Source organism: Actinocrispum sp. NPDC049592, from assembly GCF_040675465.1.
In the GTDB taxonomy this organism is placed as follows: Bacteria; Actinomycetota; Actinomycetes; order Mycobacteriales; family Pseudonocardiaceae; genus Kibdelosporangium.
On sequence record NZ_JBFAPA010000004.1, the window covers coordinates 449,139 to 499,677 of the forward strand.

The 50,539-nt window shown below is 68.6% G+C and carries 55 protein-coding genes (1 of these 55 running past the window's edge); 16 read left to right on the forward strand and 39 right to left on the reverse strand.

What is annotated here, in order from left to right:
• A protein-coding gene (locus tag AB0J95_RS14390) for a hypothetical protein (protein ID WP_364757095.1) crosses the window boundary here: on the reverse strand, positions 1-142 show its 5' end (the start). 260 nt of this gene lie to the left of the window's left edge; only the first 142 of its 402 coding nucleotides appear in the window; it begins with the start codon at positions 140-142; the stop codon falls past the left edge of the window.
• Between the two features lie 81 nt (positions 143-223).
• Entirely contained in the window at positions 224-1,255 is a 1,032-nt protein-coding gene (locus AB0J95_RS14395) for a hypothetical protein (protein ID WP_364757097.1), read from the reverse strand.
• A 192-nt stretch (positions 1,256-1,447) separates the two neighbouring features.
• Between AB0J95_RS14395 and AB0J95_RS14400 the strand changes: the two genes are divergently transcribed.
• The gene (locus tag AB0J95_RS14400) at positions 1,448-2,596 is read left to right on the forward strand and encodes a polysaccharide deacetylase (protein WP_364757099.1); all 1,149 of its coding nucleotides are present in this window, start codon (positions 1,448-1,450) and stop codon (positions 2,594-2,596) included.
• On the opposite strand, the gene AB0J95_RS14405 is transcribed toward AB0J95_RS14400, so the two are convergent.
• Positions 2,593-3,375: a 2OG-Fe(II) oxygenase family protein gene (locus AB0J95_RS14405; protein ID WP_364757101.1), complete on the reverse strand. Its 783-nt coding sequence runs from the start codon at positions 3,373-3,375 to the stop codon at positions 2,593-2,595. The two genes, AB0J95_RS14400 and AB0J95_RS14405, sit on opposite strands and share 4 nt — an antisense overlap.
• Before the next feature lie 90 nt (positions 3,376-3,465).
• On the opposite strand from AB0J95_RS14405, the gene AB0J95_RS14410 reads away from it, so the two are divergent.
• From AB0J95_RS14410 to AB0J95_RS14420, 3 genes are read left to right on the forward strand one after another with little or no spacing between them, the layout of a single operon-like run.
• Positions 3,466-4,911, forward strand: a complete 1,446-nt coding sequence (locus AB0J95_RS14410; protein WP_364757200.1) for a hypothetical protein — start codon at positions 3,466-3,468, stop codon at positions 4,909-4,911.
• The gene (locus tag AB0J95_RS14415) at positions 4,908-5,942 is read left to right on the forward strand and encodes a hypothetical protein (protein WP_364757103.1); all 1,035 of its coding nucleotides are present in this window, start codon (positions 4,908-4,910) and stop codon (positions 5,940-5,942) included. Before AB0J95_RS14410 ends, AB0J95_RS14415 begins: the two co-directional genes overlap by 4 nt.
• A 28-nt stretch (positions 5,943-5,970) precedes the next feature.
• Positions 5,971-6,567, forward strand: a complete 597-nt coding sequence (locus AB0J95_RS14420; RefSeq protein ID WP_364757105.1) for a TetR/AcrR family transcriptional regulator — start codon at positions 5,971-5,973, stop codon at positions 6,565-6,567.
• 53 nt (positions 6,568-6,620) lie between these two features.
• On the opposite strand, the gene AB0J95_RS14425 is transcribed toward AB0J95_RS14420, so the two are convergent.
• Both AB0J95_RS14425 and AB0J95_RS14430 read right to left on the reverse strand, forming a co-directional pair.
• Positions 6,621-7,268: a hypothetical protein gene (locus tag AB0J95_RS14425; RefSeq protein ID WP_364757106.1), complete on the reverse strand. Its 648-nt coding sequence runs from the start codon at positions 7,266-7,268 to the stop codon at positions 6,621-6,623.
• A complete protein-coding gene (locus AB0J95_RS14430) occupies positions 7,214-8,242 on the reverse strand; it encodes a helix-turn-helix transcriptional regulator (protein ID WP_364757108.1) in 1,029 nt (342 codons plus the stop codon). The genes AB0J95_RS14425 and AB0J95_RS14430 overlap by 55 nt, the downstream gene beginning before the upstream one ends.
• Positions 8,243-8,471: 229 nt before the next feature.
• Here AB0J95_RS14430 and AB0J95_RS14435 point away from each other — a divergent pair, with 229 nt between their 5' ends.
• On the forward strand, positions 8,472-10,493 hold the full coding sequence (locus AB0J95_RS14435) for a phosphocholine-specific phospholipase C (RefSeq protein WP_364757110.1): 2,022 nt from the start codon (positions 8,472-8,474) through the stop codon (positions 10,491-10,493).
• A 44-nt stretch (positions 10,494-10,537) separates the two neighbouring features.
• Here the strand turns inward: AB0J95_RS14435 and AB0J95_RS14440 are convergent, their stop codons facing one another.
• From AB0J95_RS14440 to AB0J95_RS14450, 3 genes are read right to left on the reverse strand one after another with little or no spacing between them, the layout of a single operon-like run.
• Positions 10,538-10,681: a hypothetical protein gene (locus AB0J95_RS14440; protein ID WP_364757112.1), complete on the reverse strand. Its 144-nt coding sequence runs from the start codon at positions 10,679-10,681 to the stop codon at positions 10,538-10,540.
• A 2-nt stretch (positions 10,682-10,683) separates the two neighbouring features.
• Positions 10,684-12,015, reverse strand: a complete 1,332-nt coding sequence (locus tag AB0J95_RS14445) for a serine hydrolase domain-containing protein (protein WP_364757113.1) — start codon at positions 12,013-12,015, stop codon at positions 10,684-10,686.
• Complete coding sequence (locus AB0J95_RS14450) at positions 12,012-12,272, reverse strand: hypothetical protein (protein WP_364757115.1); 261 nt, start codon at positions 12,270-12,272, stop codon at positions 12,012-12,014. Before AB0J95_RS14450 ends, AB0J95_RS14445 begins: the two co-directional genes overlap by 4 nt.
• A 175-nt stretch (positions 12,273-12,447) precedes the next feature.
• Between AB0J95_RS14450 and AB0J95_RS14455 the strand changes: the two genes are divergently transcribed.
• The gene (locus AB0J95_RS14455; RefSeq protein WP_364757117.1) at positions 12,448-13,359 is read left to right on the forward strand and encodes a helix-turn-helix domain-containing protein; all 912 of its coding nucleotides are present in this window, start codon (positions 12,448-12,450) and stop codon (positions 13,357-13,359) included.
• Here the strand turns inward: AB0J95_RS14455 and AB0J95_RS14460 are convergent.
• Positions 13,343-14,005, reverse strand: a complete 663-nt coding sequence (locus AB0J95_RS14460) for a hypothetical protein (protein ID WP_364757118.1) — start codon at positions 14,003-14,005, stop codon at positions 13,343-13,345. The two genes, AB0J95_RS14455 and AB0J95_RS14460, sit on opposite strands and share 17 nt — an antisense overlap.
• Before the next feature lie 17 nt (positions 14,006-14,022).
• Between AB0J95_RS14460 and AB0J95_RS14465 the strand changes: the two genes are divergently transcribed.
• The gene (locus AB0J95_RS14465) at positions 14,023-14,196 is read left to right on the forward strand and encodes a hypothetical protein (RefSeq protein ID WP_364757120.1); all 174 of its coding nucleotides are present in this window, start codon (positions 14,023-14,025) and stop codon (positions 14,194-14,196) included.
• 2 nt (positions 14,197-14,198) lie between these two features.
• Here the strand turns inward: AB0J95_RS14465 and AB0J95_RS14470 are convergent, their stop codons facing one another.
• Positions 14,199-15,044: a hypothetical protein gene (locus tag AB0J95_RS14470; protein WP_364757122.1), complete on the reverse strand. Its 846-nt coding sequence runs from the start codon at positions 15,042-15,044 to the stop codon at positions 14,199-14,201.
• A 194-nt stretch (positions 15,045-15,238) separates the two neighbouring features.
• Between AB0J95_RS14470 and AB0J95_RS14475 the strand changes: the two genes are divergently transcribed.
• On the forward strand, positions 15,239-16,585 hold the full coding sequence (locus tag AB0J95_RS14475) for a gluconolaconase (protein ID WP_364757124.1): 1,347 nt from the start codon (positions 15,239-15,241) through the stop codon (positions 16,583-16,585).
• Here the strand turns inward: AB0J95_RS14475 and AB0J95_RS14480 are convergent.
• Both AB0J95_RS14480 and AB0J95_RS14485 read right to left on the reverse strand, forming a co-directional pair.
• Positions 16,575-16,706, reverse strand: coding sequence for a hypothetical protein (locus AB0J95_RS14480; RefSeq protein WP_364757126.1), 132 nt, complete (start codon positions 16,704-16,706; stop codon positions 16,575-16,577). The genes AB0J95_RS14475 and AB0J95_RS14480 overlap by 11 nt on opposite strands.
• A 44-nt stretch (positions 16,707-16,750) precedes the next feature.
• Complete coding sequence (locus AB0J95_RS14485) at positions 16,751-17,020, reverse strand: helix-turn-helix transcriptional regulator (protein ID WP_364757127.1); 270 nt, start codon at positions 17,018-17,020, stop codon at positions 16,751-16,753.
• A gap of 87 nt (positions 17,021-17,107) precedes the next feature.
• Between AB0J95_RS14485 and map the strand changes: the two genes are divergently transcribed.
• Complete coding sequence (map, locus tag AB0J95_RS14490) at positions 17,108-17,887, forward strand: type I methionyl aminopeptidase (protein ID WP_364757129.1); 780 nt, start codon at positions 17,108-17,110, stop codon at positions 17,885-17,887.
• Between the two features lie 30 nt (positions 17,888-17,917).
• Here map and AB0J95_RS14495 read toward each other — a convergent pair whose 3' ends face one another.
• Both AB0J95_RS14495 and AB0J95_RS14500 read right to left on the reverse strand, forming a co-directional pair.
• Positions 17,918-18,883 (reverse strand): SHOCT domain-containing protein, encoded by a 966-nt coding sequence (locus tag AB0J95_RS14495; protein WP_364757131.1) that lies wholly within the window; start codon positions 18,881-18,883, stop codon positions 17,918-17,920.
• 8 nt (positions 18,884-18,891) lie between these two features.
• Positions 18,892-19,758, reverse strand: coding sequence for an alpha/beta fold hydrolase (locus AB0J95_RS14500; protein ID WP_364757133.1), 867 nt, complete (start codon positions 19,756-19,758; stop codon positions 18,892-18,894).
• Positions 19,759-19,894: 136 nt separating this feature from the next.
• Here AB0J95_RS14500 and AB0J95_RS14505 point away from each other — a divergent pair, with 136 nt between their 5' ends.
• Entirely contained in the window at positions 19,895-21,190 is a 1,296-nt protein-coding gene (locus AB0J95_RS14505) for an MATE family efflux transporter (protein WP_364757134.1), read from the forward strand.
• On the opposite strand, the gene AB0J95_RS14510 is transcribed toward AB0J95_RS14505, so the two are convergent.
• Positions 21,180-21,335: a hypothetical protein gene (locus AB0J95_RS14510; protein WP_364757135.1), complete on the reverse strand. Its 156-nt coding sequence runs from the start codon at positions 21,333-21,335 to the stop codon at positions 21,180-21,182. The genes AB0J95_RS14505 and AB0J95_RS14510 overlap by 11 nt on opposite strands.
• A gap of 25 nt (positions 21,336-21,360) precedes the next feature.
• On the opposite strand from AB0J95_RS14510, the gene AB0J95_RS14515 reads away from it, so the two are divergent.
• Positions 21,361-21,891, forward strand: coding sequence for a CGNR zinc finger domain-containing protein (locus AB0J95_RS14515; RefSeq protein WP_364757136.1), 531 nt, complete (start codon positions 21,361-21,363; stop codon positions 21,889-21,891).
• A 7-nt stretch (positions 21,892-21,898) separates the two neighbouring features.
• On the opposite strand, the gene AB0J95_RS14520 is transcribed toward AB0J95_RS14515, so the two are convergent.
• The 7 genes from AB0J95_RS14520 to AB0J95_RS14550 all read right to left on the reverse strand — a co-directional run bounded on the left by AB0J95_RS14520 (position 21,899) and on the right by AB0J95_RS14550 (position 28,213).
• Positions 21,899-22,963: a pentapeptide repeat-containing protein gene (locus AB0J95_RS14520; protein WP_364757138.1), complete on the reverse strand. Its 1,065-nt coding sequence runs from the start codon at positions 22,961-22,963 to the stop codon at positions 21,899-21,901.
• Positions 22,964-22,995: 32 nt separating this feature from the next.
• Positions 22,996-24,225 (reverse strand): SPFH domain-containing protein, encoded by a 1,230-nt coding sequence (locus AB0J95_RS14525; RefSeq protein ID WP_364757201.1) that lies wholly within the window; start codon positions 24,223-24,225, stop codon positions 22,996-22,998.
• Positions 24,226-24,301: 76 nt separating this feature from the next.
• On the reverse strand, positions 24,302-24,733 hold the full coding sequence (locus AB0J95_RS14530; RefSeq protein ID WP_364757140.1) for an NfeD family protein: 432 nt from the start codon (positions 24,731-24,733) through the stop codon (positions 24,302-24,304).
• A 65-nt stretch (positions 24,734-24,798) separates the two neighbouring features.
• Entirely contained in the window at positions 24,799-26,196 is a 1,398-nt protein-coding gene (locus tag AB0J95_RS14535) for an MFS transporter (RefSeq protein ID WP_364757142.1), read from the reverse strand.
• Positions 26,197-26,314: 118 nt separating this feature from the next.
• Positions 26,315-26,707 carry a PPOX class F420-dependent oxidoreductase gene (locus AB0J95_RS14540; RefSeq protein WP_364757144.1) on the reverse strand — a complete coding sequence of 131 codons (393 nt, stop codon included), beginning with the start codon at positions 26,705-26,707 and terminating at the stop codon, positions 26,315-26,317.
• Between the two features lie 26 nt (positions 26,708-26,733).
• Positions 26,734-27,540, reverse strand: coding sequence for a DUF3097 domain-containing protein (locus tag AB0J95_RS14545; RefSeq protein WP_364757146.1), 807 nt, complete (start codon positions 27,538-27,540; stop codon positions 26,734-26,736).
• Positions 27,541-27,559: 19 nt separating this feature from the next.
• Complete coding sequence (locus AB0J95_RS14550) at positions 27,560-28,213, reverse strand: hypothetical protein (RefSeq protein WP_364757148.1); 654 nt, start codon at positions 28,211-28,213, stop codon at positions 27,560-27,562.
• Between the two features lie 130 nt (positions 28,214-28,343).
• Between AB0J95_RS14550 and AB0J95_RS14555 the strand changes: the two genes are divergently transcribed.
• Positions 28,344-29,264, forward strand: a complete 921-nt coding sequence (locus tag AB0J95_RS14555; RefSeq protein WP_364757149.1) for a hypothetical protein — start codon at positions 28,344-28,346, stop codon at positions 29,262-29,264.
• Here AB0J95_RS14555 and AB0J95_RS14560 read toward each other — a convergent pair.
• The 7 genes from AB0J95_RS14560 to AB0J95_RS14590 all read right to left on the reverse strand — a co-directional run bounded on the left by AB0J95_RS14560 (position 29,261) and on the right by AB0J95_RS14590 (position 36,919).
• Positions 29,261-30,145, reverse strand: coding sequence for a carbohydrate ABC transporter permease (locus AB0J95_RS14560; protein ID WP_364757150.1), 885 nt, complete (start codon positions 30,143-30,145; stop codon positions 29,261-29,263). The genes AB0J95_RS14555 and AB0J95_RS14560 overlap by 4 nt on opposite strands.
• A gap of 2 nt (positions 30,146-30,147) precedes the next feature.
• The gene (locus tag AB0J95_RS14565) at positions 30,148-31,083 is read right to left on the reverse strand and encodes a sugar ABC transporter permease (RefSeq protein WP_364757152.1); all 936 of its coding nucleotides are present in this window, start codon (positions 31,081-31,083) and stop codon (positions 30,148-30,150) included.
• The gene (locus AB0J95_RS14570) at positions 31,080-32,441 is read right to left on the reverse strand and encodes an ABC transporter substrate-binding protein (RefSeq protein WP_364757154.1); all 1,362 of its coding nucleotides are present in this window, start codon (positions 32,439-32,441) and stop codon (positions 31,080-31,082) included. Before AB0J95_RS14570 ends, AB0J95_RS14565 begins: the two co-directional genes overlap by 4 nt.
• Before the next feature lie 50 nt (positions 32,442-32,491).
• Complete coding sequence (locus AB0J95_RS14575) at positions 32,492-33,415, reverse strand: aldo/keto reductase (RefSeq protein WP_364757156.1); 924 nt, start codon at positions 33,413-33,415, stop codon at positions 32,492-32,494.
• Positions 33,412-34,185, reverse strand: coding sequence for a ribonuclease activity regulator RraA (locus tag AB0J95_RS14580; protein WP_364757158.1), 774 nt, complete (start codon positions 34,183-34,185; stop codon positions 33,412-33,414). Before AB0J95_RS14580 ends, AB0J95_RS14575 begins: the two co-directional genes overlap by 4 nt.
• 7 nt (positions 34,186-34,192) lie before the next feature.
• On the reverse strand, positions 34,193-36,052 hold the full coding sequence (locus AB0J95_RS14585; RefSeq protein WP_364757160.1) for a hypothetical protein: 1,860 nt from the start codon (positions 36,050-36,052) through the stop codon (positions 34,193-34,195).
• 213 nt (positions 36,053-36,265) lie between these two features.
• Complete coding sequence (locus tag AB0J95_RS14590) at positions 36,266-36,919, reverse strand: GntR family transcriptional regulator (RefSeq protein ID WP_364757162.1); 654 nt, start codon at positions 36,917-36,919, stop codon at positions 36,266-36,268.
• A 149-nt stretch (positions 36,920-37,068) separates the two neighbouring features.
• Between AB0J95_RS14590 and AB0J95_RS14595 the strand changes: the two genes are divergently transcribed.
• Positions 37,069-39,405 (forward strand): carbohydrate-binding protein, encoded by a 2,337-nt coding sequence (locus tag AB0J95_RS14595; RefSeq protein ID WP_364757164.1) that lies wholly within the window; start codon positions 37,069-37,071, stop codon positions 39,403-39,405.
• A gap of 33 nt (positions 39,406-39,438) precedes the next feature.
• Here the strand turns inward: AB0J95_RS14595 and AB0J95_RS14600 are convergent, their stop codons facing one another.
• The 7 genes from AB0J95_RS14600 to AB0J95_RS14630 all read right to left on the reverse strand — a co-directional run bounded on the left by AB0J95_RS14600 (position 39,439) and on the right by AB0J95_RS14630 (position 44,939).
• Positions 39,439-39,882 (reverse strand): NUDIX domain-containing protein, encoded by a 444-nt coding sequence (locus AB0J95_RS14600; RefSeq protein WP_364757166.1) that lies wholly within the window; start codon positions 39,880-39,882, stop codon positions 39,439-39,441.
• A gap of 46 nt (positions 39,883-39,928) precedes the next feature.
• Positions 39,929-40,867 (reverse strand): PDR/VanB family oxidoreductase, encoded by a 939-nt coding sequence (locus AB0J95_RS14605; protein WP_364757168.1) that lies wholly within the window; start codon positions 40,865-40,867, stop codon positions 39,929-39,931.
• Entirely contained in the window at positions 40,864-41,034 is a 171-nt protein-coding gene (locus AB0J95_RS14610; RefSeq protein ID WP_364757169.1) for a hypothetical protein, read from the reverse strand. The genes AB0J95_RS14605 and AB0J95_RS14610 overlap by 4 nt, the downstream gene beginning before the upstream one ends.
• Positions 41,031-42,062, reverse strand: a complete 1,032-nt coding sequence (locus AB0J95_RS14615) for an aromatic ring-hydroxylating dioxygenase subunit alpha (RefSeq protein WP_364757171.1) — start codon at positions 42,060-42,062, stop codon at positions 41,031-41,033. The genes AB0J95_RS14610 and AB0J95_RS14615 overlap by 4 nt, the downstream gene beginning before the upstream one ends.
• Positions 42,063-42,160: 98 nt before the next feature.
• On the reverse strand, positions 42,161-42,880 hold the full coding sequence (locus AB0J95_RS14620; RefSeq protein WP_364757202.1) for an IclR family transcriptional regulator: 720 nt from the start codon (positions 42,878-42,880) through the stop codon (positions 42,161-42,163).
• A gap of 28 nt (positions 42,881-42,908) precedes the next feature.
• Entirely contained in the window at positions 42,909-44,153 is a 1,245-nt protein-coding gene (locus AB0J95_RS14625) for an FAD-dependent monooxygenase (RefSeq protein ID WP_364757172.1), read from the reverse strand.
• A 3-nt stretch (positions 44,154-44,156) separates the two neighbouring features.
• Positions 44,157-44,939, reverse strand: coding sequence for an alpha/beta hydrolase (locus tag AB0J95_RS14630; RefSeq protein ID WP_364757174.1), 783 nt, complete (start codon positions 44,937-44,939; stop codon positions 44,157-44,159).
• Between the two features lie 77 nt (positions 44,940-45,016).
• On the opposite strand from AB0J95_RS14630, the gene AB0J95_RS14635 reads away from it, so the two are divergent.
• On the forward strand, positions 45,017-45,850 hold the full coding sequence (locus AB0J95_RS14635) for a helix-turn-helix domain-containing protein (RefSeq protein ID WP_364757176.1): 834 nt from the start codon (positions 45,017-45,019) through the stop codon (positions 45,848-45,850).
• Positions 45,851-45,863: 13 nt separating this feature from the next.
• Here AB0J95_RS14635 and AB0J95_RS14640 read toward each other — a convergent pair whose 3' ends face one another.
• Both AB0J95_RS14640 and AB0J95_RS14645 read right to left on the reverse strand, forming a co-directional pair.
• Entirely contained in the window at positions 45,864-46,658 is a 795-nt protein-coding gene (locus tag AB0J95_RS14640; protein WP_364757178.1) for an SCO1664 family protein, read from the reverse strand.
• Between the two features lie 2 nt (positions 46,659-46,660).
• On the reverse strand, positions 46,661-47,227 hold the full coding sequence (locus tag AB0J95_RS14645; protein WP_364757179.1) for a DUF3090 domain-containing protein: 567 nt from the start codon (positions 47,225-47,227) through the stop codon (positions 46,661-46,663).
• 110 nt (positions 47,228-47,337) lie between these two features.
• On the opposite strand from AB0J95_RS14645, the gene AB0J95_RS14650 reads away from it, so the two are divergent.
• A complete protein-coding gene (locus AB0J95_RS14650) occupies positions 47,338-49,254 on the forward strand; it encodes a prolyl oligopeptidase family serine peptidase (protein ID WP_364757181.1) in 1,917 nt (638 codons plus the stop codon).
• Entirely contained in the window at positions 49,251-50,168 is a 918-nt protein-coding gene (locus AB0J95_RS14655; protein ID WP_364757183.1) for an LD-carboxypeptidase, read from the forward strand. The genes AB0J95_RS14650 and AB0J95_RS14655 overlap by 4 nt, the downstream gene beginning before the upstream one ends.
• Here the strand turns inward: AB0J95_RS14655 and AB0J95_RS14660 are convergent.
• Positions 50,140-50,370, reverse strand: a complete 231-nt coding sequence (locus tag AB0J95_RS14660) for a hypothetical protein (RefSeq protein ID WP_364757185.1) — start codon at positions 50,368-50,370, stop codon at positions 50,140-50,142. The two genes, AB0J95_RS14655 and AB0J95_RS14660, sit on opposite strands and share 29 nt — an antisense overlap.
• Positions 50,371-50,539: the final 169 nt, after the last annotated feature.

Here is a 50,539-nt window from a genome sequence, read left to right on the forward strand (position 1 = left end):
CGCCTTGGCTGGCCGCATTGACCCATTCCCCTGCGACATCGGTAGGCGTACTGGAGCCAACCAGCAACAGCACTGTCACCACCACGGCTGCGACAACGGCGACCGCCCCGCCAGCGATCCATAACGCATTTTTGCGACTCATCCAAGCGTCCCCTCCTCCAGGTGCGGGCAGCATGCCAGGTTCGCCCGCACCAGCACCGGGAGTTGGTTCAGTTCGCTGTTGTCAGCTGATCTGGGTGAGTTGGGTGGCGGTGCCGCATTCGCAGGCGAAGGCGTGGGAGGTACCGCCGACACCGCCGAAGTGGCCGATGTCGATCTGGCCGACGAAGAACATCGGCTGGCCGCAGCAGCCGGGCCAGTCGGGGTACTGCCGCCAGGACGGCCTGCCGCCCAGGCGGCCGGCGTCGCGGGAGCGGGAGCGCAACCGGGTCTGTGGGTCGTAGCGGTGGCTGGGCCGCAGCCCTACGTCCGTGAGGGGATCGGGGGTGCCTTCGTCGTAGCCGGGGCAGCGTTCGTCGCGCTCCTCGTCGAAGACGATCTTGTCGGTGTCGCGTTTCCAGCCGCGGTAGCCGAGGATCTCCTCGTCGGCCTCGCAGTCCGAGCAGAAGCTCATGAAGAACGGGAAGGTGCCCTTCAGCGGACTGTCCAGCAGCGACAGGTCGACCTCGAGGACCACCGACAACGGCAATGCGCAGCCGACACCTCTCGGGTCGGCGAGGATGTCCGCTGCTTCGATGTCGGTCCGCAGGCCTGGGGTCGGCTCGTAGCGGTCGGCAATGATCTGGGGTGTGCGGGTGAAGCGCCGTACTGCGGACCCGGTGGGTGGCACTGCGAGGCCGTTGTTCTCGCAGATCCACCGGACCACTTGGCGCTCGCGGCCCAGGTCGCCGAGATGGGTTAGGGCGCGGTCGGTGTCGGCGCCGATCAGCAGGTAGACCCGCGCGAACGGCGGGGTGCAGGTGGTCGGCATGTAGGGCTCGGTTGGCGGGGCGGCCGCGATCCGGGCAGCGAGGTCGTCAACGGACGCATCGGACGCGCCGAGCGTGGCCCACCAGTAGTCCGGCCAGCCCCGGCTGGTCAGCTGCCCGAGCGCCGCGTCGTCGAACAGCGCCACGTGATCCGCCCACGGCCGCAGCGACTCCGGCTCCCATTCGGCCATGGCCCGCAGGTCGTAGTTGCCCTCGCCGTTCCCCGCCAGGATGAACCGCGCGTAGGACCGGCGCTGCACGGGTGTCGCGTCAAATACGTACTCCACGTCACCGCCCGTGGTGCCGATCGCTCGGTCATACCAGCTTTCGGTGGGATGCGGGAGAAATCTGTCAGCCGGATTCACCCGATAGTTGTACAGGAGGCCCCCAGATATGCGTCCCGTGCGTCCACAGTGAACCTCGACCCCCTCCCGTACGTCCTTCTCAGCACAGGTTGACCGAGGTGGGAGGGGCGGGCCATGGGGAGGAAGGCACGGGTCCTGGGGCCGGTGGTGGCGTTGGTCGTCGCTGTGGTCGCCGTGATCGTGATGCAGGTTCGCCAACCCACCACAGTGGCCGGCAGCCCGACCGGCACCACGCCGAACACGCCCTCGCCCGCGGCGGCGCTCCCGCCCAACACCGACCCGGTACCGAGCAGCACCCCCGACTGGATGCACCCGTTGAAGCCGGGCGAGAAACCGCCGCAGTTCGTGCTGTTCTCCTTTGACGGCGCCGGATCGCACGAGCACTGGCAGCGGATGCTGGACATCAGCCAGAAGTCGAACGCCACCTTCAGCGGGTTCCTCACCGGCATCTACCTGCTGCCGGGCGACCAACGCGGTCAGTACACCGGACCGGGGCACGCGCCCGGCGCCTCCTCGGTCGGGTTCGGTGGGTCGCAACAGGAAGTGCGCACCCGCATCGACGACCTGAACACCGCGCTGGACCGCGGAATGGAGATCGGCACCCACTACAACGGCCACTTTTGCCGAGGCGCGGAGCCCAGCGTCGGCCGGTGGGACGCCAACGGCTGGCGGCAGGAGCTGACCGAGTTCTTCACCTTCTTCGACCAGGCCACCAAACAAGGCCTGCGGGTCGACCCGTCCAGTGTGAAAGGCGGCCGGACACCGTGCCTTGAGGGCCGGTTCGACGTGCTGTTCCCGGTCCTGGCCGAGCGTGGGATGACCTACGACTCCAGCAAAGTCTCCGACGGCCTGGCCTGGCCGCGGCAGGAAGACGGCGGGATCTGGGAGTTCCGGATGCCGATCGTGCGGGTCCCGGCGCTGAACCGGAAAGTCATCATGATGGACTACAACCTCTGGTTCTCGCTCAACCAAGCCAAAGAAGACGCCTCCCGGCGTGCCGAGTTCACCGAGATCACGCTGAACACCTACCGCGCCGCCTACAACGCCGCCCTGCAAGGCAACCGAGCGCCCATGGTGATCGGCAATCACTTCAACGACTGGGCCGGCGGCGCCTTCGCCTCGGCCGTCGAGAAGTTCATGCCCGAGGTGTGCACCAAGCCCGAGACGGTCTGCACGACCTACTCGCAGGTGATCAAGTGGATGCGGATGCAGCCCGCCGAGGTGCTCGCCGCGTTGCAGAAGCAGCCCAACGCGCAGTCCTAAAGTGGCGGCAGGCCGTACTTTTCCGGGTTGCGCCGGACCTGATCGGCGATGTCGACGCCCGCGTTGTGTTCATTGTGGACGAACGGGACGATCGGCGCGCCGACGTCCGGGTTGACGAAGTACATGATCGAGATGCGGCGGTCCAGCCGGTGGTTGCGGACCTGGTGGTACACCGGGTCGACCGCGCCGCCAGTCATCGCGGTCAGCACGCTACCGGCCATGACGAGCACCTCGTCCTTCTCGGTCCGCGGTGCCGAGATGCGTTGTCCATCAACGATTTCCAGGCCGGGGCCGTCCGCGGTGAGCAAGGTGATCAGATGGCCGTCCTCGTGACAGTCCTGCAGCAGGTCTCGGGTCTCGTCGGTGGAACGGTAGTTGTTGATCTGGATGTGTGAGGATTTCCGGAAACTCAGGGTGTTCTCGGCGCCGAAGTGGGCGGCTACCGTGTCCAGCACCAGTTGCGCCGCGTCGCTCACCTGGTCCCAGTAGGCGCGCAGTGCGCCGAGGAAGTCGCCGATCAGCTCCCGGTGCGGCACCAGCGCGGGATCATCCGACCAGTACGTGAAGACCTCGTTGAGGTCGGGGCGATCCGGCGTGCTGCCGTACTCGTGGCCCTGCGCCCGGTATCCGAAGTTCCAGTCGGCGGTGCTGTGCCGGAGTTTGGCGTCGATCGACCGGTCGAAGAACGCGCGTGCCTGCTGGAAAAGCCGGTCCTGCCCGGGAAGTTCGAGCACGGTCAGGCCACGAGCGGCCAGGTCCGCCCAGATCAGGTCCCCCATGATCACCCATCCTAGCGTCCTTGACACGCGTTCACGCCATTCATACATTCAGTGTCACTTTGTATGATTGACGGGTGGGAGGCGGTCCGGATGGGGCTCGGCAGGAGTGCCGTTGTGCTGGGCGGGAGTGCCGCGGGTCTGTGCGCCGCGGGGGCGCTTGCCCCGCACTTCGACCAGGTGCTGGTGCTGGAACGCGATGAGCTTCCCGCCGAGGCCGAGCACCGGCGGGGCGTCCCGCAGAGCAAGCACCCGCACTTCCTGCTGAACTCCGGCCGACGCGCGATCGGCAAGTTGTTCCCGGGGTTCGAGGAGGACCTGATCGCCGCGGGCGGGCTGCATCTGATGCCGTCGCTGGACGCCGCCTACCTCGATGGTGATGGCTGGGCCGCCCGCAAACGCAGCTCGATGACCATGATCTACAGCTCGCGGATCCTCATCGAACGCGTGCTGCGGGACAAGGTCCGCGAACTGCCCAACGTCGTCATCCGGGAAGGCGTCACGGTCACCGGCCTGACCGTCCGCAATGGACAGATCACCGGGGTCGACTTCGCTGCCGAGCACGTCGACGCCGACTTCGTGGTGGACGCGATGGGCCGTGGTTCGTCGGTCGGCACGTGGCTGGTGGCGGCGGGCTGGCCCGAACCCGAGGTGCGGACCCTCGACGCCAAGGTCACCTACACCTCACGCTGGTACGCCCTGCCCACCGAGCGTCCCGCCTCCTGGTGGTGGCAGCACCTGGTGATCATGCCGACCCTCGACAAGCGCGAACACCCCGCCGAGCACGAGTTCCTGGTCAACTTCTTCCCGATCGAGGGCAACCGCGTCATCGCCTGCATGGGCTCGTGGGGGATCGACATGCCCCGCACCAGCGACACGTTCGTCGAGTCCGCCCGCCGGGTGCGCACGCCGTTGTTCGCCGCGGCGATGGACGAGTGCGCCGCCACCTCGGAAGTGCACCTGACCCGCTCGACCGGCAACAAGTGGCGCCGCTACGACCGGTGGGCGCGGCCGCCGCAGGGGCTGGCGTTCGTCGGCGACTCGATCTGCGCGTTCAATCCCTTCTACGCGCAGGGAATCAGTTCCGCGGCCGGTTCGGCGTTGCTGCTGCGCGAGCACCTCGCCCGGACCGGTCGGCTCGACGCGGGTTTCTCGGCCCGCTTCCTTGCGGCGCAACGCAAACTGCTGGACGTGCCGTGGCGGCTGGCGATGGCGCGTGACCAGGGCTACGCGTGCGCGGAGGGTACCGAGACGCTACCGGAGTGGCGGCGGCGGATCGTGGCGGCCATGTCCGGTCCGGCGTTCAGCCTCATCGTCGGCGCCGCACGGGAGTACGAGGTGGTCGACGAGCACTTCAGCAAAGTGTTCAACATGGACGAATCGCTGGGGCAGATGATGCGCAACCCCAAGGTGATCGCCGGTCTTGTGCGGTTCGGCATCCGGGCCGCCCTTGGGCGACGGCGGGTTCCGTACGGGTTCGACCCACAGACCGAACCGCCCGCGACCGACTACTCACCGACCCCCGCGGCTGCGCGATGAGCGCGGTCTGCGGGCCGGCCGCGGAGGCCGTCACCCGCGATCTCGGCTTCGACTGTCACGACGTGTCCCCCGTGATCTCGCTCCGGTTCCCTTGGCAGCTCGCGAACTGGACGATGCCGGTGCTCGAGGTGCTCATCATCGGCGGCGCGGTTTTCGCTCTGCTGCACGCGATCCGCCGGTACCGGGCGGGTGATCCGGTCAACCTGGCGCTGTGGTGGACCTCGCTGGTGTACCTCTTCGTGACCGAGCCGCCGCTGTACTTCCCGGAGTGGTTCGGGCTGGACAAGCTGTACGGGTTCATCTTCGCCCACAACCAGTTCACCGTGCAGTTCATGTGGGACCGGCTGCCGCTCTACATCGTCGCGTTCTACCCGGTGATCAGTCAGCTCGCCTACGAGCTGGTGCGGACGCTCGGGATCTTCCGGCGGGGCGCGCTGGTCGGTGCGGTGGCCGTGGCCTTTGCCTGCCAGGTGTTCTACGAGGTGTTCGACCACATCGGCCCGCAGCTGAAGTGGTGGGCCTGGAACATGGACAACTACCTGGTCAACCATCCCGCGCTGGACTCAGTGCCGATGAACAGCATGCTGTTGTTCGCGTCGGTGTCGATGGGCGCGATGACCTACCTGGTGGTGCGGCTCGCGCGGCGTGGACGGTCGTTCGTGCCGCGCGTTCTGGTGGCCGGTGTGCTCACGCCGCCGTCGATGGCGATCGCGGGGATCCCGTCGAGCCTGTTCGACGGCAACATCACCGCGCAGGCGTGGGTTCTCGGCGTCGAGCTGGCGCTGCTGTGGGTGGGTGGCGCGTGGATCGTCTGGTCGCAGCGCGAGCCCGGTGAGCCTTTGTCGGCGTTCGTGCGGTTCTATCCGGTCATTTATCTGGGTGTGATGGCGGTGTTCTGGATCAGTGCGCTGCCGTCGTACTCCAGCGCGGATCACGGCAGCGGACCTTACGCGCTCGCCTGCTTCGTCGGCGCCGGTCTGCTGCTGTACCGCATGCAACTCGCCCGCCGCACCGCGCCTGCCGCCGTTTGACCCGTCCTCATCAGGGAAGATAGCTCGCATGGGGCACCACGGCTGGCAGGGCAACCCGCCCGGCACGGAGGACGAGGCCCGGCGGCGGATCGTCGAGGCGGCCACGGCGTGCATCGACCGGTTCGGGCTGGCCAAGACCAGCCTGTCCGACGTCGCCGCCGAGGCGGGCGTAACGCGGCAGACCGTCTACCGGTACTTCCCGAGCCTGCCCGACATCCTGCGCGCGGTCGCCTTGGCCGGTGTCGAGGAGTTCGTGGTGCGGATGGAACGGCATCTGGCCACGTTCGGCAGCGCCGAGGAGGCCGCCGTCGAGTCCGTGGTGTTCGCCGTCCGGACCGTCCCCACCGAGCCCTACCTCGGCCTGCTCCTCCAGGCGGGCGAGGCCGACTTCTTCACCGCCGAGGTCACCTCTCCCCTCGCGTTCGCCCTCGGCGCCCGGATCCTGCGCAACCTCCCCATCGACTGGCCCGCGGCCGGCATCACCACCGACGACGACCTGCACGGCCTCGCCGAGATCCTGATGCGCCTGTTCCTCTCCTTCATGCAGTACCCCTCCACCCCTCCGCTCACCGACGACCGCCTCAGAGCCCTGGTCCGCCGCTGGATCGGCCCATCCCTCCGTTAGCGGAGATCGGCATGAGGGGCGGGGTGTTCCCTTCCGCAGCCTGGGAAACGCCCTTACGAGGCGGACTCGATCAGCACCGGTTCCTCCGTCACGGTGATGGTGTCGCCGGGGCTGATCGGGTCCGCGGTGCCGTCGAGGTGGCGGACGGCGGAGGTATGGGGACCGGCGGTGGTGACGGCGGATCCGGTGTCGGTCCACTGGATCGCGGCGTCGTAGGTGCGGCCGGGTTCGGTGATGGTGAACTCGCACGTCCAGACGTTGGGTGGGAGGTTGATGGCGGTGCCGTGGCCACAGGAGCGGCTTTGGGCGTGAGCGAGCCAGCGTTGGACCTGTTCGACGGCGAGGGCGGCGTCGGTCGGCACACCGCCGACCGCCTGCAGCACGATCGGGATCTTCGTGCCGCCCCAGTTGTAGAAGTACATCCGCTCGAGGTTGACCTTGCGCGCGTAGATGCCGACGAGGAAGAACCGCACCGCGTAGTCGCGGGCGCGGGTGGCGTCCAGCGGCGCCTGCAACGCGATCGAGTAGGTGGTGCCGGTGTTCCACAGCCGAGGGTGGATCCCGGCCTCGTGCATGACGTTGTCGATCTCGGTGGTCAGCTGCAGCATCGTCTCCGGCGGATCGGACGCGCTCTTCTGGAACAGCTTCACCCCGGCCACATCGCAGTACGCGTACCCGCCCAGCTCGGCGAACCGCTGCAAGAACGAGACACCCTCGGGCCCCACAGCTGACCCATGCCGGGACAGACCACGGTTGCCTTGGGGTCGATCGACCGGATCAGCGCACTGGCCCGGCGGGTCATCTCGACCAGGTTCTCCACGCTGCCCGCGTAGAACCGCCGGTCGTTGGCCAGCACCCACAACTCGTAGGCCTCGATCCGGCCCCGGTAACGCTCGACGAGGGTACGGACGAACAGGTCCCAGTCGGCCAGGTTGTCCGGCGGCGCGGCGGTCCCGTCGGGATAGGGCCCGGCCGGTCCGGTCGGGCTCGCCCACCGCGGGGTGCCGCCGAACACGAACAACGGCGGAACGCCCAGCCGTTCGGCGCCGCTCACCTGCCGCTCCAGCGCCGACCAGTCGAACTCGCCGGGCTGCCGCTGAACCTCCGACCAGCGCGTGCCACTGTCCCAGAACCGCACCGCGCCGACCTTGAACGCGGGCATGGCCCCGCTGCCGCTGTTGATCGTCACCCCGAACAACGTGCTCGGCACCGGCGCGGGCGGCAGCAACCACGCCGGGCCCGAGATCCGCTGTTGTCCAGGCGCGGGACTCACACCCGAGCCGCTGTCGCCTGAGGCCGCAGCCATGATCAAGATCGCCGCCAGCGCCACCGCGCCCAGCACCTGCAGACGCCGACCGCTGCGGGCCGGAACGGGCGCGGGCGGGACCGGCTCGGCCTCGGCGACGACCGGGGCACTGGTGGGCTCATCGGATGTCGTGGCGCACAGCCACAATCGGTGCAGCTGAACGAGATCCTGCCGGTCGGCGCCGCACACCAGCGCGATGCGTTCCAGCACCCCGAACTCCTTCGGCACGCTGGACCCGGTGCAGTACCGGTGCACGGTGGACCTGCTGAGGTTGGTGCGGCGCGCGATGCTCTCGTAACTGCGGCCGCTGCCGACCTTCAACCGTTCCAGCAGATCACCAAGGTCCCTTGAGCCGGAACCGCCTGCCATGAGTACCCCGCACATTCGATCAACCGGCCACCCGGGCCGCCGCCGGGTCTATCGACGGCCGGGCACCGGCCGTCACAGCTGTAGACGATCATGGCGCGTCCGCATAACGGCCACGCTGGTCGTTCACCGTGGATTCGCCGGGAATTGCTGCAAACGGACCAAGCCGTTCTCGAACAACGGCCGATACTGGCCAGGCCCCTCGTCCCCGGCACCGGTAGGCGGAGTTTCCATGGCAGAGGTCAATCGCAGGCGTTTCCTCCAGCTGGGCGGCAGCACGGCTGCCATATCGATGCTGTCCACCAGCATCGCCCGCGCGGCGGAGATACCCGCGGACCGGCGAACCGGGACGCTGCGGGACATCGAGCACATCGTGGTCCTCATGCAGGAGAACCGGTCGTTCGACCACTACTTCGGCACGTTGCGAGGGGTGCGCGGGTTCGGCGACCCGCGGCCGGTCACGCTGCCCAGCGGCAAGCCCGTGTGGAACCAGGCGGATGCCAACGGCCGGGAGATCCTGCCGTTCCGGCCGGACGCGGACAACCTCGGCCTGAAGTTCATCCAGGACCTGCCGCACGGCTGGAACGACACACACGCCGCCTGGAACCAGGGCAAGTACGACAAATGGGTACCCGCCAAGGGATCCACCACCATGGCGTACCTGACCCGCGCGGACATCCCGTTCCACTACGCGCTGGCCGACGCGTTCACGATCTGCGACTCCTACCACTGCTCGTTCATGGGCTCGACCGACCCGAACCGGTACTACATGTGGACCGGGTACACCGGCAACGACGGCAAGGGCGGCGGACCGGTCCTGGGCAACGACGAACGCGGCTACTCCTGGACGACCTACCCGGAGCGGCTGGAGAAGGCCGGGGTGTCGTGGAAGATCTACCAGGACGTCGGCGACGGCCTGGACGCGAACGGCGGCTGGGGCTGGATCGAGGACGCCTACCGCGGCAACTACGGCGACAACTCGTTGCTGTACTTCGACAACTATCGCAACGCCAAGCCCGGCGACCCGCTGTACGACAAGGCGCGCACCGGCACCAACGCCAAGCAGGGCCAGGGGTTGTTCGACATCCTCGCCGCCGATGTGAAGGCGGGCCGGCTGCCCAAGGTGTCCTGGGTGGTGGCGCCGGAAGCGTTCACCGAGCACCCGAACTGGCCGGTCAACTACGGCGCCTGGTACATCGCCCAGGTCCTGGACGCGCTCACCGCCGACCCCAAGGTGTGGAGCAAGACCGCGCTGCTGATCACCTACGACGAGAACGACGGGTTCTTCGACCACATCGTCCCGCCCTACCCGGCCCAGGGCGCGTCCACCGTGGACACCACCGGTGAGGTCTACGCGGGCGACGCCTCGCGCCCGGCCGGCCCCTACGGTCTGGGCCAGCGGGTGCCGATGCTCGTGGTCTCGCCGTGGAGCAAGGGCGGCTGGGTCAACTCCGAGGTGTTCGACCACACCTCGATCATCCGGTTCATCGAGCGCCGGTTCGGCGTGGCCGAGCCGAACATCTCGCCGTGGCGGCGGGCCGTGTGCGGCGACCTCACCTCGGCGTTCGACTTCACCGGCGCCGACACCCACGTGCCCCACCTGCCCGACACCGCCGGGTACGAGCCGCCGGACCGCGTCCGGCACCCGGACTACGTGCCCGCCGTGCCGGCCAACCCGAGGCTGCCCAAGCAGGAACGCGGTCTGCGTCCGGCCCGGCCGTTGCCCTACAACCCGGCCGCGGACGCTCAGGTCGCCAAGGACCGGCTGAAGCTCACGTTCGCCAGCAACGGCCCGGCGGCGACCTCGTTCTACGTCACCTCGAGGTCCAACCCGAACGGGCCGTGGACGTACACCGCGGGCGGCGGCCGGATCCTGTCCGCCGGACTGGCCACCGGCTCGACACCCTACGACTTCACCGCCCACGGGCCGAACGGTTTCCTGCGTCAGTTCAAGGGAACCGGCGCCGGGCCCGAGGTCGCCGCCACCCACGACGCCAACGAGGTCCGGCTCGTGCTGACCAACCCGACCTCGGCCACCGTCCGGCTGACCATCGCGAACGCCTACGACCGCCACCGCCCGGACACCCGCGTCCTGCGGCCCGGCGACCGCGTGGTCGCGACCGTGAACTGCCGCGGCAGCAACAACTGGTACGACATCACGGTGACCAGCGACCGGCACGCCCAGTTCCTGCGCCGTCTGGCCGGGCACGTGGAGAACGGCTGCGCGAGCACGAGCGACCCGGCCATCGGGTGACCCGATCGGGCCGTGTTCCGGGACGTCCCGGAACACGGCCTGGGTCAGCAAAGGCCTTGCGGGAACTGGTTGATCGCCCTGGCGGACACCACCGGGTCCCGCAACATCCACCAGTGGCCGAGCCCGTCGAGCACCGCCAGCTGAGCGCCCGCTCGCCCAGCCGCGCGGCGGCGGGTCCGACTGTCCACAGTCAACCCAGCCGTGGGTTCACCCGGCAGTTGGTGTGCAGGTATCGCGCGTGGCCGTCGGCGAACTCGTAGATCGCGACGGTCTGGGTGTCCTCCAGCGCATCCGCGGGTGGCATCAGGAAATGCGACTCGCTCACCGGGAGCAGTTCGTATTTCATCCGGTCGGGTTTCTGGAGGAACTCGGCATGCATCGGGTCGATCGCCAATGTCAGGTGCAGCTTTCCGCCGTCGGCCGTGACCTCGTACCGGGCACCGGGGCGGCCGTAGACGCCTTCGTACCTCGACAGGTCGAGCTTCAGCGTCGGGTCGGGTGCGGGCAGCTCCGGGATTCCGTACTCGGCGAACACCTTGCGGGCAAAGCCTTCCCGCGGTCCGCCGTTGGTCAGCACCACGATCGCCGTGTCCTCGTCCGGGAGGATACGCAGTCGCGCGTTCTGGCCGATCGTGCTGCCGTCGCTGGCGTACACCGTTTCGCCGTTCCAGTCGCACACGATCAGGCCCAGCGCCCACTGTGGCCCGAACATGTACGGGTCCGGGATGGGCACCCGCGAAGTCATCATTTCGCCGACGCTGCCCGCGCTGACGATCTGCTTGCCGTTCGGCGCCATGCCTTCGTTGAGCAGAACGTGGGCCATGGTCAGGACTTCGCTTGTGGTCGAAGTGATGCCGCCGCCGGGGCCGAACGCTCGGGGCAGGTAGTCCACCGGGGTGATGATCGGGCCTTCGTCCAGCGACCGGATCAGATGCCCTGTGGCGGCGCGGGTTTCGTCCACCTGTTCGCGCCAGGTGCTCGTGCTGGACAGTCCCATGGGGTCGAAGAGGCGGTTCCGCATGATGTCGTCCCAGCGGCTGCCGTCCTGGACCTCCAGGATCCGCGCCAGAATCGCGTACCCCAGCGCCGCACTGTAGCCGTGGGTGTGGCCGAGTGGGAACACCTGGGGTGCGTCGGCGATGTTCTCGACCATGCGCTGGTAGACGTCGGCGCCTTCGCCGGGGTCGCCGTGGGCCTCCTCGATTCCGTTGGTGTGGTTCAGCAATTGGCGTGGGGTGACGTTGGCGGTCGTCTCAGGATCGGCTACCCGGAAGCCGGGCAGGTAGGTCCGGACGGGTTCGTCCAGGTCGACTTTTCCTTCGTCCACCAGTTGCATGAACGCCAGCGCGGTCCAGGTCTTGGTCATCGAGCCGCATTGGTAGATGGTGTCGGTGGTCGCGGGTTGTCGCGTTCCCACGTTCGTGACGCCGACCGCGTATTCGGTGATCTGTCCTTTGTGGAGTACACCGATCGCGGCGCTGGGAATTCCGTACTCGGCGAGCAGTTCGGCGATCCGGGTCATCGCGGGAGACCCACCGCGTTTGCGGCGTCCGCTTCGAAGTACTCCGTTGTCGCGTAAGCACCCGCGTGTGCCTCGAAGAACTCGCGGACGTCGTCGACGGAGTCGTGGACGATGACGTTCACCGCCTTCGCCCCACCCTTGCTCGCGACCGCCAGCTTCCAGGTGGCGTCCTTGGGGAGCTTGCCATGCGCCTTCTTCAGGCCGCTCCAGAACTTGCCTTCGTCCGACACGGTCGACACGACCAGCACGTGCATCATGGTTCCTCCCTTTCCAGATGAACGAAAGCTACGTTGCGTTTCATAACACGTCAACGCCGTTGGGATCAGAAATGGCTGTGTGACAGCAATCGTTGCAACAGAATTGTGAGTGAATGCAACTCGCTGTTTTTGGTCGTTGCACTGTAGTGTGCGTGAACGCAAAGGAGGTGTGCCGATGCCGGGTGGCAGGCTGACCCATGGGGACCGCACGCAGATCGCGGTGTGGCTCGCCGAGGGGCTCGGGTACGCCGAGATCGGCCGGCGCCTGGGCCGTCCGACGTCCACGATCAGCCGCGAGGTCGCCCGCAACAGCGCGGGCGCGTACCTGGCCGACGCCGCTCAACAAGCCGCCGGTCATCGCGCCCGCCGCCGTAAGCCCGCCCGGCCTGCCGCTGATGGGCAACCCGCCGAAGCGGACTTCGTGGACCGGTTCGCTGGGTTGCTCGCCGCGACGGGCATGCCGCGGATGACCTCCCGGGTGTTCGTCTGCCTGCTGACCGCCGACACCAGCGGTCTCACCTCCGCCGACCTCGTGCGGGCGCTGCAGGTCAGCCCGGCGTCGGTCTCCAAGTCCATCGGCTACCTCGAGGACATGGAGTTGGTTGTGCGCCACCAGGATCCGGGCCGGCGGCGCGAGCGGTACCTGATCGACGATGACGTCTGGCTCCGCGCGTGGCAGGCCGACACCGGCGCCCATGGCCAGCTCGCGACCGCCGCACACGAGGGCATCGAGATCTTCGGCGCCGCCACCGCCGCCGGTGCCCGCCTGAGGCGGATGGGCCAGTTCTTCGCACGCCTCAGCGAACAGATGAGCGGCAGCACCCTCGCCGAACCCATCGTCTACGACGCATTGACCGTAATCGCGGCACTTGTGCACGTCAGTCGACCGTGCACTGTGGACAGACTGGCCACCGCGCTCGAATGGCCCAACGAGCGGGTAACCGCCGCCCTGGACGCGATCCAGTGCAAACCAGCTCTCGCCGACCCCCTTGCCCTGCACCCCACCGCCCCCGGCACCTACACCCTCATCGCGCGACCGGATCGCCTGAGCCCCGCCCAACGGAACGCGCTCACACCGCCCCGGTAGTGCGTGCCAGATCAACGTCGTCGGGGATGCGGATGGCGATCTCGCCGCCCAGTTCCGCGCCCCCGGTCAGGTCGAGGTTGTCGCCGCTCCAGAACCGTCCTGCGTCGTACCAGTTCGGGCGGCGCCCAGGCGGCAGCAGCCCCATGCCGGCGTACGTGGTCGCCACGATCTCCGCACAGAAGGCGGATTCCAGGTTGACGTCCCGCTTTCTCGGGGATGGCAGTCGTCCGGCCAGCCATCGGGTCGCCAGCCGGCTGGTCGAGGGGAACGGGGTGCCGTCCAGCCGGGCGATGGTCCGCAGGACGGCGTCTTCCATGTCCTTGGTCACGGGTTTGGTGAGCTGACGCAGCCACGCCTGCTGACGATATTTCGTGGCCCACACGAGCACGGCTCTGCGCAGGTCGTGCAGTTGGGCTCCGCGTTGATGGGTGCCCGTCCACATGTCCGGCAGGGACTTACCGAGCTCCGCGTGCCACATGAGCGGTGGCATGTCCTCGATCACCACGGCCATGCCGACGTGGTTGACCGGGCTGTTGGTCACGACCCGGATGGTCCGGTCCGCGGCGGTGTGCCCGCGGAACAGCCACACGTCGCCGGTACGGGTGATGCTTACGGCTTCGTCGAGATCCATCTGGGCGGCCGGCACGGTGCTAGCGTAGGCAAGTGCGTTGGTGGAAGATAGCCGGCCTGGCCGGCCTGGCCGGTGTCGCGGCAACCGGAGTGGTGATCGCCCGCGAACAGCGGCGGCGCCGCGCCTACACGCCTGATGAGATCCGCGAACGACTGCACGCTCGTCTCGCCGAATCAGCGGACAACAGCGCGACCGGAGATCGGTGACTTCAGACCTCGTTCACGGACACGGTGTCCACTGTGGACCTTCGGACGATCACCAGCCCATCGACGACCACCGCTAGCTCGGCGACCACAATGGCCGCGAAGACGTAACCCGTGCCCGCACCGGCGGTGAAGTCCCCGCGCCGCACGATGGCGGCGATCGCGATCAGGACCAGCATGACGGCTTGGACCTCGAGCTGGAGGCGCACCCGCGAGGCGCGGCCGTCCATCGCGATCAGCACGTTCGCCAGACCCAGCGCGTACACCGCGGCCAGGGTCCGCGCGGTCAGCGGCGTGACCATCCACGGCCACATCGTCGCCAGCCAGTCCGGGGCGAGGAACAACCCGGCCGCCAGCAGCAGCTCGGCCACGCCGGACGCGCCCAGCACGATCCGGATGACCTGCGGCAGCCTGGGGCCGGTGGCGACGTCCTCAGCGGTCTGAGCGTTGATCGCGGCCACCGCCACCACCAGGAACGGGGTGGTGAAGTACAGCGCCGCCCACGCGATGAACGAGATGTGCCCGTGGGTGAACTTCTCCCAGTGCAGCACCGTCGTGACACCCAGCATGGACGCGAACAACGCGACCGGCGGGAACCCCAGCGCGACCGCCGACCACGTCCTGGCCATCGCCACCCGCACGAAGAAGAACGCACCCCCGATGTACACCGCCGCCAGCAGCATCGCCGTCAGCGGCGGCCGGATCCCCCACGCGAACAGCTCCAGCGTCCGGGTGGGCATCAGGTAGCAGATGACGAACGCCGCCACCAGGAACGGCACGATCACCACCGCGAGCACCCTGGTCGCCGGCCGCACGCGATCGGCCCCGGTAGCCGATGCCCTGCTGGCCAACGCGTGCTCCTCACCGGTAGCCCCGACCGGCTCTCAGTATGCGCCCGCCGAACCACTGTGGACGGTCACGATCCTGCCTCCATCCGGCCCCGGGCCAATCCGTCGCGAGTCCTTCACCGAATAGCCACGAACGGAGTAGTAACTTCGCCGAACGGGTACCTGGACCTGGCGCAGGCCCGATCGCTAGGAGGCTTATGTTCACCCGACGTCTCGCCCTGCCGGTGACCGTCGTCGCCCTACTGGTGTCCGGATGTGTGGCGGAGTCGGCTCCGGGTAAGGGACCGGCGCCGAAGGCTGCTGCCTCGGACACCCTGGTCCCGGTGACGGTGACGGTCCCCGATGGCATGAACACGGCGCCGTTCAACGTCACCCGCAAGGCGCTCGTGCCGCAGGGGTGGACGATGTCGGTGTTCGCGCGGGTACCGACCGCGCGGCTGCCCGCGTGGGCGCCGGACGGGACGTTGCTGGTGTCCGTCCCCGGGAACGGCAAGGTGGTCCGGTTGACGCCCGACGGGCAGGGGCGGGCGACCGTGTCCACCCTGTTGTCCGGCCAGAACCAGCCGCACGGGCTCACGTTCGTGGACTCGACGCTGTACGTGGCCCAGAGCGACCGGGTGGACAAATACACCTACGCCAACGGGGCGGCGAAGGACCCGCGGCCGGTGGTCACCGGCCTGCCCGACGCCAAGAGCCCGGACCTGGGCGGGAAGTACGCGCACGCGCTGAAGAGCGTCGCCGTGGGCAAGGACGGATCGGTCTACGTGTCCGTCGGGTCCACCGGCAACATCTCCGCCGAAGACCTCACGGCGAACCCGCCGAGGGCCTCGATCCTGCGCATTCCGCCTGGCGGCGGGGCGCCGCAGCCGTTCGCCGTGGGTGTCCGCAACGGCACCGGCCTGGCGATCGCCCCGGACGGCGCGGTGTGGACCGCGGTGAACAACCGGGACAACATCCAGTACCCGTTCGACAAGCCCTACGGCGACGACACGGGCTCGTCGAAGGGCAAGGTCATCCCCGACTACGTGCGTGATCACCCGGTCGAGCCGGTCGCGAAGCTCACCGCCGGCCGCAACCTGGGCTGGCCGTACTGCAACCCGGACGCCGACGTCGATCCCGGTGTCCGCGGCAGCGCGCAGGACCTCTCCGACGTGCCGTTCGACCTGGACGTCGAGATGAACCCCGATGGCAGCAAGCTCGACTGCAGCAAGCTGCCCAGGATCGAGCAGTCCCTCGGCGGGCATTCCGCGCCGCTGGGCCTGTCGTTCGTCGACGGCGGACTGCCCGGCGACTACGCCCACGGCGCCCTGATCGGGGTCCACGGCTCGTGGAACGCCTCCCCGCCGCGCGCGCCGGAAGTGTCGTTCCTGCCCTGGAAGGACGGCGAGCTGGGTGTGCAGCAGACGTTGGTCGGCGGGTTCCAGGCCGCCGACGGGTCCCGGTGGGGCCGCCCGGTCGGTGCGGTGATCGGACCGGACAAGGCCGTGTACATCACCGACGACCAGGCCGGCGCCGTGTACCGGCTGGCGCCGCCTAGCTCGTGACGAAGGTGATGTCGGGCACGGACCGCAGCTCGGTGAACCGCAGCGGTCCGTGCAGCAGCTCCCGCACTTCAAGGTGGCCGCCGACTGTGGAGATCAGCGCCCAGAAGCTCCTCGGCCTCACTCCGCGCACTGTCGAGCAGTGGCTGGCGGACGTGCACGCCTGAGCTACGAGACGGCTTCCAGCGGCAGGTCGTTGCCGCGCCAGGTGGCCGCCAGTTCCTGGAGCGGCAGGTTGAGCGCCTCGCCGAGGCAGACGACCGTGCCGAACCCGGGCGAGGGCAGCCGGCCGGTCTCGATCTTGCGCAGGGTCTCCGGCGAGATGCCGGCCGCGTTCGCGACCTCAGTCAGGTCGCGACCCGCTCGCGCGCGGCGCAGCAGGGCGCCGAGACGCTTGCCGGCTTCGATCTGCTCGGGGGTGAGCGGCTGGCGGACCATGCTCACAGGGTAGGACTGGTATTACTATCCCGGCAAGTGCTACGGTGACGGTATAGTAATACCGGCACCCTGTGACGTGAGGTTTTCGTGATCGAACTGAAGACGCCTGCGGAGATCCAGCGCATGCACGTGGCCGGGCGTTTCGTCGCCGAGGTGCTCACCGAGGTCGGCCGGCTCGCCGACGTCGGGGTCAACCTCCTCGACCTGGAACGTCACGTGCGCGGCATGATCAAACGGCGTGGCGCCGAGTCGTGCTACTGGGACTACGCGCCGTCGTTCGGCAAGGGCCCGTTCCGCAACGTCATCTGCCTGTCGGTCAACGACGCCGTCCTGCACGGCCTCCCCCACGACTACACACTGCGCGACGGCGACGTGCTCACCGCGGACCTCGCGGTCGGCATCGACGGCTGGGTCGCCGACTCCGCGCGCACGGTCATCGTCGGCACCCCCGCCGAGGAGGACCTGCGGATCATCCGCGCCACCGAGGAAGCCCTCGAAGCCGCGATCGAGGTGGCGCGCCCCGGCAACCGCCTGGGTGACATCTCCGCGGCCATCTACGCGGTCGCCGACGGCTACGGCTACCCGGTCAACACCGAGTTCGGCGGTCACGGCATCGGCCGCACCATGCACGAGGCGCCCCACGTCGCCAACAAGGGCCGGGCCGGGCGCGGCCTGACCCTGCGGCCGGGTCTCACCCTCGCCCTCGAACCCTGGCTCGCCCGCACCACCGACCAGATCGTCTACGACCCCGACGGCTGGACCATCCGCTCGGCCGACGGCTCCCGCACCGCCCACTCCGAACACACCGTCGCCATCACCGAGGACGCCCCGCTGGTCCTCACCCGCCGCGAATCGGAAACGCGGTGATCCGGCCGGCCATCAGTCCACAAAGGACGCTTAGCCGCCGGAGAGCAACCTGGACTTCAACCGGTCGAACTCATCGCGGGTGAGCAGGCCCTGCTCCAGCAGCATCGACGCGTCCTTGAGCTGCGCGATGATCGAGGTGGCGTCCGGGCCTTGCGGCGACGGGCTGTTCGCCGCGGTTGACGCGAGCACTTCCCTGATTCTGCCGAGCACCGGCGACAGGTCGATGCGCAGCTGGCCGGGTTCGGTCTTGGTGTGGAGAAAGAACAGTTCCGAGTCCGTGGTCCGCATGGAGAGCACAGTCTTGACGACGCTGCGAGTTCCGGCCGCCTTCAGCCCGGCCGAGATCACGCTTTCCGCCGCATTCAGGATGTTGTCGCTGATCCCCGTCTGGGTGGCCCGGATAGCCGTGCCGATGATCTTTCCCGCGGAGTCGGCGAACGGGTTGGTCGACTGGGTCACTCCTGGCCCGGTTATCTGGATATTCGTGAAGGTGTCGTAGTTCAGGCGGCCCAGTGTGTGCGTTGTCCCGACGGCGAACACTGTCAGGCTGTCGGTCATGAATCGCAGATCGTAGGCGGATTTCAAGGTCAGGTCCGCGGCCGGTGTGTAGCCACCCAGGAAGATCGACTCGCTCAGCAGTAGTCGCGTGTTCTGTTCCAGCTCCAGGCGAAGCTTCTGGTCGTCCGATCGAAGCTGATACCTGGCCGCGTTGCGTGCGACGTTCTTGCGACATCTGTCGAATTCCCGCGGATCGAGGGCGGCGAGGGTTCGCCACACGCCCAGCCAGCCCGCTTCGGTGAGCGGGAAGTAGTCGGACACGATCTTCTCGAACCCGAGCGAGGAGTTGCGGGCGACGACCAGGCCGGGGCCGCCCTTCTTCGCCGGCCGATCCCGGCAGAAGACGTAGTACTTGCCGTTCGGGTCGCTGTAGCTGAGGAGGTTCCCCAGTTCCGGAAGGCCGAGCGCCGGGTACGGCGGAATGTCGTGCGATGCCATTGTGTGGGTTATTTGGCGCGGTCGGCGGTGCGGGTGACTCCGTCCACAATGGTCGGCCAGATCGCGCGCGGCAGGTCGTGCCCCATGCCGGGCACCAGGATCAGCTCGGCACCGGGGATCGCCCGCGCGGTCGCCTTGCCGCCGGAGACGTGCACCAGCGGGTCGCGCTTGCCGTGGATCACCAGCGCCGGGATCCGCAGTTTCCGCAGCTGCGGGGTTCGGTCCGTCGCGGAGGTGACGGCCACCAGTTGCCGCAGGGTGCCGGCGCGGTTGATCCCGCGGTCGTAGGTGCGGCCGCTGCGTTCGCGCATTCTGGCTTCGTCAAAGGGAAAACCGGGTGAACCTATCCGCTTGAAGGTCGCGGTGGCCGCGGCGATGTAACCGTCGCGGTCGACCGCCTTGCCGTTCAGCAGCGCGAGCCCGACCAGTGGCTGCGGCCAGCCGACGAACCGGCCGCCAGTGGTCGACATGATCGACACCAGCGAACGGACCTTGGCCGGATGCCGGATCGCCAGGGTCTGCGCGATCATCCCGCCCAGCGACGCGCCGGTGACGTGCGCGGACTCGATGCCCAGGTGATCGAGCAGCCCGGCGGCGTCGTCGGCCATGTCCGCCAACGAGTACGGCTGCTTGGCGCCCAGGAACGACCCGACGAGCGACGCCCGTCCGGTCATCGCCTGCGACCGTCCGCAGTCACGGTTGTCGTAGCGGATCACGTGGAAACCGCGGTCGGCCAGCAGCCCGCAGAGTTCCTCGTCCCACCAGATCATCGGCCCGCCCAGGCCCATGATCATCAGCAGTGGCCGGCCACCGGGGTCGCCGATGGTCTCGTAACAGATCCGTATCCCGTTGATGTCGGCCATCTGCTCGCTCATCCCTCCGATTCTGCCGGATTTCCAGGCACTGACAAGATTCCATGCGGTAACGAGCATTGGACGCGTTGACCCCTTACGGTTAGGCTCCCGCTCGTCAGGGGCGCAAGCCCAGAGCGCTCCTTACTGGGGGAGAGACATGCTGGTCGACCGGCAGATCGTCAAGCTCGCCGTACCCGCGTTGGGTGTCCTTACCGCCGAACCGCTTTACCTTCTTGTCGACACCGCCGTGGTCGGGCACCTCGGCGCCGTTCCCCTCGCCGGCCTGTCGGTCGGCGCCATCGTGCTGGCCCAGATCGCCACCCAGATGTCGTTCCTGACCTTCGGCACCACCGCCCGGGCGGCCCGATTGCACGGCGCCGGCCGACGGGCCGATGCGGTCGCCGAAGGTGTGCAGGCGACGTGGTGCGCCGTGCTGATCGGCCTGGTGCTGCTCGTCGCCGGGCAACTGTTCGTCTCCCCCATCGCCCATGCCCTCACCGGGGACGTTCAGGCGGCGGATGCGGCCATCGGGTGGTTGCGGATCGCACTGTTCGGCGCACCGATGATCTTGATCACCATGGCGGGCAACGGCTGGATGCGCGGTGTACAGGACATGCGGCGGCCACTGCGGTTCGTGCTCGTGGGCAACGGGATCTCCGCTGCCCTGTGCCCGTTGCTGGTGCACGGCTTCGGCTGGGGGCTCAATGGTTCCGCCATCGCCAACGTCGCGGCGCAACTGATCTCCGCCGGCTTGTTCGTGCGGGCGCTGATCGCCGAGGGCGTTCCCCTCGCGCCCGTTGCGGCTGCCCTCAAGGCGCAGTTCGGCGTCGCCCGTGACCTGGTCCTGCTGGGCCTGGCGTTCCAGTCGTGCTGGATCTCCGCGACCGCCGTCGCCGCGCACACCTCAACGGCCGCGGTCGGTGCGCACCAGGTGGTGTTCCAGCTGTGGATGTTCCTGGCGCTCGTGCTCGACTCGCTGGCTGTGGCCGCGCAGGCGTTGATCGGCGCCGCACTCGGCGCGGACGACTCGGACCGCGCGCGCCGGGTGGCCTGGCAGGTGACTCGCAGCGGCCTCGCTTTCGGCACCGTGCTCGCCGTTCTGTTCGCGGCACTGGCCGAGGTCCTGCCACACGTGTTCACCAGCGACCCGGGCGTGCTCGCGGAAATCCCCAACGCCTGGTGGTTCTTCGTCGCGCTGCAACCCATCGGCGGTGTCGTGTTCGCTTTGGACGGTGTGCTGCTCGGCGCCGGCGACGCGGCGTACCTGCGCAACGCCACGATGGTCGCGGCCGCGCTCGGGTTTCTGCCGATCGTGTGGGCATCGTTGAGTTTCGGCTGGGGGCTGGCCGGGATCTGGTCAGGTCTCTCGGCGTTCCTGCTGGTCAGGATGGTCAGCGTGGTCTCCCGGCTGCGATCCGGCCGGTGGGCGGTCGTCGGCGCAGTCAGGGCGTGACCACGGCCGTCACGGTCCGTTCCAGCTGGATGATCCACGAGCCGCAGACACACCGGCGGTAGCTGACGACACCTTCGGACGTGCGGTGCTCGGAGGCGGGCAGTTCGTGTGCGGGCCACCCGCACTGAGGGCATCTGGTGATCACCAGCCCAGCCTGGTGTAATGGGTCAATGCAGTTCAACCCTTACGGCGGGCCCGCGGCGGAGCTGGCGGCCGCGCTGGTGAACGTCGGCAAGGACGTGACCGACCCGGCCGAGGCCGTGAGTTCGCTGTTCCGCCAGTACAACCGCGCGAACACCGTCGTCACCGACTCGGAAGCCGTGGAGATCCTGGCGTGGGCCGACCGGCTGTCCCCCGCTTTCGGTGAGCCGGATCTCGCCCGTTTGATTGACGTGGTCAACGGCCTGCTCGAGGACTCGGCAAGCCGCCCCTACATCTCCACCCACGACGGCCGCGCCCCTCACATCCACTACTCGGGCGAGCACGTCGGCGAGGTCGCACGGACCAAGGCGTTCACCGCCGCGGGCGTGGCGCATGTGCTGTGCCTGGATCCCGCGCGGCTGGGTCGGTGTGACGGGGTTGGGTGCGAGGTCGTGTACGTGGACACCTCACGCAATGGGCGGCGCCGGTTCTGTTCGACGCGATGCGCGACCCGCGTGTACGTGGCCGATCACCGCAGCCGCGTCGCCTCAGGCGGGTAAGCCGCCGTCACCACCATTTCCCTTTCGTCCTGTCGTCCGTCTCCGCGTCGTCGATCCGCGTTCGGTCGTGCCGGGTGTCCCTGAGATCCACACCGCGGAGGTGCGCCCCCTTGATGTCGGCCTCGTTGAGGTCCGCGAATCTGAAGCTCGCGTCCTGAAAATCGCCGTACGCCAGGTCGGCGCGCCACAGGATCGCCCTGGAGAAGTCCGCGCCGTGCGCGTAACTGAGGGCCAGGTTCGCACCAATGAGGTTCGCGTCGGCGAATTGCGCCCCGTCCATGACGCCGCAGATGGCGCCGAACTTTGCCAGGTTCGCGAACCTGAAGTCGGTATGGCTGCAGACGGTCGGCTTGGCTCCTGGTCTGGTGAAGGACTGGACGCCGGTGAAATCGGCCGCCCAGAACTCGGCGCTGCTGAGGTCGGCCGAGTAGAAGGCCGAGTTCGTCAGGTTGGCGCGGATGAAGTTGGCCTTGGTCAGGGTCGACCCATCGAACACCGCGCCGACGAGGCACGTCTCGTGCAGGTCGACAACGGCCTTCCGGTCTTGAGCCGCGTCCCGTCGGCTGATGACTGTCAACGCCGCCTGAACATCCGCGGGAATGCGTTGGTCCGGGCACGTCACTGGGGTTCTGAGTGTCTCGGGCGGTGCGGAGGGCGGGGTGTTGGTGCGGATGAAGGCGGTGAGGACCTCGATGATCGTGGGCTGGTCCCGCGGCGAGTCGTGGGCAAGGCGTTCCAGCGCATAGATTCCGCCGAGGCGGATCTGCAGGTGGTCGGCGCCCTGCCGGCCGATCTGCTCGACCGCCTTGCCGTACCGGTCGGTGAACTGGCCTTGCTCCACCACCGCGTTCTGCGACTGCGCGATGGCGACCTGGTCGCGGGTGGCGTTCAGCGACAGGCCGGTGAAGATCAAGGCGCCGACCGCCGTCAGGGCGGTGATCAGTGACGTCACCGCCGGCCAGTTCATCTGCCGCCGCCGGGATGGCTTGCGTGCAGCCGGTCGCAGGCTCGGTGTCCTGCGCACCTGGGTGACCACGACGCTGGGCACCAGCCTGCGGCGATGTCCTTTCACATCAGGCACTATCGACAGACCCTATGTGATCGTCACGTCTCGTCGGACAGCTCGGGTGAGTCGGCGAGGTCGACGCCGGGGCCGGGTGGTGGGGCGGTGGCGGCGGGGTCGTCGTCGTTGGCGGACATGGTGATCGGGCGGACGGGGGTGGGGCGGACCTGCAGGGGGCTCGGGACTTCCTTGCGGGCCACGGCTTCCGCGGCGCGCACGGCCTCGGCGACGCGGGGGTCGGTGGAGGTGTCGAACCAGCCCTTGATCTCGTCGTCGTCCTGTTCGGGGCGCGACATGGGGACTTCCTCTTTGGACGGTTCGTAGCGGAACACGCCGTCGTCGCCGGGGGCGCCGAGCATGCGGGCGAACCCTTCGAGGGCCTTGCCGTAGTCGGACGGCACGAGCCAGACCTTGTTGGCGTCGCCCTGCGCCATCTGCGGCAGGGTCTGCAAGTACTGGTACGCAAGGACTTCCGGCGTCGGCTTGCCGGCCTTGATCGCGGTGAACACCTTCTCGATCGCCTTGGCCTGGCCTTGGGCCTGCAGGTAGCGGGCTGCGCGTTCACCTTGGGCGCGCAGGATCCGGGACTGGCGCTCGGCCTCGGCGGCGAGGATGGCGGCCTGCTTGGCGCCCTCGGCGGACAGGATCTGGCTCTGTTTCTGGCCTTCCGCGGTCTTGATAGCCGCCTCGCGCTGCCCTTCCGCGGTCAGGATCATCGCGCGCTTCTCGCGGTCGGCGCGCATCTGCTTCTCCATCGAGTCCTGAATGGACGGCGGCGGGTCGATCGCCTTGAGCTCCACGCGGGCGACGCGGATACCCCAGCGGCCGGTGGCCTCGTCGAGCACGCCACGCAGCTGTGAGTTGATCTCGTCGCGGGAGGTGAGGGTCTCCTCGAGGCTCATGCCGCCGACCAGGTTGCGCAGCGTGGTGGTGGCCAGCTGCTCGACACCGACGATGTAGTTGGAGATCTCGTAGACCGCCGCGCGCGGCTCGGTGACCTGGAAGTACACGACGGTGTCGATGGACACGGTCAGGTTGTCCTGCGTGATCACCGGCTGCGGCGGGAAGGACACCACCTGCTCGCGCAGGTCGATGCGCGCGCGGACCCGGTCGAGGAACGGGGCGAGGAAGTTCAGCCCGGGCTCGGCGACCTTGGTGAACCGGCCGAGCCGTTCGATCACCGCGGCCTGCGCCTGCGGGATGACCAGGACGGACTTGACCACGACCGTCAGCACGAACACGACGATGACCACGACGAGGATGATCGTGATGGAGTCCAAGTCAGCTACCTCCACGATGCGCGGGGTTGGTGAGTTCTCTCTACTAGCTCCACGGCTCTCGCGCGCGTCATGGCTCGGGCGCCACGATCGCGGTCGCCCCGGAGATCTCCACGACGATCACCGCCGTGCCCTCCGGGAACGTCTCGGCCTCGCCGTGGTGTGCTCGCGCGGACCAGATCTCCCCGCCGATCTTGACCCGCCCCTGGTCGCCGTGCACCGGCACGACCACCGTCGCCTTGGCACCGATCAACGCCTGTGTGTTCGTCCGGATGTCCCGCGTCTGGTAGCGACGCAGCATCACCGGCCGTAACCCGGCCAGTAGGGCGACCGACACGATGGCGAACACGATCGTGGCCAGGACGGGTCCCGCGCCGAACGCGGCGGCCAGCGCTCCCCCCAGTGCACCCAGGCCGGTCATGAGCAACCACAGGCCCCCGGTCGCCATCTCGGCAGCGACCAGGATCAAGCCTGCGACCAACCACACCAGCCAGGCCGCCATCGCCACATCGTGTCACGCCGATCGCTGGATGTGATCAGCGTTCACCCGATCGCGCAGCCCCGGGGCTACGCCGCCTTGCGGGGCATCAGCGCGACGAGCGGGAGGCTGAGGACGGTGAGGGCCAGCACGACGATGAGCGTGACTTTCATGGCGTGGTCCACTCCGGCGGCCGTGGCCTGGAAGAAGATCGACGTGACCGCGGCCGAGCCGATCGCCGAGGCGAGTTGCTGGATCGAGCTGAACGAGCCGCTGGCGCTGCCGGCCTCGTCAGGTTTCGCGTCGCCCAGAGCGACGGTGGGGATGGTCGCGAAGCTGAGGCCGATGCCGACACCGATGACGAAGAACGCGGGGGCCAGCGCCCAGAGGTTCGTCCCGGCGGAGGCGACCAGGACCAGGACCCAGCCGCAGCCGAGAAGGTCGACGGTGAGGCCGATGAACACGAGCCGGCGGCCGAACTTGGCGACCAGGCCACCCATCGCGGCGAACCCGGCGGCGACGAGCCCCAGGGTGAGCGGCACCAGCCCAAATGAGGTGTCCTTCGGGCTGACGTGCAGACCTTCCTGCAGGAACAGCGACAGCACGAACAGCAGACCGGAGCCGGCGGCGACCGCGACCAGGCACACGACCAGTCCGGACGTGAAACCGCGGTTCTTCATCAGCGAGGGCGTGATGAGCGGATGGGTCGCGGTGCGCTGGCGGTAGACGAAGGCGGCGAAGAACAGGACGCCGACGGCGATCGACGCGATGGGCAGGGCGCTCCAGCCGTTGGTCGAGCCCTCGATCAGGCCGTACAGCAACCCGAGCATGGTCACCGCGAGCAGCCCCGAGGCCCAGCCATCGATCACGGTGGACCGGTCGACGTCGTCGTCACGCGGCAGGATCCTGACGGCCATGACCAGTCCGGCAACGCCAAGGATGATGTTGATCAGGAAGATCGGCCGCCAGGACAGCCCGAACACATCGGCGCTGATCACGAATCCGGCCAGGACCGGGCCGCCGACGCTGGAGAGCCCGAGCACCGGGCCGAACAGCCCGAACGCCTTGGCGAGCATGCCGCGGTCGAATGCTTTGGTCATGATCGCCATGCCTTGCGGGATGAGCAGCGCCCCGAACGCTCCCTGCGCGACCCGGGCGGCGATGAGCAGCGCAGGGCTGGATGCGAACCCGGCGACCGCCGACGCCACTGTGAACCCACCCATCCCGATCAGGAAAAGCCTGCGCTGACCGAACTTGTCACCCAACCGCCCGCCGACCACGAGCAACACGCCCATCGCGAGCATGTACGCCGGACCGAGCCACTTGATCAGGCTCTCCCCGCCGTTGAGCTCACCCGCGATCGTGGGAGCGGCGATGTTCGTGACCGTCGCATCGATCACGTCGAGAGCGTCGGCCAGCAGCACCAATCCCAGAATCGCCCACATCAGGCGACCGGAACGGCGGGCGGGCTCCGTCAAGGTAGTCATCGGGAAACGTCCTTCGCGGGTCCGTCGGCTCGCCCCTGCTGGGCGGCCTGTCACCGCTGCTACGAACACCCCCGACCCGATCCGACACCTCCTTCGAAATCTCTTCCCAAGAACTTCGTCAGGCAGCGGGTGGGAACACGTACAGCTTTTCCGGGGTGATCCGGACGATGACCCGCTCCGCCTCGGGCTCGGGCGGCGGCGTGGCGCCGCCCATGTAGGTGTTGTACATCTCGGTGAGCATCAGTTTGGCGGGGTCGTCGGTGATGGTGACGGTGCCACGGATCTCGACGTAGCGGCCGGGTTCCTTGCTGACCACGAGGAGGCTGACGCGGGGGTCGCGGGTCATGTTGCGGGTTTTGAGGCGGCCTTTGATGGTGCTGAACACGACGGTGTCGCCGTCGCGTTTGACGAAGATGACCGACGACTGTGGACGGCCGTCGGCGTTCGCGGTGGCGAGTACGGCGGTGTGCGGGCCGTCGAGCAGGGCCCGGGTATCAGCGGTGAGTTCCATGCCCATACAGACCCCGGGCGGAGCGTTCAGGAATCGGTGATGCCGACGAAGTCGATGAGCCGTTCCACGGAACCGATCAGCGGGGTCTCCAGATCGCGGAACCCCTTCACGCCCGCGAGGACCCGGCGCCAGCCGTCGGCGGGTTCGCCCCAGCCGAGCGCGGAGCAGATCCCCTCCTTCCACGGCACCCCGCGCGGAATCGTCGGCCACTGCTTGATCCCGACCGAGGCGGGTTTGACCGCCTGCCAGATGTCCACATAAGGGTGCCCCGTCACCAGGACGTTGGGATCGGTGACGGCGGCGACGATGCGGGATTCCTTGCTGCCGTCGACGAGGTGGTCGACCAGGACGCCGAGGCGGCGGTGCGGGGCGGTGCCGAACTCGGCGATGTCGGCGGCGAGGTTGTCGATGCCGTCGAGGGGTTCGACGACAATCCCTTCCACGCGGAGGTCGTGGCCCCACACGCGTTCGACCAGTTCGGCGTCGTGGATGCCCTCGACCCAGATCCGGCTCTCGCGGGCGGTGCGCGCCTTCAAACCCGCGACGCGCACGGAGCCGGACGCGGACATGGCGGGTTTTGCCGGTGCGGCAGCGGGTTTGACGAGGGTGACGGGTTTGCCGTCGACCAGGAACCCGGCCGGGACCATGGGGAACAGGCGGTGTTTGCCGTGCCGGTCCTCCAGCACGACGCTGCCCTGCTCGATGCGGACCACCGCGCCGCAGAACCCGCTCGCCGGGTCCTCGACCACCAGGCCCGGCTCGGCGGCCAGCTCCGGGATCACCCGCTTGGGTTTGCCCGAAAGGATGTCGCGGCCGTAGTTCTGTGATCGCACGCGTGGGACCGTACCGGTCTCAGCGGCACGGGCCCCGCGTCGGCGCGTTGGTCCGCGTGTCGACCGCGACATCGGGGATGTAGCCGGTGCCGACGAAGTCCCACAGGTCGGTCATGTACCCGTTGTACGGGTCGCGGGACATCTGGCCGCGGGTGGTGCAGAAGATCTCCGCGACCGAACCGCCGGGCAGGAACCCCACTTTGCGCGCGGTGAAATACGGCTGGTCGAACACCTCCGCGCCGATCGGCTTCACCTGTCCGGCGAATGGTTTCGTCGTTGTCGTCGTACGAGATGTAGTTGTGTGAGAAGACTTCGACGTGGTGCTTGCCGGGGAATCGCTTGTGTAATTCTTTGACGAATTCGTCGTGGTGGTCGTGGACGTTGTCCGGGACGTTGTTCCGGATGTCGGCGAAGTGGTGGTCGGTGGGTCCGACGAGGTGGGCGGGTCGGGCAGCTCCTGCCCGGCGGCGTGCCGGACCTGGTAGGTGAACGTGCTGATCCCCAACAGGATCAGGATGGACCCGACCAGCACACCGGCGACCCGCACCTTGCCCGCCGTCTCGGGAATGCGCGACTGCAGGAACACGAACTTCTTCCCGAGCACGCCCGCCATCAGCAGCACCACGCCGGCCAGGCCCAGTACGACGGGAAGGGAGAGATCCTTGAGGCTCAACGGCGTTTTCCCCTCGGGGCGCGATGCCGATATCCACACACTTCTCGTGTGTTCGCCGTGTTGCGTTACTTGTGCGAGTTCTGTGGCTATTTGTACTTACGCTGAACAGCCCTGTGGCACAGTGATCATCGTGCTGCCGAACGATCCGCCGGACTGGCTGCGGGGCTGGTGCCTGGACCATCTGGCCGGCGAACCCGCCGAGGTGCTCTTCCGGCTGCGCCAGATCTCGATGGTGTTCGGCCTGCGGCTGACCAACGGGGTGGAGGTCGTGGTCAAGGCCCGCGAGGACGACGGCCGGGCCGGGTCGTGTGTGGCGGCGCAGATGGTGTTGGCCGAGCGCGGATTTCCGTGCGCCCGGCCGCTCACACCCGTTGTCGGCGTGGGTGACCTGGCCGTGCACGCCGAGGAGTACCGGCCCGGCGGCGATGTGCTGTATGGAGACTCGCCGGACGTGGCCGTGCGCTACGCCGAAGTGTTCGCCTGGCTGATGACCGACCTGGCCGACGTGACAGTCGCGCCTCCGCTGCCTAGTCCACGCTGGTCACGGTGGGACCACACGGATCCCGGGGTGTGGCCGGCCATCGACTTCCTCGATGACCGCGACCAGAGCGCCGTGCCCGACTTCGTCGTCAACACGGCCGACCGGGTCCGCAAGCGGGTCCTGGCCGCCGGTTTGCCGTGCGTACTGGGCCACGCGGACTTCGAGGCACAGAACCTGCGATGGCACGGCGACCGGATCTGGACCGTGCACGACTGGGACAGCCTGGCCTGGCAACCCGAAGCGGCGTTGGCGGGACTGGCCAGTGGGGCGTTCGCGAACTCCGGGCAGCCCACGCTGGCACCGATCGAGAGTTCCGAGGCGTTCCTGGCGACCTATCAGGACGCCAGGGGCCGCGTGTTCACCGACGAGGAACTCGAGGTCGCCTGGGCGGCCAGCCTGTGGACCCCCGCTCACAACGCCCGATGGGAAGTACTCCACGGTGACGCCCCGGTCGCCGGAGACGCCCTGGAGGCCCAAGCCGCCGAACGCCTCCGCCGCGCGAATGCCTAGCCCTTCGTCGAGCCGGCGAGCATGCCGGACACCAGAGTCCGCTGGGAGAACACGAACAGCACGAGCACCGGCAGGATGGCGATGATGACCGCCAGCGCCAGCTCGGGGCTGGTGATGTTCAGGCCGCCGCCCGCCACCGGGTTGAACGCCGGGGTCGAGGAAAGCAGCTGGTTCAGGCCGACCTGCAGCGGGAACTGGTCGCTGTTGGGCAGCACGAGGTAGGGCAGGAAGAAGTTGTTCCAGTTGCCCACGAAGCTGAAGAACGCGACCAGCCCGGCCACCGGTTTGGCCAGCGGCAGGGCGATCCTGGTGAACACCTGCAGCTGCGAGCAGCCGTCGATCCGCGCGGCCTCGATGATCTCGCGGGGCAGGCTGGTGGCGAAGTAGATGTACACCAGGTACACGCCGAACGGGTAGAACGCCATCGGCAGCACCACCGACCAGATCGTGCCGATCAGCCCGAACTGGTTGAGTTCCAGGAACACCGGCAGCACGAGGGTGGCCGACGGCATGATCATCACGACCAGGGTGACCGCCAGCAGGGTCTTGCGGCCGCGGAAGTTCATCAGCGCCAACGCGTAACCCGCCGGGACGCTGACCAGCAGGGTGAGCACGAGGGTCAGCGCGGAGTAGATGGCGGAGTTGCGCAGCCACACCAGCAGCACCCCGTCCTGGAACGCGATCAGGTGCTGCCAGGCGGTGCCGATGTTGGCCAGCGACCCGAACGACAGCGGGCCGTCGTGGATCAGCTCGCCCGCGGTCTTGGTCGGGGCGAGCACCAGCCACAGCACGGGCACGACGAAGAACACCGCGAGCGCCAGCAGCAGCACCACGATCACCAGGCTGGCCGACTCGTGCGGCCGCTTCAGCCTGCTCAACATGGTCATGCCTCATCGTCCACGGTGAACAGATCCGAGCGGGACACCAGCACCCCGGCGCAGATCAGGCCCAGGGCCAGCAGGAACACAGAGATCGCGGCGGCGCCGTTGAAGTCGCCCTTCTGGAACGCGTACACGTAGGCCAGCTGGTTGGGCGACCAGGTGGGGCTCACCCGGCCCAGGGAGGCGGTCTGCAGCAGCTGGGGTTCGACGAACAGCTGGGTGCCCGCGGCGAACGCCAGGATGGTCATGTAGGCGATCCACTTGCGGATCATCGGGATCTGGATGTTCCATGCCGTGCGCCACGGTCCGGCACCGTCCATTCTGGCCGCTTCGAGCACCTCGTCGGGGATGTTGTTCAGCGCCCCGTACATCACGACCATCCAGCCGCCCGCGCCGGTCCAGAACGCGATCAGCACGAAGATCACCGGCAGGTCCCCCGGCGCCAGCACGGCCGCGAACGAGTCGAACCCCAAGGCGTGCAACAACCCCGAGGCCGGGCTGACGCCGGGGTCGAGCATGAACAGCCACACCAGCACGCTCGCCACCCCGGCCAGCGCGCCCGGCACGTAGTACAGGAACCGGAAGATCGCCGACAGTCCCGGCCGGATCCGCCCGCGCAGCACCACGGCCACCGCCACGGTCAGCACGACCAACGCGACCAGCCACATCACCAGGTACAGCGCGATGTTGAGGAACGCGGGCAGGAACCGGTAGTCCTGCGCGACTTTGACGAACTGGTTGAGCCCGGTGAACTGCCCGCGGTCGTTGGTCAGCGCCAGGTAGAACGCGTACACCGTCGGGAAGATGCCGAACGCGACCAGCAGCACCGTGTACCCGGCCACGAACAACCACCCCGCCGGCCCGGTCCGCCGACGTCGCCGGACGGGACTGGCGATCACGGTCACCGCTGGGGCGACCGAAGTGTCCACTGTGGTCATTTCCCGGCAATCGTGTAGCCGACTGTCTTGGCTTCGTCGATGATCGCGGTCTGCCACTGCGGCAAGGTCTCGGTCAGCGTCCTGCCCGCCGTCAATGCCGGGAGGACGACGTTGGACCACGCGGTGGCGTCGGAGAACCTGGTGTTCGACCAGCCGGTCCAGACCGCGTCGGCGGCCTTGGTGAGGACATCGCTGACATCCGTGGCGAAGTACTGCTTGTTCTCCGGGTTGGCCAGCCACGCCTTGGCGGCCGCCGAGTAGGCCGGGTAGGTCGGGGCGCCGGCCTGGTTCTCGTTCGAGGTGGTCAGCCAGGTCACCAGGTCGGTGGCCGTCTTGAGGTTGGCGGTGTGCGACGACACCATCCAGACGCCGCCGCCGACGTTGCCGGTGGCCACAGTGGACTCACCGTCCCACTTCAACGGACCCGTGGCGGCCATCTGCCCGGCCGGAACCTTGAACGCGCCGTCGAACAGGTACTTGCCGTACCAGGACGGCCCGTTGGCCATCAGCACCTTCGACGCGTTGTCCTTGGCGAAGCTCTGGCTGAAGAACCCCTGGGTGGTCAGGCTCTTGGCGGCGATCAGCTTGTCCAGCAGGGTCGCCATCCGGGTGCAGTTCTTGTCGGACAGGTCGGACTTGAGTGTCCTGGCGTCCACAAGAGACAGCGCCGGGCACTGGCTGGACCAGAAGTACGACTCGTGCGAGTTGGTGTCGCCGACCGATCCGATCAGGTACCCGGGGTGCTCCTTGGCGACCTTCTCCCCCAGCGCCTCGTACTGCTCCCACGTTTCCGGTACCTGGTAGCCGAACTCGTCCATCAGCTTCTTGTTGTACCAAAGCACGACCTGCGCGATGTCGTTGCGCAGGCAGTAGGTGTGCCCGTTGAACTTGCACGGATCCAGGGAGCCCTTGGCGAACCCGTCGAGCGTCGCCTGCGGGACCAGACCGGCGTCGAACGGCGCGGCGAACGCCTTGGCCTGCGGGTTGGCGGGTTGCGAGGCCCAGGTGACGTCGGTGGTGCTGGCGAACACGACGTCCGGCCAGCCGTTGCCGGTCCGGTCGAACAACTGGACCTTGGTCTGCAGGTAGGTCGATCCGTCCGCGCTGCCGTCGTAGGTGACGACGTTCAGCTTCGCCTCGGGGTGCGCGGCCTGGTAGGCCTGCACGGACTTGAGCCGGGTGGAGTCGGTCCACACGGTGATCTGTGAGCCGTCCTGCTGCGGAGCCGGTTCGAACGCGGCCGGGGAGCCGCCACCACCAGGGGCGGTGGACTGTTCCGCGGTGGCACACGCCGACAGCATCACCGCGGTCACCGACAGTGCGGCGATGGTGAGGCGGCGTCGGGCCCCTGACTTCATTGACCTGGGCGACATGGGGTTCTGCCTTTCGTGGAGCATGGGAAGAGGGATCAGCCGGCCAGCAACCCGCGAGCGGCCAGATCGGCCCACAGCGTCGGAGGTGGCGGCGTGGCGAGAAAACCGGTGTTCTGCCGGACTTCGGCGGGTGAGCTCATGCCGAGTACGACCCCGACGACGGCCGGGTGCCGCATCGGGAAGTGCACCGCGGCGACCGGCAGGGACGTGCCGTGTTCGCGGCACACTTCGGCGAGTTCCTTGGCCCGCAGCAGAACGTCGGGCGGGACTGGGGCGTAGTCGTACTTGGCCCGGTCCTTGGGTTCCGCGTGGGCGAGCAGGCCGGAGTTGAACACGCCGGCGGCCAGCACCGCGACCCGGCGCGCGACCGCGAGCGGCAGCAGGTCGGCCAGGGCGGGTTGGTCCAGCAGCGTGTACCGGCCGGCGCACATGACCACGTCGACGTCGGTCTCGGCGACGAACCGGGCCAGCATCGCGGACTGGTTCATCCCGGCGCCGACCGCGCCGATCACGCCCTGGTCGCGCAACGCGCACAACGCCGGGATGGCCTCGTCGCGCGCCTGGTCCCAGTGGTCGTCGGGGTCGTGCACGAACACGATGTCCAAGCGGTCGATCCTCAGCCGCCGCAGGCTCTGCTCCAGCGATCGCCGCACCCCGTCGGCGCTGTAGTCGAACACCCGCACAACGCCGCCCGGGGTCCATTTCAGCAGGCGCCCGACCTTGGTGGAGATCGTCCACTGGTTCCCGGCCAGCGCGGCGCCGACCCGGGCCTCGGAGAGTCCGGCGCCGTAGTGCGGGGCGGTGTCGATGTAACGGATCCCGTTGTCCCAAGCAGTGTCCACGGTGGACTTGGCTTGGTCGTCGGGGATGTCTTCGTAGAGGTTGCCGATCGGTGCGCCGCCGAACCCGAGCTGGGTGACCGCGACACCGGGCCGCAGTGGCAGCCGGACGGTTCTCATCGCCGGTCCCGCCAGGCCTCGAACTCGGCGCGGCTGTCGGCGGTCAGCGGGTAGTACTCGCTGAGCACGGCGCCCTGGTCGATGCGCATCCGGCTGAACACCTCCCATTCCTCGTGGTCAGCGGCGCGGCTCACGACGTCGTTCGCCGTGGCCCGGGGAACCACGACAGCGCCGTCGTCGTCGGCTACGACGATGTCGCCCGGCAGGCACAGCACGCCGCCGACCGCGACTGGAACGTCATACGCCCACGGGAAAAGCTCGGACTGGGACGCGTAGTGCGGGGTCACCCCAGTGCACCAGATCGGCACGCCCAGCTGCCGCACCCGTGGTGCGTCACGGATCCGGCCGTCGACGACGATGCCCGCGCCACCCTTGCGTTTGAAGTACCGAACGAGCATGTCACCGAGGCAGCCGGTGTAGGCGCGGCCGTAGGCCTGGATGACCAGGACATCGCCGGGCTGGATGGTCTCCAGCACCGCCCACAGCGCGGTGGTCCGCTCCACGTACTCCTGCGCCACACCGCTGGCCACGTCCTCCCGTTGCGGCATGAACTGCAGGGTCACGCTGGAGCCGACCACCCGGTGGCCGGGCACGAGCGGCGTCGGTCCCGCCACGAAGGTGCGGGTGATGCCCAGCTGGTGCAGTTGCGCGCACGCGGTCGCGCTGCTGACCGTGGTCAGGGCCTCGACCAGCGCGGGGTCGGCGCGGTCGTACCGCGGGCCGCGCACGGGCAGCGGCCAGACGCTGCTGAGTTCAGGCGATGTCGACATCCGGTGCTCAGACTCCTGTGCGTTGGTGGCGGGCTCGCTGCCCGCGCCGGGTGAAGCGCAGCCGCAGACGGATCCGGGTGCGGGGTGGCAGGTGGATGCGCAACCGGCCGGTGACGGGTTGTTCGGTGCCGTCGTCCGCGGTCACGGCGGTGATCGGGTGTTCGCCGTAACCGCCGCCGGTCACGGTCAGGGTTCGCGAGAGCTGGTGGAGGTTGACCAGCTCGAGGGTCAGCTCGCTTTTCCCGATGGTGCGGACCAGGGCTGCGACGCCGTCCGGCAGCCCAGGCCGGCCTCGGACCGCGTCGGCCCACCGCAGCTGGGTCAGTGGCAGGCCGCCGTTGTAGAGCATCTGTGGTGCTCCGGCGATGAGCTGGGTGAGGATCTCGGTGACGACCGGGTTGAGCCGTTGCCACCAGTGGATGTCGTCGCCCGGCGGCGGTGTCGGGTTGGCTTCCATCAGCCGCATCTGCCGCCGCACCTGGCCGATGGCCATGGTCAGGGCGTTTTCCGGGTAGTGCGGGTTGGTTCCGGCGAGGAAACCCAGCCAGGGCGGTTCGTGCCCGGCCTCTTCCTTCTCGCGGAAGTCGCGGACCTGCTGCCAGTCGTAGCCCGAACCGACGGCCAGACCGTGCAGGAGCGCGTGATCGGCGGCGTCGTGGGTCAGCCACCACAACCAGGCCGGGTAGGCCGGGGGCAGGGGCTGGTAGTCGAACCAGCCGGTGTCGTCGTACCGGTAGGGCACGAGCAGCAGCTCGCGGTCGATGTCGCTGCCGAGCCGGTCGTGCCAGTGGTCGTGGAACGCCGCGTCGACTGGGTCCATAGTGGACACGCGTGCCTGTTCCAAGGCGGCGTGGACGGCGTTGCGCGGCAACGACAAGGCGGCATCGTCGCCGGTGATCAGGGTGGTGTTCACGGCTGCGATCAAGGCGGGCGCCACCACGCTGTACAGGCCGTGCGGCCAGGACCAGCCGTAGTGCCCGCCGTACCAGTGCCCGGCGTGCAGTTCGCCGACCTGCCCGTTCGGGCCGACGTTGTCCGGGATGAGGCCGGCGTTGGCGGCAGTCCGTTGCGCCCAGGCGTCCACATAGGACTCGACGAAGTCGGCGTACCTCTGGTCGTGGTCGTAGAGCCAGGCGTTGGTGACCAGGGAGGTGACCGCGAGGTTGAGCGGCACGTCGCCGGTGCCGAGCCGCCGGTTCATCTCGTCGGCCATCAACCGGGCCTTGGCCGGATCGGCCAGGTCGTCCCAGGTGGTGATGCCGTCGATATCGCGCATCGGCAGGCCGTACTTGCGCATCGCGGTGTTCGCCGCCTCGTACGGCCGGTCCTCGCCCAGGCCGGGGCGGGGGCCGAGGGCGCCGATGTGCGGGGCGCGCATCATCCGCCGGTGCGTGTCGTAGTTCCCGGCAGGCGAGTCGCCGAGGAACAGGTCGGCGAACCGGTGAGCGCGGCCGGCGAACTGCTCGTCGCCGGGGTCCGCGGCGCAGATCCCGTAGAACAACAGCAGCGATTCGCCCTGGTGGAACCAGTCGTAGCCGTTCTCGAACTCCTTGGTGAGCAGGCCGCGGTGGGTCAGCTGGCGGGTGACGCCCGACCAGTGGTGTTTGCACGCGTCGAGCAGGTCATCGGCGCCGCCGAGCAGGTAGAGCATGGGCCAGTTGAAGAACGGCTCGTAGAAGTCGTCGACCCCGTCGCGGCCGTGGGTGCGGCCGTTGAAGACCAGCGAGCCGTCCGGGGCGCAGTACAGCTCCTCGAACCGGCGTCTGCCCTGATCCAGCAGGTCGAACAGGTCGCGTTGCAACGTCGCCCACTTTGGCGGCCGGTCGGCCGGCGTCACGGCCGTGACCACGGATGCGGTGCGCGTCATCGCTGCTCTCAATCGCCAATCGATTATTGATTGGCCATCAAAGACGGCGACCGGCGATCCGTCAAGACCCGTTCCTCATCTCGATGGTGACTCGCCGCAGCCCCGGTTTCCAACTGGCCCAAGCAAAGCAGGCGCGCCTCGTGGTCCACTTCGGGCAGTCGGAAACCGCGTCCGGTCACTCTGGGTACCGGACGCGGCAGTCGAACGGAGACGTCAGGCCGGGTAGGCCTCCTGGCCGGAGGCGTGGTCCCGGAAGGCCGCGGCCGCCTTGCCGCGGTTGCCGCTGGCCAGCACCTCGATGAGGCTCTGGTGCGCCTCGGCCATCTCCGGCCAGCTGCCGGTGAACCCCGGGTCGCCGACGACCCGCAGGCTGAGCAGGCTGGACTCCATCACGTCCCACAACCTGGGCAGATACCGGTTGCCGCTCAAGGTGACCACCGCGCGGTGAAACGCCATGTCGGCGGCGCGGAACGCGGCCAGGTCACCGGTCGCGGCGGCCTGGCGCATGCAGCCGACCTGGGTTTCCAGGGTCGCGCGGGCCTCCTCGTCGAACCGGGCCACGGCGTCGCGGGCGGCCGCTTCCTCCAGCATGGCGCGGACTTCACGGGCCGAGCCAGCGTCCTCGGCGGAGATGTCCGCGACGTAGCTGCCCCGCCGGGGCCGCGACACCAGCAGTCCTTCGTGCGCGAGGCGTTTGAAGGCCTCCCGCACCGGGGCCTGGCTGACCCCGAGCCGTTTGGCGATCTCGGCCTCGACCAGGCGGGTGCCGGGGCTGAGCGTGCCGTCCAGGATGGACCGGCGCACCCGCTCGTAAGCCTGGTCGGACAACAACATCCGGGGAAGTTCGCCGCCGCTGATCGAGTCCACCTGATCCGCTCCCCTTCTTCGTCTCCCCAAACGATAACCGAGTGCATTCACCCCGCCCCAACGGCGCGCCGCCCAGGTCATCTGCCCGTTGACCCAGCTTCCCACCCCGCCTACAGTCCGCTCAATCGATTAGCGATTGGATGGCGATGATGCCTTCGAGATCCCTGGTGGCGGGCGTGGCCGTGTTCACGCTGTTCGCCTCGATGACCACCGGAGGCGCCGCCGCGGCCGCCCACCGGACCTACTACGTGAGCCAGTCCGGGGCGGACGACCGGCCGGGCACCGCGGCCCAGCCGTTCCAGCACATCCAACAGTGCGCCGACGTCATGGCACCAGGCGATACCTGTGTGATCGCGTCGGGGACCTACCGCGAGACGGTGACACCGGCCCGCAGTGGGACCGACCGCGCACCGATCACGTTCACCGCCGCACCGGGCGCGACCGTCACGGTCGACGGCACCGACGTCGTGTCCGGCTGGAGCCAGGTAACCGCCGCTGACCTGGCCCAACTGCAGGCCGCCGACGCCCGCATCGCCGGTTCCCCGTTCGCGTCCGGTGTTTCCAGTGGGCACGTCTACCAGGCGCCTGTCGCTCTGTCGGCGGACCTGCCCGGCAACCAGGTGTTCGTCGACGGCGCGATGAACGTCGAAGCGCAGTGGCCCTATCCGGGCAACAATCCGATACGGCCGAACTGGGCCAATGCGCAGAGCGGCACCTCCACGAGCCTGTCCGACAACGCCCTGACCCAGCCCGCCGGCTGGTGGGTCGGCACGCGGCTGACCGCACGGAACTGGTTCGTCGCCGAGTCGGGCACCGTGACCTCCTCGGCGGTCGGGTCGGTCACCGCGGACTCGCTGACCGACTGCATCAGCCTGCAGCCCAACCAGACCACGTTCTACGCGTTGAGCGGGGCGCTGCGGCTGCTCGGTCACGGCGGCTCGTGGTTCTACGACCCGGCTGCGAAGAAGCTGTACCTGTGGACGCTCGACGGCGACAACCCTGCCAGTCACCTCGTCGAGGCCAAGCAGCGCAACGTGGGCATCGACCTGTCCGGCCGGTCGTTCATCGCCATCTCCGGCCTGGGTGTGCGTGCGTCGACCGTGCAGACCTCGCCGACCTCGACGGACAACACAATCGATCGGCTGGCGGGCCGGTTCATCTCGGCGTACGCAGACCTCAAGCGCGACCCGAACATGGTCACCGTCCCCGACCACTGCGCGATGTTGAGCGCGGGTGAGACCACGTCCGGAATCCTGTTGAACGGCACCAGGAACACGTTGCGCAACAGCACGCTGGACTGGAGCGCGGGCAACGGGGTCATGGTCGCGGGCAGCAAGAACACGGTGACCGGCAACACCATCACGCACACCGACTACCTGGGCAGCTACGCCGCCGGCATCAACGTGATCGGTCAGGAAGCCACGATCACGCACAACACCGTGACCGCGACCGGGCGCAGCAGCATCAACATCGACAACAAGGTGGCCGGGGCGTTCTCCCGCAGCCACGACATCGGCTACAACGACCTGTCGGACTACAACAACCTGGTCAACGACGGCGGCGCCATCTATGTGTGCTGCCGCAACGACATCGCGGGCACGTCCATGCACCACAACCTGATGCATGATCCCGCGCCGCTCGCCCGGTTCGCCCCCGCGCCCGGCATCTACATGGACCTCGGCGCGTCCAACGGCCTGATTTACAACAACGTGGTCTGGAACAACACCACCTACGGCGCCGTGCTGTTCAACACCGAGACCTCGGGCACGGGCACCAAGGTGTACAACAACACCTCGGGCACCGACACCAACGTGGTGAGCCTGCACGGCGGCCCGTACACGAACATGGAGTTCGCGAACAACATCGGCAACGTCGATACCCAGCCGGGCATCACCGCGTCGAACAACATCCCGTTCTCGACCGATCCTCTGTTCACCAGCCCGGCGGTGAACGACTACACGCTGCAGGCCAACTCCCCCGCCCGCAACGCCGGTGTCGTCCGTCCACCCGCGACTGACGGCTTCCGCGACAAGCGGCCCAGCGCGGGCGCCTACCAGTACGGCGTACCCCGTTGGTTCGGCGGCGCTTCCTTGGACTCCACCACCGTCCAGGCCGAGCGTTACGCCAGCAGCAACGGCGTGGCCCGCCACGCCGCGGGCACCGGCATGGTCATGGGCAACTTCGACGGCGGCGACTGGGCAGGCTACACCGCGGTCGACTTCGGCACCGGCCGCGACACCTTCGCCGCCAGCCTCGGCGAAGATCCCGCCTATGCCGGGCGCCAGTTCCACATCCGCCTCGACTCCCCCACCGGCCCGGTGATCGGCACCGTCACGTCCATCTCCACAGGCGGTTTCGACACGTACGAGACCCAGTACACGCCCATCGTCCCCACCGGGGGCGTGCACGACGTGTACCTCGTCGCTCTGGGCTCCTCCCCTGGCGTCGCCAACCTCGACTACTTCAGCTTCACCCGGACCCGCTAGCACCCGGTGGCCGGGAGCCTCGCGCTCCCGGCCTCATGCATGATTCCATCCACGTACTCCGAAAGGGATTCCGGCGCGGTAGGCCCGCAGACCCGCGGCCGGGTAGGAGATCAACTCGTCCGGCAGCGCATCGAGCCGGAACCACTGGACGGCCGAGCACTTGTCGGGCTCACGGTTGACCGGTTCGCCGGTCCATCGCGTCGCCTCGAAGAACAGCCCGAGCCGCGGCTCCACCCCGGACCCGTTGACGTGCAACGTATGCACGTGCTTGAGGTCGTCCTGCTCGATCAGCACTCCGACTTCCTCCTCGGCCTCACGAACCGCCGCTGCCAGCACCGACTCACCCCGGTCCAGTTTCCCGGACGGCAAATGCCACAGCCCGTCGAACCTCGGATTGGCGTCACGGCGACGGGTGAGCAGCACCTCGCCGTCGCGTACGAGCAGGATATGGACGTCTATCAGGTGGCGGTCGGCCATCGATCCTCGTCGGTAGTGCCGTCTGGGTCGCGGCGCAGCCTAACCGTTAGAGGTCGAGGACGAGCCGCGGCGAGCGTGATCGGGACACGCAGATCATCATCGTGTCACCGGCCGCCTGTTCGGCCGCCGTGAGGATCGAGTCGCGGTGGTCAGGCATCCCGGACAGGACCGTGGTCTCGCAGGTGCCGCAGGTGCCTTCGCGGCAGGAGTACAGCACCGGCCGGCCGGAGTCGTCGAGAACGTCCACAATAGAACGATCCGGCGGGATGGTCAGGACCGTGCCCGTCCGGGCCAGTTCGACTTCGAAATGCTCGCCTGTGCCGTCGGCCGGGTCGGCCCGCGGGGCGAACCGTTCCAGGTGCAGTGCGCCTGATGTGCATTGGTGTTCCACGGCCGTCAGCAGTGGTTCCGGCCCGCAGCAGTAGATCGCTGGGGTCGGCCGAGCCAGGACGGTGGGCAGGTCGAGCAGTCCGTGTTCGTCTTGCGGGTGGATCTCGACGTGTCCGGGGTGGAGCGCCTCGAGTTCTTCGCGGAACGCCATGGCTGAGCGGGTTCGTCCGCCGTAGACCAGCCGCCAGGGCCGGTCGCAGGCCGCGACCTGGGTGATCATCGGCAGGATGGGGGTGATGCCGATGCCGCCCGCGATGAACAGGTACTCCTCGGCCTCCACGAGCCTGAAGTTGTTGCGAGGGCCCCGAACGCGGACGAGTTGTCCTTCGGTGAGCTCGTCATGGACGTGCTTCGAGCCGCCGCGCCCGTCGGCGTTGCGTAGCACGGCCAGCCGGAATGTCGTGGAGTCGCGCGGATCCCCGCACAGCGAGTACTGCCGGGTGAGCTCGTCGGTGAGGATCAGGTCGATGTGCGCGCCCGGTTCCCAGCTGGGCAGGGCTTGCCCGTTGGGACAGCGGAGGACCAGCCCGACGACTCCGTCGGCGAGGGGCCCCTTGCGCTCTACCACGAGGGAGAACTCGTGTTCTGTGCTCATGGCTTGGTGTCGTGCCCGTCTGGATGCGCGAGCAGCCATTCCCACAGCGCCACTGGTTCGTCGAACTCTCGTTGGGCCGCGCAGTGACAGACCGCCCGCAACCGGTCGGTACCGAGGACCCAGTGGATGCGGAAGACGCGCTCACCGGCCAGGACCGGCTCGTTCATGACGTCACCATGCGCTGCAGCAGCCGGCGGGCGGCCAAGCCGCCGGTGTCGATGTTGATCGACAGTTCCTGGTAGCCAGGGGGCTCGGTGGCGATGACGCGTTCGAGCACGTCCAATGCCTCGACATCCTGCAGGACCACCGTCCGGTTGCTCTCCGCGAGGAACGCCGACACCTCCTCGTCGTCCAGGGCGAAATCTCGTGCCACAGCCCAGAAGTCGTGGGTGGTGTGCTCGGTCTCCGGGGTGATCGCGTAGACGACCTCGACGTGGAAGGCGTCCGGATCGCTGCCGTCCGGCCGGGGAACGCAGCCGGCGGGCGCGATGCGGCTGTGCAGTTTGTAGAGGCACGGTGGGGTGTACTCGATGTCCTGCCAGCGGGTGATCCGGCCCTGCAGGCCGGTCGATTTCGCGTAGAACGGCGGGCATTCGGCGTCGTCCATGTGCCGGGAGACGTAGACGATGCCCGCGTCCTCGTCGACCTCGGTGGTGATCGGGGTCGAGGCGACCTCCGGGGTGCCGATGTAGCCGCCGTGCAGGTAGGTCTCGTGGGACAGGTCGAGCAGGTTGTCCACGAGCAGGGAGTACCTGGCCCGTAAGGGTTCCATCCCGGCGACGGTGGTGTAACCGGGAGAATCCAAACAGGATGCTCGCGGCACGCGGGCCGGGTCGGCGTTCGCCGGGTCGCCGATGAAGATCCACACGAACGAGTCCTGTTCCACCACGGGATAGGGCGTCAGCCGGGCCGTGCGCGGGATCCGGGTCTGGCCCGGCACGGACACGCATTTCCCGTCGGCGCCGTAGGTGAACCCGTGGTACCCGCAGATGACTTGGTCGTCCACCAGCCGGGACGGGGGTTGTGAGAGCGGGAAACGACGGTGCACGCATCGGTCCGGCATGGCGGTGACCGATCCGTCCCTGGTGCGCCAGAACAGGACCGGCTCGCCGCAGATCGTCCGGGCGAACAGCTCACCGCCGATCTCCCGGCTGTAAGCGGCTACATACCAATGATTTCTCGGAATGGCGGTCATGGTGGGTGTCCCTCGGGCGGCAGGCAGGTCATCCCCCAGCGTGACCGCGGACACCCCTCGAACCGAACCTGGGTTTCCGGAAAATGGAAGACTTCCGCTTACGTCAGCGCGCGGGAGATGGCACGAGCGCTGGTCCGCACGGGCGCCGCGAGAGCCTCCGGTTTGGCGCTGCCGTAGCGGACCACAAGGGACACCGCGGCGACGACTTGCCCGTGCTGGTCGTGAATGGGCGCCGCCACCGACAGCGCGTCCATCGTCACCTGCCGATCGCTGACCGAGAAACCCCTCGCCCGGACATCAGCAAGCATCCGCCGCAGCCGCACCGGATCGGTGACCGTGCGGGCCGTGTACCGCTCGATCGGGCCGGCCAGCACCTCCTCCTGGACGGCGACCGGTGCGTGAGCCAGCAGCACCAGGCCGACTCCCGTAGCGGTGAGCGCGAACCGCCCGCCCACCCTCGTCAGTACCGGTACCGCCCGGGAACCGGCGATGCGCTCGATGAAGACGACCTCCGTCGCCTCCCGCACGGCCAGTTGCACGTTCTCCCGCGTGATCTGGGAAAGGTCCTCCAGAAACGGCAGCGCCCGTTCCCGAAGCCCTTGCCCGCGAGGAGCCAGCGCTCCCAACTCCCACAACCGCAACCCGATCCGGTACGCCCCGGCGTCATCCCGCTCGACCGCACCCCACTCGGCCAGCTCGTGGACCAACCGGTGCACCGTGGACAACGGCATCCCGGCCCGTCGCGCGATCTCGCTCAGGCTCAGCACCGGCCGCTGCGGACTGAACGCATCCAGCACCCGGAACGCACGGCCGATCACCGGCCCCGTGGGCCCCAACGGCTTGCCCCTACGTTCCGCGCTCACCTCCGGATGGTAGATCCGCTGGTCGTTCCACTGGCGGGTAGTCGTCGATGGTCATGGAGTTGTAGACGCGTGCGGTCTTGGTGGTGAGGCGCAGGAGGGCACGGCTGGGTCCCGCGGGCAGGGCGGAGATCAGGCGTGCGCCCTGGACCAGCCCTTGAACGCCCAGGCGGGACGTGGGGATCAGGGTCTTCGCCGCGCTCAACGCGGCCGCGTGGCTACCTCGTACGTACTCCGCCATCGCGCGTTCGTAGGCGGGGAAGGCGCGCTCGTGATCGCCGTCCGCCCGCGCCAGCTCTCCGGCGAGGACGTACGCGCCGACGATGGCCAGGGTGGTGCTGGCGCCGACGGCCGGGCCTGGGCAGTAGCCCGCGTCGCCGACGAGGGTCACCCTTCCCCGTGACCAGGTGTCCATGCGGAGCTGAGTGATCGAGTCGAAATAGAACGCCGGGCTGTGGTCGAGCGCGTCCAGCCAGCGGTCCACGTCGGTGTGCATGCCGTCGAACGCTTCGCGCAGCAACTCCTTCTGCCTGCGCACGTCGCGGTGGCGGTAGTCCAGCTCGTGCTTACTGCGGAACAGGAACAACGCCCGCGCGTCGTCGAGGTGCCGTGCGCCGTACATGCCTGCGGTGCGGCCGACGCCGACGTGCATGTGGAGCTCGCCGTCGAGACCGGAGCTGTTGGGCAGGGTCAGCACCCCCAGGTAGGCCCCGGCGAAAGCGCTGAAGCAGGACTCGTCGCCGAAGACGAGGCGGCGCACGGTGGAGTGCAGCCCGTCCGCGCCGACCACGAGGTCGAACCGGCGCGGTGCGGCATTCTCGAACCGCACCTCACCGCCGGGCGAGATTTCGGTGATCGAGTCGCCGAAGATGTACTCGACGTCGTCGCGCGTCGCGTCGTAGTAGATCTCGCTCAGGTCGTCGCGCATGACTTCGACGTGCCGCCCCGCAGTGGCGCCGAAGATCTTGGCGAGGTTCACTCGGACGGGACCCCGTGCGCCCTCCCGGTGGACGGTCATCCGGTTCGTGTCGGTGGCCCGCTGCTCGATGCGCGGGAGCACGCCCATCTGCTGCGAGATGTTCGTCGCGGGCTCGTACAGGTCGACCGCGTGGCCGCCGGTCTTGCGCAGAGCCTGCGCGCGCTCGACGACCGTGACGTCGAAGCCGTGCCTGGTGAGCCAGTACGCCAGCACTGGACCGGCGATGCTGGCGCCGGAGATGAGAATCCGCATGTCTCAGTGGTGGTTCTCGGTGAAGGCCAGGAGGGGCACGGCGGTCCGCGGCGGATCTTCGAGGTTCGGTGAGTGCCCGAGGCCGGGCAGCATCTCGATAGTCGCGCCGGGAACGGCGCGGTACTCGGCGGCGGACTCGGGGCGCCAGCGGAGATCCTGCTCGCCGAAGATCACCAGCAGCGGTTTGCCGAGGCGCGCCAGCCGTTGCGGGAGGCCGCGTTCGTTCAGGTATGCGCTGACTGCCTGCGAGGTCGCGGCGAACACGTGGAGGTCCATCTCGCGTACCTGGTCCAGGAACGGTTGGGGGATCTGGTATCCGGGGGCGAAGCCGGAGGCGACGGCCTGGCGGAGCTGGTCGTCGGTGAGGTTCGGCCACTGCCGTGGGTCGATGGCGGCGTCCTGCCCGATGTAGGCGGCCATGGTGGGGCCGAAGTTGATGATGACAAGGGCGGTCACCAGGTCGGGTCGTTGCTCGGCCAGGGCGGTGGCAACCGTTGCGCCGCTGGAATGGCCGACCACGGTGGCGTGCTCGACGCCGAGCCGGTCCAGCACCGCACCGGCCCGGCTCGCTTGGTCCGGTACCGCGTAGCTCGCACCGTCCGGTTTGGCCGACTGGCCGCAGCCGAGCAGGTCGACGCGGATGACCCTGTGCTTGTCGGTGAGCAGCGGAACCATCGGCTCCCACTCGCGGGCCGATGCGGCGGTCCCGTGGATGAGCAGGAGCGCGGGCGCGTCGCGGGGGCCGTCCTGGCACACGTGTATCTCGCCGTCGTGCGATTTGTTCATACCCGCACTGTCGCCGCCGGTGGGCGCCGGTGGCTTGGACAAATGTTCCCGCCGGGCGGCGTGCGTAGCATGACGGAATGTTGTGGGACATCACGTGTCCGAAGCGACCCAGCCGCCTGCCTGGGGTCACCATGGCCGGGTTCGGTGACCGCGGCATCACCCCGCCGGGCCTCCGCCTGATCCCCCACCCATCGGTCACGCTGATTCTGGTGTTCGGCGGCACGATCGCCGTGGAAGATGCCACCGGTCGGCGGCAGCAGGGCAGTTTCGTCACGGGGCTGGGGTTCGGCGAGGCCCTGCGCGCGCTGCGGGCCGAGGCGTTCGAGTGCTTGCAGGTGCGCCTGTCACCCGTTGTCGCGCACGCGGTTCTGGGTGCCGGCATGGACAACACCGTCGTGTCCCTCGACGACCTGTGGGGCCGGGAGGCGGCGCGAATCAGCACTCAGCTGGGCGAGCGTTCCTCCTGGGAGGACCGCTTCGAGTGGTTCGACGATTGGCTCGCCCGCCGTTGCGCAGCGGCGTCCCCGGTCGACCCAGAGGTGTCCTGGGCCTGGCGCCGGATCGTCGCGACCCGAGGCACGGTCCGCATCGAGCACCTCGCGACCGAACTCGGCTGGAGCCGCAAACGCCTCTGGACCCGCTTCCACACCCAACTCGGCCTGCCACCCAAACGTGCCGCCAAACTCGTCCGCTTCGACCACGCCGTCCACCACCTCGTCGCCGGCCACGACCCCGCCCGCGTCGCCGCCGACACCGGCTACACCGACCAATCCCACCTCCACCGCGACATCCACACCTTCACCACCCTCACCCCCACCACCGTGATCAACGAGCCATTCCTCGCCGTCGACGACATCGCATGGGGCTGGCCCAAACCTCACAAACTTTCGCGCACGCTCGACGCGCCCTGAACCCTGAACCGGCTCAGAACATCGGCCACGGCAGCGGGCGGCCGTCGGGGTTCGGTTCGGGGAAGATGGGGTCGCGCAGGAGTTTGTCGGTGCGGGAACGGAGGGCGCGCAGTTCGCGGCGGGTGATGTGGGCGGAGAGTTGCTCGCCGAGGGTGCCGTCGAGTTTGGAGCGCAGGCCGGCGAAGGCGTCGACGGCTTCGGGTGGCAGGACTTCACCGACGAAGCCCCACAGCACGGTGCGGAGTTTGTTCTCGGTGTGCAGGCAGATTCCGTGGTCGACGCCGTAGACGTTGCCGTCGGTGCCGTGCAGGACGTGGCCGCCTTTGCGGTCGGCGTTGTTGATCAGGATGTCCAGCGCGGCCATCAGCTGGATGCTGGGGTGGTTCGCGTGGGTGAGGACCGCGGGTTCGCCGAAGCGGTCGTGGGCGCGCAGGACCATGCGCCAGCCGTCGGGGACGTCGGCGGGGGCGAGGACGTCGACGAGGTCGTCACCTTCCTTGGTGTCCACCCACAGCTGGACCATGCCGAGGCCGAACGGGCCTTCGCGTAGCACGGTGGGTGGGATCAGGCCGAGGCCCGCGCCTTCGGAGACGAGGTAGGCCGCCACCTCACGGCCCGCGAGGGTGCCGTCGGGGAAGTCCCACAGCGCGCGTTCGCCGCTGACGGGCTTGTACACGCAGTGCGCGGCGACGCCTTCGTGGCTGATCCCGCAGTAGAGGGTGGCGTTGGAGGCGTCGACCAGGCGGCCCTCGACCTCCATCACGCCCTGGGTGATCAGTTCGAGCGCCGCCGGGTCACCTGCTCGCAACGTCAGCCCTCGTCGCTTCTGCGGTAGCCGTTCTGCCGCGGGCACACGTGACCGTCAGGGTCGAGCGGCTCGCCGCACAGCGGGCAGGGCTTGCGGCCGGCGCGCACCACGCGGTCGGCGCGGTCGGCGAACGCCTTGGCGCTGGCCGGGGTGAGGAACACCCGCACGGCGTCGGGGCCCTCCTCGGTGTCGTCGAGCACGACGGCCTCGTCGACCTCGGTCTCGGACACCGCGAGCAGTTCGATCACCACCGCGCGGGTCTCGGCGTCCCAGCCCAGGCCCATGGTGCCGACCCGGAACTCCTCGTCCAGGGGCACCTCGAGCGGTTCGGAGTCGAGCATCTCGTCGGGGGTGTCGCCGGGGACCTCGGCGCCGAACCGGCGGCCGACCTCCTCCAGCAGCGACCCGATGCGTTCGGCCAGCACGACCACCTGTTGTTTCTCCAGGCTGACGCTGACCGTGCGGGCGTCCTGGGACGCCTGCAGGTAGAAGGTGCGATCACCGGGCTGCCCGACTGTCCCGGCGATGAACCGGTCGGGCTGGCGGAAGACATGTATGACACGAGCCATGGCACCTTTGACCTTATGACACGCGGGCCCCGGCCAGCAGCCCGGCTGCCCAAGTTGACGTCGGCTTCACACGGCGTGACGGGAAAATGGGACACCAGTACTGTCTGCTTGTGGTGGAAATCGCGCCGTATGGCAGCTGGAAGTCGCCGGTGTCCGCTGAGGTGGCGGCCGCGGCCGGAGGTGGTCCCGACTGGCCCTCGTTCGCCGGTGGTGAGGTGTGGTGGACGCACAGCCGGCCCACCGAGAACGGCCGGATCGCGCTGATGCACGCGGTTCCGGGCGGCGAACCGGTCGAACTGCTCCCCGGTGACTGGAATGTCCGCAACCGGGTGCACGAGTACGGCGCGTTCCCGTACGCGGCGCTGCCCGACGGGATGGTGGCGTTCACCAACTGGTCGGACCAGCGCGTGTACCTGGTGTCCGCTGAGGGCGGAACACCCGAGCCGATCTCGCCGGAACCCGAGCGGCAGCACGGGTTGCGCTACGGCGACCTCATGCCGGGCCGCGACGGTGAGGTGTGGTGCGTCCGCGAGACGATCACCGGGGACAAACCCACCGACGTGCGGCGTGATCTTGTCTCGTTAGGCCGCGACGGCGTGCGGGTGCTGGGTGCGAGCCACCATTTCATGACCGGCCCGAAGATCAGCCCGGACGGCCGGCACGCGGTCTGGCTCGGCTGGGAACACCCGGATCTGCCGTGGGACTCCACCGAACTGTGCGTCGCGCGCATCGAGGACGACGGCACGTTCGGGCCGCACCGGGTGCTGGCCGGCGGCCCGCGGGAGGCGATCTGCCAGGTCGAGTGGGAGGACGCGACGAGCCTGCTGGCACTGTCCGATCCGGACGGCTGGTGGAACCTCTACCGCTACGACCTCGACGGCACGGTGCGCAACCTGGCTCCGGGCAAGGAAGAACTCGGCGGACCGCTGTGGCGGATGGGGGCCCGCTGGTTCGCGCCGCTGGGGCACGGCCGGTTCGCGATCCTGCGCTCGGGCGCACTGGCCATTCTGGACGAACGCAGCGGCACGGTGACCGATGTGGACAGCGACCTCACCGCGTGGCGGTCGATCTCCGCGTACGACGGGGTGGTGTACGCGATCGCGGGCAGCCCGACCGCGGAGACGGCGGTCGTCGGGCTGAACCTGTCCAACGGCGAGCTCACCGCGTACACCTCGCAGGACTCCCCCATCGACCCGGCGTACGTGTCGGTGCCGCAGGACCGTGTGTTCACCTCGCCGGAGGGCCGCTCGATCCCGGCATTGGTCTATCCGCCCCACAACCCGGACTATGCGGCGCCGGACGGCGAGAAACCGCCGTTCCTGGTGCATGTCCATGGCGGGCCGACCGGGAAGTACGGGGCCACGCTGAATCTGGATTTCGCGTTCTTCACCAGCCGCGGTATCGGCGTGGTCGCGGTCAACTACGGCGGCTCAACCGGTTATGGCCGTGAGTTCCGGGAGTCGCTGTACGAGCAGTGGGGTCTGGTCGACGTCGAGGACTGCGCCGCGGTCGCGCAGGCTTTGGCCGACGAGGGCAGCGCGGACGGCGAACGCCTGGCGATCGAGGGTGGCAGCGCCGGCGGTTGGACCTCCGCCGCGTCCATGACCTCGGTGACGACCTACAAGTGCGGCACGATCGAGTGCCCGATCCTGGACCTGACCGGGTGGATCGGCCAGACCCACGACTTCGAGTCGCGGTACCTCGACCGGCTGATCGGCCCCTACGAGCAGTACCCGGACCGGTACGCCGAACGCTCGCCCGCCAACCGGGTGGACCGGCTCGTCGGACCGGTGCTGTTGCTGCAGGGCCTGGACGACCAGATCTGCCCGCCCGAGCAGGCCGACCGGTTCGTGGCCAGCCTCGAGGGCACCGGCATCCAGCACGCGTACCTGACTTTCGAGGGCGAGCAGCACGGGTTCCGCAAGGCGTCCACACTGATCGCCGTGCTCAACGCGAAACTGTCGTTCTACGGCCAGGTCCTCGGTTTCACCCCGGACGGCACCGCCACCCTGGAGCTGAGCAGGTGACGGCCCGCCCTCATCGCCTGCGCGCCGGGTCGCGGGTCGCGCTGGTCGCGCCCGCGGGCCCGGTGTCGCCGAAGTTCCTGACCAAGGGCATCCAGCAGCTGGAGTCGTGGGGTCTGCAGGTCGAGGTCGGCAAGCACGTCCTGGACCGGCATCCCACGCTGCCCTACCTGGCGGGTTCGGATTCCGACCGGGCGGCCGATTTTCAGGCCGCCTGGTGTGACCCGGAGGTGGACGCGGTGTGGTCTGTCCGCGGCGGGTACGGCTGCCTGCGGATGGTCGACCTGCTCGACTGGGACCAGATGGCGCAGGCCACGCCGAAGGTGTTCCTCGGATCGAGTGACGTGACCGTGCTGCACACCGCGATGGCCAAGTACCTCGATGTGGTGACGTTGTTCGCGCCGATGGTGGCCACGAGCGGGTTCGTCGAGGACGCCACGGCCCGTGAGCACGCCCGCCGCGTCCTGTTCACGCCCGAGGAGGCGCAGGTGCTGACCGGCCCGGCCAGCGCGACCATGGTGCACGGAACCGCGCGGGGCGTGGTGGTCGGCGGGAACTCGAGCCTGCTGTCCGCGCAGCTCGGCGCCCCCGGCGCGAATGCACCCGATGGTGTGATCCTGCTGCTGGAGGACGTCACCGAGGACCCGTACCGGCTGGACGGGATCTTCACGTCGCTGCTGCGCGCGGGCTGGTTCACCGGGGTGAACGGGATAGCGCTGGGTTCGTGGACCGAGTGCGGGCCGCCGCACGAGGTGGAGGCGGTGCTGACCGACCTGATCGGCTCGCTGGGCATCCCGACCATCTGGGAGCTGGGATTCGGGCACTGCGCGGGCCAACTGACCGTGCCGTTGGGCGCCGAGGCCGAACTCGACGCCGACAACGGCACTCTCACGATCCTGCAGCCCGCACTGTCGTGAGCAGCGCCTGGTAGGTCTGTTCGACCGTGCTGGCGTGGATCACGGTCGCGTGCGGGAGTTCGGCCGCCAGGGCGACGAGCCGGTCGTAGGCGCGGGACAGGCCGTCCTGGTCGATCGCACCGCGCGCGGCGCGGTCCCAGACGGATGATCCGGTTCGTCTCGGCGAACCGGTCGCACCAGCCGCCGACCAGCGCCTGGTCACCGCCTTTCAAACGTATGGACCTTGGCTCGACACCCGCTCGGTCGCACCGGTCATCCGCGCTCCGCAACACGCCCAGCGCCGCCCCGGCCCGATCGCCCAGCAGGCAGTGAGCGGCGCTACGACGTCGAGTACGGGGATTTCGTCGCCGACCCACTGGGCACGGTCGAGG

Bases quoted from the DNA above. Each gene is read 5' to 3' on its own strand.
- AB0J95_RS14400 (WP_364757099.1), top strand. From the start codon at position 1,448: ATGGGGAGGAAGGCACGGGTCCTGGGGCCGGTGGTGGCGTTGGTCGTC.
- AB0J95_RS14405 (WP_364757101.1), bottom strand. From the start codon at position 3,375: ATGGGGGACCTGATCTGGGCGGACCTGGCCGCTCGTGGCCTGACCGTG.
- AB0J95_RS14410 (WP_364757200.1), top strand. From the start codon at position 3,466: ATGGGGCTCGGCAGGAGTGCCGTTGTGCTGGGCGGGAGTGCCGCGGGT.
- AB0J95_RS14415 (WP_364757103.1), top strand. From the start codon at position 4,908: ATGAGCGCGGTCTGCGGGCCGGCCGCGGAGGCCGTCACCCGCGATCTC.
- AB0J95_RS14420 (WP_364757105.1), top strand. From the start codon at position 5,971: ATGGGGCACCACGGCTGGCAGGGCAACCCGCCCGGCACGGAGGACGAG.
- AB0J95_RS14430 (WP_364757108.1), bottom strand. From the start codon at position 8,242: ATGGCAGGCGGTTCCGGCTCAAGGGACCTTGGTGATCTGCTGGAACGG.
- AB0J95_RS14435 (WP_364757110.1), top strand. From the start codon at position 8,472: ATGGCAGAGGTCAATCGCAGGCGTTTCCTCCAGCTGGGCGGCAGCACG.
- AB0J95_RS14445 (WP_364757113.1), bottom strand. From the start codon at position 12,015: ATGACCCGGATCGCCGAACTGCTCGCCGAGTACGGAATTCCCAGCGCC.
- AB0J95_RS14450 (WP_364757115.1), bottom strand. From the start codon at position 12,272: ATGATGCACGTGCTGGTCGTGTCGACCGTGTCGGACGAAGGCAAGTTC.
- AB0J95_RS14455 (WP_364757117.1), top strand. From the start codon at position 12,448: ATGCCGGGTGGCAGGCTGACCCATGGGGACCGCACGCAGATCGCGGTG.
- AB0J95_RS14475 (WP_364757124.1), top strand. From the start codon at position 15,239: ATGTTCACCCGACGTCTCGCCCTGCCGGTGACCGTCGTCGCCCTACTG.
- AB0J95_RS14485 (WP_364757127.1), bottom strand. From the start codon at position 17,020: ATGGTCCGCCAGCCGCTCACCCCCGAGCAGATCGAAGCCGGCAAGCGT.
- AB0J95_RS14495 (WP_364757131.1), bottom strand. From the start codon at position 18,883: ATGGCATCGCACGACATTCCGCCGTACCCGGCGCTCGGCCTTCCGGAA.
- AB0J95_RS14500 (WP_364757133.1), bottom strand. From the start codon at position 19,758: ATGAGCGAGCAGATGGCCGACATCAACGGGATACGGATCTGTTACGAG.
- AB0J95_RS14505 (WP_364757134.1), top strand. From the start codon at position 19,895: ATGCTGGTCGACCGGCAGATCGTCAAGCTCGCCGTACCCGCGTTGGGT.
- AB0J95_RS14515 (WP_364757136.1), top strand. From the start codon at position 21,361: ATGCAGTTCAACCCTTACGGCGGGCCCGCGGCGGAGCTGGCGGCCGCG.
- AB0J95_RS14530 (WP_364757140.1), bottom strand. From the start codon at position 24,733: ATGGCGGCCTGGCTGGTGTGGTTGGTCGCAGGCTTGATCCTGGTCGCT.
- AB0J95_RS14535 (WP_364757142.1), bottom strand. From the start codon at position 26,196: ATGACTACCTTGACGGAGCCCGCCCGCCGTTCCGGTCGCCTGATGTGG.
- AB0J95_RS14540 (WP_364757144.1), bottom strand. From the start codon at position 26,707: ATGGAACTCACCGCTGATACCCGGGCCCTGCTCGACGGCCCGCACACC.
- AB0J95_RS14560 (WP_364757150.1), bottom strand. From the start codon at position 30,145: ATGTTGAGCAGGCTGAAGCGGCCGCACGAGTCGGCCAGCCTGGTGATC.
- AB0J95_RS14565 (WP_364757152.1), bottom strand. From the start codon at position 31,083: ATGACCACAGTGGACACTTCGGTCGCCCCAGCGGTGACCGTGATCGCC.
- AB0J95_RS14570 (WP_364757154.1), bottom strand. From the start codon at position 32,441: ATGAAGTCAGGGGCCCGACGCCGCCTCACCATCGCCGCACTGTCGGTG.
- AB0J95_RS14575 (WP_364757156.1), bottom strand. From the start codon at position 33,415: ATGAGAACCGTCCGGCTGCCACTGCGGCCCGGTGTCGCGGTCACCCAG.
- AB0J95_RS14580 (WP_364757158.1), bottom strand. From the start codon at position 34,185: ATGTCGACATCGCCTGAACTCAGCAGCGTCTGGCCGCTGCCCGTGCGC.
- AB0J95_RS14585 (WP_364757160.1), bottom strand. From the start codon at position 36,052: ATGACGCGCACCGCATCCGTGGTCACGGCCGTGACGCCGGCCGACCGG.
- AB0J95_RS14595 (WP_364757164.1), top strand. From the start codon at position 37,069: ATGCCTTCGAGATCCCTGGTGGCGGGCGTGGCCGTGTTCACGCTGTTC.
- AB0J95_RS14600 (WP_364757166.1), bottom strand. From the start codon at position 39,882: ATGGCCGACCGCCACCTGATAGACGTCCATATCCTGCTCGTACGCGAC.
- AB0J95_RS14605 (WP_364757168.1), bottom strand. From the start codon at position 40,867: ATGAGCACAGAACACGAGTTCTCCCTCGTGGTAGAGCGCAAGGGGCCC.
- AB0J95_RS14610 (WP_364757169.1), bottom strand. From the start codon at position 41,034: ATGAACGAGCCGGTCCTGGCCGGTGAGCGCGTCTTCCGCATCCACTGG.
- AB0J95_RS14615 (WP_364757171.1), bottom strand. From the start codon at position 42,062: ATGACCGCCATTCCGAGAAATCATTGGTATGTAGCCGCTTACAGCCGG.
- AB0J95_RS14625 (WP_364757172.1), bottom strand. From the start codon at position 44,153: ATGCGGATTCTCATCTCCGGCGCCAGCATCGCCGGTCCAGTGCTGGCG.
- AB0J95_RS14630 (WP_364757174.1), bottom strand. From the start codon at position 44,939: ATGAACAAATCGCACGACGGCGAGATACACGTGTGCCAGGACGGCCCC.
- AB0J95_RS14635 (WP_364757176.1), top strand. From the start codon at position 45,017: ATGTTGTGGGACATCACGTGTCCGAAGCGACCCAGCCGCCTGCCTGGG.
- AB0J95_RS14645 (WP_364757179.1), bottom strand. From the start codon at position 47,227: ATGGCTCGTGTCATACATGTCTTCCGCCAGCCCGACCGGTTCATCGCC.